45 protein-coding genes (2 of these 45 cut by a window edge) are annotated in these 57,671 nt (G+C 63.9%); 16 read left to right on the top strand and 29 right to left on the bottom strand.

Features of this window, described 5'->3' with window-relative positions:
- Together rlmKL and ACTQ1Z_RS00785 are read left to right on the top strand one after the other, a co-directional pair.
- Window positions 1-1,119, top strand: partial view of a bifunctional 23S rRNA (guanine(2069)-N(7))-methyltransferase RlmK/23S rRNA (guanine(2445)-N(2))-methyltransferase RlmL gene (gene rlmKL / locus ACTQ1Z_RS00790; RefSeq protein WP_441857969.1) — the 3' end only. Its footprint begins 1,626 nt before the window's first position; 1,119 of the gene's 2,745 nt are visible here — the last part of the coding sequence; the start codon falls outside the window, past its left edge; the stop codon is at window positions 1,117-1,119.
- A 217-nt stretch (window positions 1,120-1,336) separates the two neighbouring features.
- Complete coding sequence (locus tag ACTQ1Z_RS00785; protein ID WP_320678728.1) at window positions 1,337-3,649, top strand: KUP/HAK/KT family potassium transporter; 2,313 nt, start codon at window positions 1,337-1,339, stop codon at window positions 3,647-3,649.
- Window positions 3,650-3,731: 82 nt separating this feature from the next.
- Here the strand turns inward: ACTQ1Z_RS00785 and ACTQ1Z_RS00780 are convergent, their stop codons facing one another.
- Window positions 3,732-5,219 (bottom strand): citrate synthase, encoded by a 1,488-nt coding sequence (locus tag ACTQ1Z_RS00780; protein WP_441857966.1) that lies wholly within the window; start codon window positions 5,217-5,219, stop codon window positions 3,732-3,734.
- Window positions 5,220-5,228: 9 nt separating this feature from the next.
- A complete protein-coding gene (locus ACTQ1Z_RS00775; protein ID WP_320678732.1) occupies window positions 5,229-5,528 on the bottom strand; it encodes an ACT domain-containing protein in 300 nt (99 codons plus the stop codon).
- A 207-nt stretch (window positions 5,529-5,735) separates the two neighbouring features.
- On the opposite strand from ACTQ1Z_RS00775, the gene ACTQ1Z_RS00770 reads away from it, so the two are divergent.
- Window positions 5,736-6,455 (top strand): DUF3793 family protein, encoded by a 720-nt coding sequence (locus ACTQ1Z_RS00770; protein WP_441857964.1) that lies wholly within the window; start codon window positions 5,736-5,738, stop codon window positions 6,453-6,455.
- A gap of 62 nt (window positions 6,456-6,517) precedes the next feature.
- The gene (locus tag ACTQ1Z_RS00765; RefSeq protein ID WP_441857962.1) at window positions 6,518-6,937 is read left to right on the top strand and encodes a flavodoxin; all 420 of its coding nucleotides are present in this window, start codon (window positions 6,518-6,520) and stop codon (window positions 6,935-6,937) included.
- Between the two features lie 15 nt (window positions 6,938-6,952).
- Here ACTQ1Z_RS00765 and ACTQ1Z_RS00760 read toward each other — a convergent pair whose 3' ends face one another.
- The 8 genes from ACTQ1Z_RS00760 to ACTQ1Z_RS00725 form a co-directional block, all read right to left on the bottom strand.
- Entirely contained in the window at window positions 6,953-7,516 is a 564-nt protein-coding gene (locus ACTQ1Z_RS00760) for a transcription repressor NadR (protein ID WP_441857960.1), read from the bottom strand.
- Window positions 7,500-8,369, bottom strand: coding sequence for a carboxylating nicotinate-nucleotide diphosphorylase (gene nadC / locus ACTQ1Z_RS00755; protein ID WP_320678738.1), 870 nt, complete (start codon window positions 8,367-8,369; stop codon window positions 7,500-7,502). The genes ACTQ1Z_RS00760 and nadC overlap by 17 nt, the downstream gene beginning before the upstream one ends.
- A gap of 3 nt (window positions 8,370-8,372) precedes the next feature.
- Window positions 8,373-9,776: an L-aspartate oxidase gene (locus tag ACTQ1Z_RS00750; protein WP_441857958.1), complete on the bottom strand. Its 1,404-nt coding sequence runs from the start codon at window positions 9,774-9,776 to the stop codon at window positions 8,373-8,375.
- Window positions 9,777-9,848: 72 nt separating this feature from the next.
- Window positions 9,849-10,883: a quinolinate synthase NadA gene (gene nadA / locus ACTQ1Z_RS00745; protein ID WP_441857956.1), complete on the bottom strand. Its 1,035-nt coding sequence runs from the start codon at window positions 10,881-10,883 to the stop codon at window positions 9,849-9,851.
- Between the two features lie 149 nt (window positions 10,884-11,032).
- Window positions 11,033-11,503, bottom strand: a complete 471-nt coding sequence (locus tag ACTQ1Z_RS00740; RefSeq protein ID WP_441857954.1) for a PTS sugar transporter subunit IIA — start codon at window positions 11,501-11,503, stop codon at window positions 11,033-11,035.
- 112 nt (window positions 11,504-11,615) lie between these two features.
- Window positions 11,616-12,125, bottom strand: coding sequence for a hypothetical protein (locus ACTQ1Z_RS00735; RefSeq protein WP_441857952.1), 510 nt, complete (start codon window positions 12,123-12,125; stop codon window positions 11,616-11,618).
- Window positions 12,126-12,134: 9 nt separating this feature from the next.
- On the bottom strand, window positions 12,135-13,565 hold the full coding sequence (locus ACTQ1Z_RS00730) for a PTS galactitol transporter subunit IIC (protein WP_441857950.1): 1,431 nt from the start codon (window positions 13,563-13,565) through the stop codon (window positions 12,135-12,137).
- A 172-nt stretch (window positions 13,566-13,737) separates the two neighbouring features.
- A complete protein-coding gene (locus ACTQ1Z_RS00725; RefSeq protein ID WP_441857948.1) occupies window positions 13,738-14,022 on the bottom strand; it encodes a PTS sugar transporter subunit IIB in 285 nt (94 codons plus the stop codon).
- A 369-nt stretch (window positions 14,023-14,391) separates the two neighbouring features.
- On the opposite strand from ACTQ1Z_RS00725, the gene ACTQ1Z_RS00720 reads away from it, so the two are divergent.
- A complete protein-coding gene (locus ACTQ1Z_RS00720; RefSeq protein WP_441857946.1) occupies window positions 14,392-15,399 on the top strand; it encodes a LacI family DNA-binding transcriptional regulator in 1,008 nt (335 codons plus the stop codon).
- 47 nt (window positions 15,400-15,446) lie between these two features.
- Here ACTQ1Z_RS00720 and trmB read toward each other — a convergent pair whose 3' ends face one another.
- From trmB to ACTQ1Z_RS00705, 3 genes are all read right to left on the bottom strand, one after another.
- Entirely contained in the window at window positions 15,447-16,286 is an 840-nt protein-coding gene (gene trmB, locus ACTQ1Z_RS00715; RefSeq protein ID WP_320678749.1) for a tRNA (guanine(46)-N(7))-methyltransferase TrmB, read from the bottom strand.
- Window positions 16,287-16,551: 265 nt separating this feature from the next.
- Window positions 16,552-19,062 carry a phosphoketolase gene (locus tag ACTQ1Z_RS00710; protein WP_441857942.1) on the bottom strand — a complete coding sequence of 837 codons (2,511 nt, stop codon included), beginning with the start codon at window positions 19,060-19,062 and terminating at the stop codon, window positions 16,552-16,554.
- Window positions 19,063-19,450: 388 nt separating this feature from the next.
- Complete coding sequence (locus ACTQ1Z_RS00705) at window positions 19,451-20,470, bottom strand: LacI family DNA-binding transcriptional regulator (protein WP_441857939.1); 1,020 nt, start codon at window positions 20,468-20,470, stop codon at window positions 19,451-19,453.
- A gap of 283 nt (window positions 20,471-20,753) precedes the next feature.
- Here ACTQ1Z_RS00705 and ACTQ1Z_RS00700 point away from each other — a divergent pair, with 283 nt between their 5' ends.
- The gene (locus tag ACTQ1Z_RS00700) at window positions 20,754-21,200 is read left to right on the top strand and encodes a hypothetical protein (protein ID WP_441857936.1); all 447 of its coding nucleotides are present in this window, start codon (window positions 20,754-20,756) and stop codon (window positions 21,198-21,200) included.
- Window positions 21,201-21,315: 115 nt separating this feature from the next.
- On the opposite strand, the gene ACTQ1Z_RS00695 is transcribed toward ACTQ1Z_RS00700, so the two are convergent.
- Window positions 21,316-21,966, bottom strand: coding sequence for a double zinc ribbon domain-containing protein (locus ACTQ1Z_RS00695; protein WP_441857934.1), 651 nt, complete (start codon window positions 21,964-21,966; stop codon window positions 21,316-21,318).
- A 208-nt stretch (window positions 21,967-22,174) separates the two neighbouring features.
- Here ACTQ1Z_RS00695 and ACTQ1Z_RS00690 point away from each other — a divergent pair, with 208 nt between their 5' ends.
- On the top strand, window positions 22,175-23,302 hold the full coding sequence (locus ACTQ1Z_RS00690; protein ID WP_441857931.1) for a zinc ribbon domain-containing protein: 1,128 nt from the start codon (window positions 22,175-22,177) through the stop codon (window positions 23,300-23,302).
- A 113-nt stretch (window positions 23,303-23,415) separates the two neighbouring features.
- Here the strand turns inward: ACTQ1Z_RS00690 and ACTQ1Z_RS00685 are convergent, their stop codons facing one another.
- Together ACTQ1Z_RS00685 and ACTQ1Z_RS00680 are read right to left on the bottom strand one after the other, a co-directional pair.
- Window positions 23,416-24,183 (bottom strand): mechanosensitive ion channel family protein, encoded by a 768-nt coding sequence (locus tag ACTQ1Z_RS00685; protein WP_441857928.1) that lies wholly within the window; start codon window positions 24,181-24,183, stop codon window positions 23,416-23,418.
- A 2-nt stretch (window positions 24,184-24,185) separates the two neighbouring features.
- On the bottom strand, window positions 24,186-27,020 hold the full coding sequence (locus ACTQ1Z_RS00680) for an ATP-dependent helicase (RefSeq protein ID WP_441857925.1): 2,835 nt from the start codon (window positions 27,018-27,020) through the stop codon (window positions 24,186-24,188).
- Between the two features lie 195 nt (window positions 27,021-27,215).
- On the opposite strand from ACTQ1Z_RS00680, the gene ACTQ1Z_RS00675 reads away from it, so the two are divergent.
- The gene (locus ACTQ1Z_RS00675) at window positions 27,216-28,226 is read left to right on the top strand and encodes a C-terminal binding protein (protein ID WP_320678762.1); all 1,011 of its coding nucleotides are present in this window, start codon (window positions 27,216-27,218) and stop codon (window positions 28,224-28,226) included.
- Window positions 28,227-28,498: 272 nt separating this feature from the next.
- Here ACTQ1Z_RS00675 and ACTQ1Z_RS00670 read toward each other — a convergent pair whose 3' ends face one another.
- Both ACTQ1Z_RS00670 and ACTQ1Z_RS00665 read right to left on the bottom strand, forming a co-directional pair.
- Entirely contained in the window at window positions 28,499-29,077 is a 579-nt protein-coding gene (locus ACTQ1Z_RS00670) for a zinc ribbon domain-containing protein (protein ID WP_320678764.1), read from the bottom strand.
- A 75-nt stretch (window positions 29,078-29,152) separates the two neighbouring features.
- A complete protein-coding gene (locus ACTQ1Z_RS00665; RefSeq protein ID WP_441858781.1) occupies window positions 29,153-30,088 on the bottom strand; it encodes an undecaprenyl-diphosphate phosphatase in 936 nt (311 codons plus the stop codon).
- Between the two features lie 543 nt (window positions 30,089-30,631).
- Between ACTQ1Z_RS00665 and ACTQ1Z_RS00660 the strand changes: the two genes are divergently transcribed.
- Window positions 30,632-31,081, top strand: coding sequence for a universal stress protein (locus ACTQ1Z_RS00660; RefSeq protein WP_320678766.1), 450 nt, complete (start codon window positions 30,632-30,634; stop codon window positions 31,079-31,081).
- A 366-nt stretch (window positions 31,082-31,447) separates the two neighbouring features.
- Complete coding sequence (locus ACTQ1Z_RS00655; RefSeq protein WP_441857920.1) at window positions 31,448-32,479, top strand: coiled-coil domain-containing protein; 1,032 nt, start codon at window positions 31,448-31,450, stop codon at window positions 32,477-32,479.
- Window positions 32,480-32,584: 105 nt separating this feature from the next.
- Here ACTQ1Z_RS00655 and ACTQ1Z_RS00650 read toward each other — a convergent pair whose 3' ends face one another.
- Complete coding sequence (locus tag ACTQ1Z_RS00650; protein ID WP_320678769.1) at window positions 32,585-33,490, bottom strand: DMT family transporter; 906 nt, start codon at window positions 33,488-33,490, stop codon at window positions 32,585-32,587.
- A 56-nt stretch (window positions 33,491-33,546) separates the two neighbouring features.
- Here ACTQ1Z_RS00650 and ACTQ1Z_RS00645 point away from each other — a divergent pair, with 56 nt between their 5' ends.
- The gene (locus tag ACTQ1Z_RS00645; RefSeq protein ID WP_441857917.1) at window positions 33,547-36,567 is read left to right on the top strand and encodes an insulinase family protein; all 3,021 of its coding nucleotides are present in this window, start codon (window positions 33,547-33,549) and stop codon (window positions 36,565-36,567) included.
- A 659-nt stretch (window positions 36,568-37,226) separates the two neighbouring features.
- On the opposite strand, the gene ACTQ1Z_RS00640 is transcribed toward ACTQ1Z_RS00645, so the two are convergent.
- Window positions 37,227-37,859, bottom strand: a complete 633-nt coding sequence (locus ACTQ1Z_RS00640; protein ID WP_320679494.1) for a nitroreductase family protein — start codon at window positions 37,857-37,859, stop codon at window positions 37,227-37,229.
- A gap of 32 nt (window positions 37,860-37,891) precedes the next feature.
- Window positions 37,892-38,686, bottom strand: a complete 795-nt coding sequence (locus tag ACTQ1Z_RS00635; RefSeq protein WP_320679496.1) for a Cof-type HAD-IIB family hydrolase — start codon at window positions 38,684-38,686, stop codon at window positions 37,892-37,894.
- Between the two features lie 117 nt (window positions 38,687-38,803).
- Between ACTQ1Z_RS00635 and recQ the strand changes: the two genes are divergently transcribed.
- Window positions 38,804-40,765 carry a DNA helicase RecQ gene (gene recQ / locus ACTQ1Z_RS00630; protein ID WP_441857914.1) on the top strand — a complete coding sequence of 654 codons (1,962 nt, stop codon included), beginning with the start codon at window positions 38,804-38,806 and terminating at the stop codon, window positions 40,763-40,765.
- Window positions 40,766-40,870: 105 nt separating this feature from the next.
- Window positions 40,871-42,199 (top strand): homoserine dehydrogenase, encoded by a 1,329-nt coding sequence (locus ACTQ1Z_RS00625; protein WP_441857911.1) that lies wholly within the window; start codon window positions 40,871-40,873, stop codon window positions 42,197-42,199.
- Between the two features lie 467 nt (window positions 42,200-42,666).
- Here ACTQ1Z_RS00625 and ACTQ1Z_RS00620 read toward each other — a convergent pair whose 3' ends face one another.
- On the bottom strand, window positions 42,667-43,215 hold the full coding sequence (locus ACTQ1Z_RS00620; protein WP_320679500.1) for a DJ-1/PfpI family protein: 549 nt from the start codon (window positions 43,213-43,215) through the stop codon (window positions 42,667-42,669).
- A gap of 357 nt (window positions 43,216-43,572) precedes the next feature.
- Here ACTQ1Z_RS00620 and ACTQ1Z_RS00615 point away from each other — a divergent pair, with 357 nt between their 5' ends.
- Window positions 43,573-45,510: a GTP-binding protein gene (locus tag ACTQ1Z_RS00615; protein WP_441857907.1), complete on the top strand. Its 1,938-nt coding sequence runs from the start codon at window positions 43,573-43,575 to the stop codon at window positions 45,508-45,510.
- A 91-nt stretch (window positions 45,511-45,601) separates the two neighbouring features.
- Here ACTQ1Z_RS00615 and ACTQ1Z_RS00610 read toward each other — a convergent pair whose 3' ends face one another.
- From ACTQ1Z_RS00610 to ACTQ1Z_RS00600, 3 genes are all read right to left on the bottom strand, one after another.
- Window positions 45,602-46,402, bottom strand: a complete 801-nt coding sequence (locus tag ACTQ1Z_RS00610; protein WP_441857904.1) for a U32 family peptidase — start codon at window positions 46,400-46,402, stop codon at window positions 45,602-45,604.
- Window positions 46,386-47,621: a peptidase U32 family protein gene (locus ACTQ1Z_RS00605; RefSeq protein WP_441857901.1), complete on the bottom strand. Its 1,236-nt coding sequence runs from the start codon at window positions 47,619-47,621 to the stop codon at window positions 46,386-46,388. Before ACTQ1Z_RS00605 ends, ACTQ1Z_RS00610 begins: the two co-directional genes overlap by 17 nt.
- 128 nt (window positions 47,622-47,749) lie before the next feature.
- Window positions 47,750-49,138, bottom strand: a complete 1,389-nt coding sequence (locus tag ACTQ1Z_RS00600) for a transglutaminase-like domain-containing protein (RefSeq protein WP_441857899.1) — start codon at window positions 49,136-49,138, stop codon at window positions 47,750-47,752.
- A gap of 323 nt (window positions 49,139-49,461) precedes the next feature.
- Here ACTQ1Z_RS00600 and ACTQ1Z_RS00595 point away from each other — a divergent pair, with 323 nt between their 5' ends.
- Together ACTQ1Z_RS00595 and ACTQ1Z_RS00590 are read left to right on the top strand one after the other, a co-directional pair.
- The gene (locus tag ACTQ1Z_RS00595) at window positions 49,462-53,241 is read left to right on the top strand and encodes a phosphoribosylformylglycinamidine synthase (RefSeq protein WP_441857897.1); all 3,780 of its coding nucleotides are present in this window, start codon (window positions 49,462-49,464) and stop codon (window positions 53,239-53,241) included.
- 192 nt (window positions 53,242-53,433) lie between these two features.
- Window positions 53,434-54,453 carry a M42 family metallopeptidase gene (locus ACTQ1Z_RS00590; RefSeq protein WP_441857894.1) on the top strand — a complete coding sequence of 340 codons (1,020 nt, stop codon included), beginning with the start codon at window positions 53,434-53,436 and terminating at the stop codon, window positions 54,451-54,453.
- Window positions 54,454-54,603: 150 nt separating this feature from the next.
- Here ACTQ1Z_RS00590 and ACTQ1Z_RS00585 read toward each other — a convergent pair whose 3' ends face one another.
- The 4 genes from ACTQ1Z_RS00585 to ACTQ1Z_RS00570 all read right to left on the bottom strand — a co-directional run.
- On the bottom strand, window positions 54,604-55,575 hold the full coding sequence (locus ACTQ1Z_RS00585; RefSeq protein WP_441857892.1) for a 3-hydroxyacyl-CoA dehydrogenase family protein: 972 nt from the start codon (window positions 55,573-55,575) through the stop codon (window positions 54,604-54,606).
- Window positions 55,576-55,639: 64 nt separating this feature from the next.
- Window positions 55,640-56,200, bottom strand: a complete 561-nt coding sequence (locus tag ACTQ1Z_RS00580) for a DUF2798 domain-containing protein (protein ID WP_441857889.1) — start codon at window positions 56,198-56,200, stop codon at window positions 55,640-55,642.
- Window positions 56,201-56,424: 224 nt separating this feature from the next.
- A complete protein-coding gene (locus ACTQ1Z_RS00575; protein WP_441857886.1) occupies window positions 56,425-56,877 on the bottom strand; it encodes a DUF1893 domain-containing protein in 453 nt (150 codons plus the stop codon).
- Between the two features lie 188 nt (window positions 56,878-57,065).
- Window positions 57,066-57,671 carry the 3' portion of a MalY/PatB family protein gene (locus tag ACTQ1Z_RS00570; protein WP_441857883.1) on the bottom strand. 576 nt of this gene lie beyond the right edge of the window, so 606 of the gene's 1,182 nt are visible here — the last part of the coding sequence; its start codon lies beyond the right edge, outside the window; its stop codon occupies window positions 57,066-57,068.

The following is a 57,671-nucleotide window of genomic DNA, read 5'->3' as shown; positions in this document are numbered from 1 at the left end:
AGCGAGCAGGAGGAAGGCGCTGACACCCGCCCCGGCCGCCGCTCGCGTCTCGCGCTTGCCCCCGGCTCCCACCTCGTAGACGAGGGCGGCCTCATCTTCGAGGTCAACCTCGCCGAGCGCCTCGACACGGGCCTCTTCCTCGATCATCGCGACGTGCGCGCCCAGGTGCGCGAGCTCGCCAAGGGCACCAAGGGCTCGAAGCGCTTCCTCAACCTGTTCGCCTACACCGGCACTGCCACCTGCTACGCCGCGGACGGTGGGGCAAAGCACACGACGACGGTTGACCTCTCTCGCACCTACCTCGACTGGGCCGAGCGCAACATGGAGCGAAACGGCTTCACCGGCGACGAGCACGAGTACGTCCAGGCTGACGTCGTCCGTTGGATCAGCGAGCAGCGCCGCACGCGCAACCGCTGGGACCTCGTCTTCTGCGATCCCCCAACCTTCTCGAACTCCAAGCGCATGGGCCGCGACTCCTTCGATGTGCAGCGAGACCACGCCGAGCTCCTCATCGGCGTCTCGCGCCTGCTCACCGCGGACGGCGTCTGCCTGTTCTCCTGCAATCTGCGCGGCTTCACCCCCGACACCGAGAAGCTCGAGAAGTACGGTGTCGAAATCGAGGACGTCACAGAGGGCACCATCCCGGAGGACTTCAGCCGCAACGCAAAGATCCACCACGTCTACCTCGTGAAGAGGACCCCGCGCCCCGAGGGCGCCAGCGATCTGCCGGAGGAGGCGCGCCGCGAACAGGCCAGCTTCCGCCACGAGCAGAACGGCCCTCGTCGCGATTCGAGCGACCGCCGCTACCCGCAAGGTGACCGCCGTAGCTCGGGCGACAACCGCCGCATGCATGACGACCGCCGTGGCCCGGACGACCGTCGACGCACGCGTGACGATCGCTATTCGCGAGACGACCGCGGCCCGCGGGGAGATCGCTTCCAGCGCGACGACCGTGGCCCGCGCGGCGACCGCTATTCGCGAGATGACCGTGGCCCGCGTGGCGACCGCTTCTCGCGCGACGACCGCCGCGGCACGGATGGCCCGCGCCGCTACTCCGACGGTCCCCGCCGCTCGTCATCGCCCTCGGACCGCCGCGGTCCGGGGCGCGGAAGGTACTAAAGACCGCGTGAGCGGCACCGACCGCCGTCCTCCGCACATAAAGACCGCATAAAGTGGTACCTTAAGCTGCTTGACTTCAGCGCCCGCGCCGAGGTCGGGCAGTTTTTGTTGCGTCGTCCAGTTTGCGACCCCGTGGGCCACAAACAAGACGAAGTGGCCTGGACACGTATTGGAGCGGCCGGGGCGGAAAGCCCCCGTCACAAGGAGAGCAAGGAACATGGGTGTTTCTCGCGCAGCCGAACCCTCGACAAAGAAGAGGTCGTCGGCAAAGTCCGCTGGCATCCCGCTATCAGCGGCGATGATTCTCGTTACGCTTGGCGTCGTCTACGGCGACATCGGAACGAGCCCGATGTACACGCTCAAGGCGATCATGAGCGGCAACGGCGGCCTCACCACGATGAGCCAGGACGTCGTCATCGGCGCGCTGTCCCTCGTCATCTGGACGATGACCCTCATCACCACCGTCAAGTACGTGCTCGTCGCCATGAAGGCCGACAACCACAACGAGGGTGGCATCTTCGCCCTCTACAGCCTGGTGAAGCGCTGCGCCAAGTGGCTCATCATCCCCGCCATGGTTGGCGGCGCCGCGCTGCTCGCGGACGGCATCCTCACCCCCGCGGTGACGGTCACCACGGCCATCGAGGGTCTCCGCACGATCCCGTTCTTCCACGGCATCATCGGCGACAACCAGAACGTCGTCGTCTTTATCACCATCGCCATCCTCTGCGTGCTGTTCGCCATGCAGCGCGCCGGCACCTCCATGATCGGCAAGGCCTTCGGCCCGATCATGACCATCTGGTTCCTCTACCTCGGCATCGTCGGCCTCGTGAACGTCGGTGCGGACCTCAACGTCTTCCGTGCGCTCAACCCGCTGCGCGGCATCACGTTCCTGTTTGATGGCAACCTCAACAAGGCCGGCCTCATGGTCCTCGGTAACGTCTTCCTCTGCACGACCGGCGCCGAGGCCCTCTACTCCGACATGGGTCACGTCGGCAAGGCCAACATCTACGCCTCCTGGCCCTTCGTCAAGGCATGCCTCATTCTCAACTACCTCGGCCAGGGTGCCTGGATCCTTGCCAACAAAACCAACGCCGAGCTCGCCGCCCTGCACGAGCTCAACCCGTTCTTCCAGATGCTTCCGGAGAACCTCCGCGTCTTCGCCGTCGTCCTCTCGACCTTCGCTGCCATCATCGCGTCGCAGGCCCTGATCACCGGCTCCTACTCGATCATCTCCGAGGCTATTCGCCTCAACCTGATGCCGCACATGCGCATCGCCTACCCGAGCGAGACCAAGGGCCAGATCTACATCCCGCTGGTCAACAACATCATGTGGGTCTCCTGCATCGGCGTCGTGCTATACTTCCGCAGCTCCTCCCACATGGAGGCCGCCTACGGCCTGGCCATCACCGTCACGATGCTGATGACCACGATGCTGCTGTTCACGTACCTCATGCGCGTCCGCAAGCGCAAGGTCGCCGCTTGGCCGTTCCTCCTCTTCTTCATGGCCATCGAGCTGGCGTTCTTCTTCTCGAGCCTCACGAAGTTCCTGCATGGCGGCTACGTCACCGTCGTCATCGCCGCCCTCATCTTCGTCGTCATGTACATCTGGCGCCGCGGCACCGCCATCGAGCGCACGCAGAGCGTCTATCTACCCACCAAGCAGTACATCGACCAGCTCGCCGAGCTCCGCCAGGACAATGAGATCCCGTACCTCGCCGACAACCTCGTCTTCCTCACGAACGACTCCTCGCCCGACAGGCTCGACCGCGACATCCTCTACTCGATCCTGGATAAGCGTCCGAAGCGCGCCCGCGCGTACTTCTTCCTGAACATCCAGGTCACCGACGAGCCGTACACTCACGAGTTCTCGGTCAACACCTTTGGCACCGACTTCATCTTCAAGGTGCAGATCCGTCTTGGCTTCTGCGTGAACCAGCGCGTCAACGAGTACCTCTACCAGATCGTCGAGAAGCTCGTTCAGGACAACATGATCGCGCCGCAGCATCACAAGTACTCGATCTACAAGAAGAAGAGCTCGGTCGGCGACTTCCGCTTCTGCCTCGTGCGCAAGGTGCCGTCTAGCTCCGCCGACATCTCCGCGTTCGACCGCAACATCATCAACGCGAAGTACATCATCCGCCGCGTCTGTGGCTCGCCCGCGCACTGGTATGGCCTCGAGAACTCCTCCGTCATCTTCGAGTACGTGCCGCTGTTTGCCCGCACGAAGCGTCAGCACACCCTCGACTACGTCGAGCTCCCCGACGCCCTCAGGCGCGCTGGACTTGCCTATGACAAGAACAACGACGAGTACGTCGCCCTCCGCACGGGCCGCAGGGTCCAGCTTGATGACGCCGAGAAGTACCTCGATGAAGAGGAAGATGTCGACCTCTTTGACGCCGCCGTCCGCAAGGCCCACGATGATGAGGCCCGCTACGTCGAGGACAGCATCATTGGTGGCGACACCGCGGTCTTCCGCCCCGTCTCCGCCGATGACGAAGAGGACGAGGACACCGAGGAGAACGAGGACTAGCGTCTCCGTCTAACCCGCCTCAAGCAAAGCGGCGGCATCCCGAGCGAGGGGTGCCGCCGCTTATCGTTATATGTGGGGATCCCTACTCCCCGCGCTCCTCGATGGGCACATAGTCCTTGCGGCCAACGACGGAGTTGTACGCCGGGCGGATGATGCGGCCGCAGCCGTAGAGCTCCTCCATGCGATGAGCAGTCCAGCCGGCAAGACGCGCCATGGCGAAGATGGGCGTGTAGAGATCAGCCGGCACGCCCAGCATCGAGTAGACAAAGCCCGTGTACAGGTCGATGTTGGCGCAAATGGGCTTGTTCGTCCCACGCACGCCATGGATGACCTCGGGAGTCAGACGCTCGATACCCTCGATGAGGGCGAGCTTGTCCTCGCAGCCCTTTGTGGCAGCAAGATTGCGCGCATAGCGCCTCACGAGGCGGGCACGCGGATCGCTCTTGGTATAGACCGCGTGACCCATGCCATAGATGAGCCCCGTCTGATCGAACGCCTGCTTCGTCGCGAGCTTCTCGAGATAGCTCGCAAGCTCGTCGTCATCATCCCAGCGCTCTACGTGGGCAGCCACGTCCTCGATCATGGCACCCACCTTGGAGTTGGCGCCACCGTGCTTGGGACCCTTAAGCGAGCCCATGGCAGCGGCGTAGGACGAGTAGGCATCCGTGCCCGAGCTCGAAAGTACGCGACAGGTGAACGTCGAGTTGTTGCCGCCACCGTGCTCCGCATGGAGCATGAGCATGACGTCGAGCATCATGGCTTCCTCGCGCGTGAAGCCATCGGCGCCACGCAGAACGTCCAGGACCGTCTCCGCCATGGAATAGCCCTCGCGGACGGGGGGAACGAGCAGCTTCTCGCCGGCGCGCGCGGAGACGGAAGCCTCGTGGGCGATAGCCGCGATGCGCGGCAGGCGCGCGAGAAGCGACAGGGCCACATCGACCTCATGCTGGTGCCCCGTGTCGTCAGGACACTCGTCGAAGGCGTAGAGCAGCAGCGTCGAACGCGCGAGCACGTTCATGACGGAGCTCGACTCCGTCGTGCGCGGGAACAGGCTCAGATAGCCGGTGGGCAGCTCGCGACGGGAATCGATGCGAGCGTTGAAGTCCGCAAGCTCGCCCGCGCTAGGCAGGCGACCGGAGATGAGCAGGTACGCTATCTCCTCGTAGCCGAAGCGACCGGCACCATGCGTCTGCGAGACGAGGTCTTCGAGGTGGTAGCCGCGAATGATGAGGTCGCCCTCGTCAGGAACGACCTTGCCATCGACCTTGTTGTAGCCGTGAACGTCCGAGATGGTCGTGAGACCCACGAGCACACCCGAGCCGTCGGCGTTGCGCAGGCCGCGCTTGACGTCGTACTCGCGGAACATCTCCTCCGGCAGCTTGTCGACCTTGGCATAGCCCTCGTAGAGACCCTCGCTCTCCACGGGACGGCCGAGCGCAGCCTCGTCCGAAGGCATGGGAGTGATATCCGTGGCGCTCAGGAGTGCCGAGGTGTCGTTCGTCGACAGGATGCGACGCGCGACTCGCTCGCGAGCGCTACGAGGCGTTAGGTGCGATGAGAAAATCGCCATGACACTTCCTTACAGGCGATACATGAACTTGAAGACATCCTCGCGCTGAATCGTGATCTGCACGCCAAGCTGCTTGGCAAGCTCATCGAGACCGACATGGATTTCCGCGAAGTCGGCATCACCTAGGTCGACGAGGGTCGTCATCGTAAACAGACCCTGGAGGATCGTCTGGGAGATGTCGAGGATGTTGACGTTACGCTCTGCGAGCAGACCTGCGACTGCGGCAACGATGCCGGACCGGTCTGCGCCAAGAACGGAGACGATGGCGCGGTTGGACGTGGTGTTAGCGTTCGTGATCTCGTCACTCATGGTGTCCCTCACATTCTGGTGGCCGATGTAGCTCGCAATTGTAACGCAGCCGGGTTTCCAGCTCGTGACGAGGTGGCGTTCTCGAAGGCAGCGCGCGCCCGGCACTCGGTTCCCAGCCGCGCGGCGCTCGTTAGTTGACCTTGTCTAACTTTACGGCTACTCTTTGCACTATAGTTAACCGTGGCTGACTATCTTGAGGGAGCGGGCATGACGCTGGATGGAAATGGATTCGAGCGCGCCATCGTCAAGCATTGCTCACCCACGCTAGTGGGCATCAAGCCCGCATGTCTGTTTAACGTGCCCGGCGACTTCGCGCAACACGAGAAACGACAATCAACCGGCGAGCAGGATCACTCGCGGCAGGCGCCCGGCGCGCGGGGCGCATCGGGCCAGTCAACCGGCAAGCAGGACCCATCACGGCTGCGCAACGCCCGGCTCGACGCACTCGTCGCGCGCGCAAATCGCCAGCTTGCAGGCACGAGCGTTCACGTGCGCGTACTCGCTCGCAGGAGCTGCGGCGCGCTCGTGCTCGTATACCGGCCACAGCTTCTCGCGCGCGAGCTCTCCGCACCACGCGCCGCCGCGACGATGTTCTCGTGGGGCTATGAGACGACAGGCTCCGGCTGGCTCGAAGCGGCAATCGCACATCTGGGTCGCAAGCTCGAGAACCGTCAGCGGTGCAGTGCCAACGGAGGATTCCCCCACGAGGTGGGGCTCTTCCTCGGCTATCCCTATGACGACGTCATGGCCTTCATCGAGCATGAGGGCCGCGACTACCTGTGTTACGGCTGCTGGAAGGTCTACTCCGACCAGGAGAGCGCCGAGGCGTGCTTCGCGAGATATAAGCGCTGCACAAAAGATTGTGAGGCGATGCTTGGTCGCGGGGCAACGCTCGCGGAGCTGACGAGCGTGACCGTCGCGGCATAGGCCTCCAGCCACATCGACGAACCCAAACCCGACAGGCGGGTTGGCATACGAAAGGACAAACCATGAGCAAGATCGCAGTCGTCTTCTGGAGCGGTACAGGCAACACCGAGACCATGGTGGGCGCCGTCGCGGAAGGAGCGCGCGGCGCTGGCGCCGAGGTCGAGGAGATTCAGGCGGCGGACTTCTCCGCAGATGCCCTGGCAGGTTTTGACGCCGTCGCATTCGGTTGCCCGGCCATGGGCGACGAATCCCTCGAGGAGGACGAATTCGAGCCCATGTTCGAGGGCGTCGAAGACGAGCTCTCCGACAAGAAGGTCGGCCTGTTTGGCAGCTACGACTGGGGCACCGGCGACTGGATGGACGCCTGGCGCGAGCGCACCGAGGGAGACGGCGCCGAAGTCGTCGACACCGTCATCGCCAACCTCGAGCCTGACGACGAGGCCCTCGAGGCCTGCCGCGCCCTTGGCGGCGCGCTCGCGTAGGCGAAAGCCTCTCTCCTACTGCAAATCGTCCTCATAGGGCAGGACCTGTGCGAGATAGCCTTTCTCGCGCAGGGCCTGCTCTATTTCATCGAGCTGCGCCTCGGTCTCCGCGGCAATGCGGTGGAAGTGGTAGCCGCTCGTCACCGTCATCAACGGAAAGCTCTTCCCCGTGCGAATGCTCTCGAGGTAGCGCTCGACGTCGCGACGATTCCTGACGTCGAGGTCCGCCGCGATCTTGCCGTAGACGCGATGGTTGACCATGACGTTCAGCACGGCGCCGCCCAGGTCGACGATCGTCGTGAGCTCGTCCTCCAGGTCATCGAGGCCATGGTGGACCTTGAGAAGGCGCGTGGGCACTTGCGAGGTCCCCTTGCCCTCCTGCAGCACGTAGCCGCGGCTCGTGGCCACGATGTCGTGTCCGTCCGCCCTGAGAAGCGCGATGTCCTGGACGACAACCTGTCGGCTCACGCCAACGGCCTTCGCGAGCGCGCTGCCAGAAACCGGCTGGGTCGCGGCAGCAAGCTCAGAGATGATGGCGGCCCTGCGTTCGGTGCCGCCCACGTTAGCAGTCCTCGCCATCGTCCAGCATCCTCAGGTGCTTGAGGGACAGGTCGAGGATTGGCGCGGAGTGCGTGAGGGCGCCGGAGCTGATGAAGTCAACGCCGAGGTCAGCGAGGGCGCGGATGTTCTCGGCGTCCACGTTACCGGAGGCCTCGGTCTTGGCGCGTCCGCCGATGAGGGCGATTGCCTCGGCCATGTCGTCGTGAGCCATGTTGTCGAGCATGATGATGTCCGCTCCGGCCTCGACGGCCTCGCGAACCATCTCGAGGTTCTCGCACTCAACCTCAACGGTGCAGGTAAAGGACGCGTGGGCGCGCGCGGCCTCGATGGCCTGCGTGACGCCGCCAGCCGCGTCGATGTGGTTATCCTTGAGCATGACGGCGGTCGAAAGGTTATAGCGGTGGTTGCGGCCACCGCCAATCTCCACCGCGGCCTTCTCGAACACGCGCAGACCGGGCGTGGTCTTACGCGTGTCAACGAGAACGGTGTTCGTACCCTCGAGCGCTGTGGCCATGCGACGCGTATACGTCGCGATGCCGCTCATACGCTGCAGGAAGTTGAGCGCGACGCGCTCGCCGGCAAGCAGCACGCGAGCGTCACCGTAGACCGTGGCGAGGTGCTGGCCCGCAGACACGACGTCGCCGTCCGTGACCGTCGCCTCGACGCGGGTGGCAGGGTCGAGAAGGGCAAACGCGCGGGCAAACACGTCCAGGCCGGCGATTACACCCTCAGCCTTTGCGATGAGCTGCACCTCCGCGGCGCGAGGCTCTGGGCACACGGAGGCAGTGCTCACGTCCTCGAACGTGATGTCCTCCCTGAGTGCCTGGAGGATGATGTCGTCTCCCACGAGCTTCATGGCGATAGGATCCATCGTCTACGCCTCCTTCTCGGGCATAATCGAGTCAAAGTCGACGGGAGCAGCGCCAAAGTCAGCGGTGTCCTCCGTCGTCGCACCGTCCGCGGCGCAGAGGGCATCAATCGCAAGCGTGCCGTCGCCATTGACGCGGTGCAGGCCGTCAAGCGCCGGCGACCCCGCGAGCTCGACAGGCAGGCTCTCGCCCGTAAGCATCTTATGCGCGGCGCGGCGCGCGAAGACGAGCGACTCAAGCAGGCTGTTGCTCGCGAGGCGGTTGTGGCCGTGAACGCCGTTGCAACTGGTCTCACCAGCGGCGAAGAGGCGGGGCATAGTCGTCGCGGAGTCGCGGTCAACCCACACGCCACCCATGAAGTAGTGCTGCGTGGGCACAACGGGAATCGGCTCGCAGAGGATGTCGCGGCCGTCCTCGAGGCAGCGCTCGCGAATGTTGACGAAATGGCCCGTGATGACCTCGGACTCAACCGGGGCAAAGCTCAGCCACTCGTGCTCCATGCCATCCTTCTTCATCTGGGCGCGGATGGCAGCGGCCACGACGTCGCGCGGCTGGAGCTCGTCAGTGAAGCGACGGCAGTCGCGGTTGAGCAGCACGGCACCCTCGCCACGGCAGCTCTCGGAGATGAGGAAGGTGCGGCCAGGCTGGGGCGAGAAGAGGCCCGTGGGGTGGATCTGCACGTAATCGAGGTGCTCGCACCTAATACCGTGTTCTATGGCGACGTAGCAGGCATCACCCGTGAGCTGCGGGTAGTTGGTCGAGTGCTCATAGACGCCGCCGATGCCGCCGGTTGCCCAGAGCGTATTGGACGCTCGGATCTCGAACTTCTCGCGGCTACTCGAGAGCTCGTCGGCGGGAGCGAGGGAGCTCTCCTCGTCCACCGGGCGCGCAATGATGCCAGCGCAGGCTCCGTCGCGCTCGATGATGTCGACCATCGCGACATGCTCGAGGATTCTCACGTTGGGAAGGCGACGCACCGCGGCGAGAAGCTTCGTCGTGATCTCCTTGCCCGTGATGTCCGCGTGATAGGCGATGCGCGGGCGGCTGTGCGCGCCCTCGCGCGTGAAGCCGAGGCTGCCATCTTCCTCGCGCTCGAAGTCGACGCCAAGGGCGACGAGGTCGTTGATGACGGAGCGGCTCGAGCGGATCATGACGTCAACGCTCTCGCGGCGGTTCTCCCAGTGACCCGCGGTCATCGTGTCGCGGAAGAAGGCCTCGTAGTCCTCCCCCTCCGGCAGCACGCAGATGCCGCCCTGGGCAAGCATCGAGTCGCACTCGTCAACCTTGCTCTTGGAGAGCATCACGACGTCAAGCGTCTGCGGCAGGTTGAGCGCGGCATAAAGTCCCGCCACGCCACACCCGCAGATCACTACGTCGCAGCTCATGTCCTCATACTTCTTGGAAGCCATCAAGTCCTCCCGGCGATCCAAAAGTTGACAAAGGGACAGTCCCTTTGTCAACTTTTCCTTTGTAGCGTTCGCTTACTTCGCGGCGTACTCGAGCATGCGGTCGAGCGTGAGCTTGGCCTGAGCTGCGGCTTCTTCCGAAAGGCCAATCTCGACCTCGCCGGAACCAGAGGCAAGGCAGGCGACAAGCTTGCGAAGGCTGATCATGTCCATGTTGATGCAGGTGGGACGTGTTTTCGGGAAGTAGAACTTCTTGCCAGTCCCCTGCGTGCGACGCTCGAGCTCGAACAGGACGCCGGCAACCGTCACGATGATGAACTCGGAAGCCTCACTCTTCTCGGCATAGGTGATGATGCCGGCCGTGGAGCCGATATAGTCTGCCTCCGCCAGCACCTCCGCCTTGCACTCGGGATGCGCAAGCACGAGCGCGCCAGGGTGAGCAGCAACCGCTTCTTCGATCTGCTCCACGGTGATGACGTGGTGACGCGGGCAATAGCCCTTGTTGAGAAGGACGTTCTTCTCGGGAACCTGCTCTGCCACATAGTGGCCCAGGTTCTGATCCGGGATGAACAGGATGTTGTGCTGGGGCAGCTTGGAGACGATATCCACGGCGTTGGAGGAGGTCACGCAGACGTCGCTCCAGCTCTTGATCTCCATGGTCGAGTTCACATAGCACACGACGGCGAGGTCATCGCCATATTGCTCGCGCGCGGCATCCACCGTCTCGCGCTTAACCATGTGCGCCATGGGACAATCCGCCGCAGGCTCGGGAAGGAGGACGTGCTTGTCCGGGTTGAGGAGCTTCGCGCTCTCGCCCATGAACTCGACGCCCGCGAGCACAATCGTACTCTGCGGCAGCGACTTCGCGAGCTTCGCCAGATAGAACGAGTCACCCACATAGTCCGCCTCTGCCTGGACCTCGGGAGCCACATAGTAGTGCGCGAGGATTACAGCGTCTCGCTCCTCCTTGAGACGTTCAATCGCCGAGGAAAGCTCCGCGGGGATGAGTGCGGCTCGCTCGGCCGCCGTAGTGCACGAACCCACGCCATCTGCCACAAGCTGGGCCAGGTCCTCGGCATTTGCGCCGCTAGATGCATTGATGCTGGCCAATTTGGCCCCTCTCTTCTGAGAATACTGGGGGCCAGTATGGCACGTGTCATGTCAGCTGACAAGACACCTGTAAAAACAGTGTGACAAGCAAGTACGGGGTCGAACTGTCACTGACAGATCGACCCCGTCCCCAAGTGTCACCGGTTAGGTTAAGCCAGGTACTTGCCGAACGCAGCAACCATGCCCTCGGGCGTGGTCTGAAACAGGACGTCAGCCGACTTGGCCTCGTCCATGAAGATGCCCATGAGCTTCTGGAGCATCTCCACCTGCCCGCCGTCGCGCTTGATGCCAAGGTTGATGACGAGCTTTGCCTCGACCTCATCACCCATGCCGCCCATCGGCTGGAACTTGATGGGGCTCTTGGGCTTCACGATGGCGATGTAGGGCCTCTCCAGGTTCACCGGGTCCGTGTGCGGTATGGCAATCTGCGTCGTGGGGCAGGCAAGGCCCGTGGGGTAGTTCTTCTCGCGCTCGCCAATGGCGGCACGCCACGTGTCCTTGAGGTGGCCCAGCGGCTTGAGACGGTCCTCGAGGCCGTCAAATAGCTCCTGGGCGTCATTTGCCTCGAGGTCAAAGAACACGAGCTCGGGATGGAGCAGCTCTACGTCAGCTTGAGACATGTTTGTTCCCTTCTCGCAACGGCGCGGCAGGCTCTCGCCCGACACGCGTCTAATAAGAAGGCGCGGCAGCCGCTTGGGCGCCGCGCCTGAAAGGCCCCTGCCTCCCCGAGGCCTAGTCCGTAGCAGCCAGGCTTTCGGCGAGGGAGAGGAGATAGTCGTACACGGGCTCGGCCTTGTTCCCGTCCGCGTCGTACATGTCGCCGCAGACGAAGAAGTAGCGCCCACGCACCGGCGACGAGTCGTTCACGCGGGCGTAGATGCGCAGGACCTCCGGCGTGGGGTTCACACGAAGACGCGTGATGGAGCCAGCCGGGTACTCGTCCACGTGTCCGAACGACTCGAGGCGCAGCGACTCGCCATCGAACGTCACGACGCGGGGATACGAATGGGCCACGAACGCGTTCATGAGCGAGTACGCGCACACGACCATGACAAGGAGCATGAGCGGCGGCAGCACGCCGGCAATGAACAGGATGACGGACAACGGCAACCCTGCGCAGGACACGTAGGTGGGAAACAGCACGTCGATGAGATAGCGGCGCCGGTCATACGTATAGGTGACCGCCCCCTCCGCAAGCGCACTTCCCCCGGCAGCCACGCCGCCCAGCTCCTTCTCGGTCATGCGAATCGCCTACGCCTGGGCAGAGGCGCCAGCGTGGAGCTCGGCGGCCTCCTTGACGATGCGCTTGTGGTTCCAGACGACCATGAGGACCGCGACGACGGCCGTCACGACGAGGCCGACAATCGGGTTGATCGTGGACAGCAGCACGAAGATGCCGGAGAGCGGCGAGCCGCCGTCGGAGAGCACGGTGACGAGGCTGGAGCCAGCAACGCCGGTGGCGCCCACGGCGGAGCTGATGTCGAAGCCGGCCTGGGCGGCGCTCTGCGTGATGAGCGGGGCGAGAGCGGTGGAGATCAGCAGGGCCATGATGACGGAGATAAGGCCGATAACCAGGCCGCGGAAGCCGTTGCCCTTGGAGACGGGCACGGCCACGGCGAGCATGTAGGTGCCGGCAGTGAGGTCAACGAACGGCAGCGTCTGGTTGCCGAAGGGCTGCAGCACAACGGCGAACAGCACCATAAGCGGGATGCAGATGAGGGCCAGCGACAGCGTGACGGGGTGGCCGACGGCGATGGCGGAGTCGAGGCCGATGTACATCTGGCCGCGGTTCTTCACCTTGTTCTGGATGAAGTTGGAGGCAGCCTCTGAGATGGGCAGCAGACCCTCCATGAGCAGGGAGGCCATACGCGGGATGAGCACGAGCACGGCACCGAGCGTGACGCCGCAGGTGAGGATGCTCGTGATGGAGCCGGCGATGTCGGAGCCGTCGAAGTAGGCGATGGCGCCGATGATGAGGCCAATGACAGTACCGATGAACAGCGGCTCGCCAAAGATGCCGAACTTCTTCTGCATGGGCTCGACGTCAATGTCGATGTCACGCACGCCCGGGATGTGGTCGATGACCCAGTTGAGGATCCAGGCAACCGGGGCGTAGGCAAGCGAGAAGCCCTGCGAGATGGAGACGCCCGGCATGTTCAGGGCCTCCTGGCAGTCCTTGGCCGTGGCGTCGGCCAGAACGAGCAGGATGGTCTCGTCGATGATGGCGGCGGCGAAGCCAAACGTGATGTTGCCCGTGGTGTTGGCGACGAGCGAGCCCACGAAGGCGTAGTGCCAGTAGTTCCAAATGTCCACGTTCACGGTCTGGGTGAGGTTCGCGAGCACCAGGATCAGGTTGACGATGAGCGCCAGCGGGATGATGACGAGGCCAACCGTGGTGCCCAGGGCAATTGCAGCGCCGGCGGGCCAGCCCACGTCGATCGTGGAGAGCTGCAGGCCAAAGCGGTGAATCATCTCCTGGACGGCAGGTCCGATGGAGGTGCCGAACAGCTGGTTGATGACGAGGTTCAGGCCGATGAAGCCAACACCGACCATGAGGCCGGCCTTCAGGCTCTTGCCAAACCCAGCGCCCAGGCAGCAACCGATGATCGTAATGATGATCGGCATCATGACTGAGACGCCAAGGCCCTGCAGGAACGTGAAGAACGAGATAATCGCGTCCATGTAATACCTTCCTTACTTTCTCTTGCAAAAAACAAACCAGGGCACCCCGTGCCCCCATGGAGCTTTGGGCACGGGAGCGTCCCGCTGTGGGCAGAAGGGGATGGGCCCACAGTGCGGCGGGCGTAGGCTCCCGTCGTTCAAGCGACCGGCGATGTCGCCGGAACGCCGGTCACTACTTCTTGAGCACGTCGAGGATCTGCTGCTCAGCCGCAGCCTTGCCGATCGTGGTGAGGAACGGCACGCCGCTCACGTAAGGGAAGGAGATGCCGGCGGGCGCAGCCGTGGTGGCAACGAGCAGGTCGGCATCGGCGCACTGGGAGGGAGCCTCGCCGATGGCGCACTTCGTGATGGTGTACTGGCCGCTCAGGCCGTTGTTGTCGAGCAGGTCCTTGACCTTGGCCTCGACGGCCGTGGACGTGGCGATGCCCGAGCCGCAGGCGACGACGATCTTCTTCATGGATGGCTTCCTTTCTTGTCAGCCTTGTGCGGTTGCCCCGCTCACAGCCCCGCCCCCGGGGCGCGCGGCATGTCTCTCCCCGCTTGTCGCCGCCATGTAAACGGATTAAACATTTAAATACAGGTTGTTTTATCCTAAATGGTCTATATTTTGCAGTGAACGGTGGCTACCTGCTCTTTTGCACGTTATCAAGTTCCGAATTTGTTCACTGCTAAGATGCAGGTAATTAAGCTGTGGAGACGCAAACGCTCAATAAAGCCCTGGAAGGGAGCCATATACTTGTTGCAAGTAAACAAACACGACGCTTGCGTTAACCAGTCGACGGCTACGGGCTCGACTTTGGCCATGATGCGCAGGATTGGGAGAAAGATGGGCAGAGTCAGCATCAGGGACATAGCCGCGGCCACTGGATACTCCCCCGCCACCGTCTCGAACGTCCTGAACAAGAAGGGCAACGTGGGCGCCAAGGCGTCGAGCATCATCCTCGACGCTGTGCAGCGCATGGGCTACCACCGCGCAAACCAGCTTGAGCGCGTCATCTTCGCCGTCGCACGCGTCACGGGGCGCATCGTTGACGAGAGCCCCTTCCACCCCGGCGTCTACGCGGGGATAGAGCGCGGCGCCAAGGCGCTCTCGCTCAAGGCGTCCATGACTACGCTCGACCTCACGAACCCCTCCACGCGCAAGGACGCCGTGGCAGAGCTCGCGCAGAATGCCAACGCCGGCGTCATCCTGCTCGCCACGGAGATGACCAGCGATGACGAGTACGCCCTGTTCGAGGACTTCGACCTGCCGCTCGTCGTTCTTGACGGTTGGAGCGACAAGCTCGCCCTGGACTGCGTCACGATTGCCAACGAGCCCGCGGCCTACCGCGCCACGACCCTTCTTGCCGAGAAGGGCCACGAGCGCATCGGCTACGTGGGCTCCCGCATACGAATCAAGAACTTCCCTCAGCGTGAGCGGGGCTTCCGCCACGTGCTCGAGGATATGTGCCTGCCCTTTGACGAGAAGAACCGCATTCTCGTGGACCCCTCCCCCGAGCAGGGCTATCTCGAGCTATGCGCCTGGCTCGACGACAATCCCCCACTGCCCACGGCCTTCTTCTGCGACAACGACCTCGTGGCCGCGGCCCTCATCCGCGCGCTCAACGCGCACGGAATCCGCGTGCCAGACGACGTCTCCGTGATGGGTTTTGACGACGAGCAGCTCTGCCAGGTGATCCAGCCAACGCTTTCAAGCGTGCACGTGCCACGTCACAAGATGGGCGAGATGGCCGTGCGTCGCCTGTTCGAGCAGACGACGGACATTCGCCTTGCCCCCTGCATCACAATGCTGCACACCACGATAGCCCAGCGCCAGAGCATCAAGCGCATCTAGGGACCAAGGGGGACGGGTTCGCCTGGTCCCACTCCGGCGCCATCGCGTTAGAGCGTGATGCCGTCGGCCCAGTCACCGTTCTTCTTGGCGGCGCGGTTGCGCAGGTTGGTCACCGTGGCTTCCATGCCATGCGGCGCGTATCCGTCATAGGCAGAGAGGTCCTCGGCAATATAGGCGGCAAGGCTCATCTCAGCCGTCTGTACGGGATTCTCCGGCTCGGGCCCCGGCACGGCGATGTACGAGCACACGCGAGCGCCCTTGGCGCCCAGCTTCACCTCGTACTCGCTCGTGGGATCGTCGGGACGATCGGCACGGGCGTCAAGGCTACTCCACACGGTCTCATAACCGGCGATAGGCAGCTGCGTGAGCGCGAAATCAAACAGCGGCTGACTATCGGTACGCAGGCGCACCTCTCCCCCATCGCGCAGAACGCGGCGGTAGTCCATGAGGCGCTCGAAGTTCACGAGCCGCTTGTGCGACTCCTTCTTCCGCGGGAACGGCGTAGGGAAGTTGAGGTAGATGCACGAAAGCTCGCCAGGCGCGAACATCTCCGTGATGCGCATGCCCGTACCCGGGATGAAAAGCACGTTGGAAAGGCCGCTCTCGCAACCCGCCTGCGCCGCGTGGGCGATACAAATTGGCTCCGCATCCATGCCGAGGAACAGGACGTTCGGCTCGCGACGCGCCATCTCCACGGTGAAGGAGCCTCGGCCACAGCCCAGGTCGAGACGGACCTCCTTGAACGCGGGGCCATCCACGGGAGCGCAGTCACGCGCCCAACGCCCTGCCCACCCATACGGGTTGGTCTCGATGACGGCGGAATAGCGCTCGAGGCGCTCCTCAAGCACGAAGTTCTTGGGCAGGCGAATGTGCAGTCCGTGCGGCATGGGTTCCCAAATCTCGCGAAGTCCGGGCGCCGGCCGCATCCGGCCGCGCAATCAAACGCAGCCTATTATCGGGGCAAAGCTGGAAGGCGGAGCGTTCTACTCCAAAAGTGCAGCGTTCCTAGACAAAAAGACCGGCCCGAAGCTCCCCCCAGAGCTTCGGGCCGGTGTAGTGTGCTCGGGCGGATGAGGCGGCCTCACCTCGCCCGAGCCGTGAAAACACTTGTCAGACAGCCAGCCGACGGGCTAGCCAACTGATGCGGACGACCTACTCGTTGTCGCCGGCGGTCATCTGGGTAGCGGAGAGCTCACCCTCGGTAGCGGCGGCAGCGTCCGGCCAGACCCAGCTGGTGAACTCGGGCACGTCGTAGCCCTCGTCCACGGCGAACTGGAAGGCGTCCTGACGGAACTTCTCCCACTCGGCGATCTTGTCGGCGTACTTCTCGGCGTCGATAATGCGGAGAGCGTCGGCAGCGAGAGCCCAGCGATCCATGTTGTTCAGACGCAGCATGTCGAACGGCGTGGTCGTGGAGCCCTTCTCCTCGTAGCCGTGGACGTGCCAAGCGTCGTGGCCCGGACGATCCCAGACGAGACGACGGATGGTACCGGCGTAGGCGTGGAAGGCGAAGAGGACGGGCTTCTCGCCGTTGCCGAAGAGCTCGGCGAACTCCTCGTCGGAGATGGCGAGGTCGTTCTCGGAAGCGTTCTGGATCTTCAGGAGGTCAACGACGTTGACGAACTTGGCCTTGACACCCTCGCCCTTGAGCATGTCGAGGGCAGCGAGGGCCTCGAGGGCCGGCACGTCACCGCAGGTGCCGAGGACGATGTCGGCGTCAGCGAGGGACTCAGCGGAGCTGGCCCACTTCCACTCGGCGACACCCTTCTCGAGCTCGGCCTTGGCCTCGTCGACCGTCAGGAAGGTCGGGGCGGGCTGCTTGCCGCAGAAGATGGCGTTCACGCAGTTCGTGGACTGGTAGCAACGCTCGGCGACGGCGAGGGCCATGTTGGCGTCGCAGGGGTAGTAGGCGTTGACGACGTGGGTGTCGTTGGCCTTGTTGAGGAGTAGGTCGACGAAGCCCGGGTCCTGGTGAGAGAAGCCGTTGTGGTCCTGACGCCAGACGTGGCTGGAGAGCAGGATGTTGAGGCCGGCGATGGGCTTGCGCCAAGGAATCTCACGGACGGTGGCCTCGAGCCACTTGCAGTGCTGGTTCACCATGGAGTCGACAACGTGGATGAAGGACTCGTAGGAGCTCCAGACGCCGTGACGGCCGGTGAGGACGTAAGCCTCGAGGAAGCCCTCGCACTGGTGCTCGGAGAGCTGCTCGACGACCTTGCCCTGCGGGGCGAGGAGCTCGTCGTTGTCAGCGTCGGCATAGAAGCCGCCCTCCCACTGCTTAACGGTGTACTTGTAGGCGTCCTGGAGACGGTTGGAAGCGGTCTCGTCCGGGCCAAAGATGCGGAAGTTCTCCATGTTGTTGGCGAGGACGTCAGCGGTGTAGGCACCGAAGACGCGGGCGGCCTCGGTGGAGCCCCAGCCGTGGCCCTTCTCGGCAACCGGAACCTCGTGGGCGTGGATGTCGGGGAGGACGAGGTCCTCACGGACAAGGCCGCCGTTGGCGTTCGGGTTGGCACCGATGCGGAGGTCACCCTCGGGCATGAAGGCGGTCACCTCGGGACGGATGGCGCCCTTCTCGTCGAAGAGCTCCTCCGGCTTGTAGGACTTGAGCCAGCCGCGGAGCACGCGGAAGTGCTCGTGGGTGTCCTTGGCGGAAGCCAGCGGCACCTGGTGGGCACGCCAAGAGCCCTCGGTCTTCTTGCCGTCGATGTGCTTCGGGCAGGTCCAGCCCTTCGGGGTGCGGAAGACGATCATCGGGTAGACCGGACGGGTCTCGTCGCCAGCCTCGGCAGCAGCCTTGATGTCGCAGATCTGGTTGAAGACCTCCTCGAGCAGGGCAGCGAAGCGAGCGTGGATGGAGATGTGGGACTCGTTGTCGAAGCCGGCAACGAAGAAGTGCGGATCATAGCCCATGCCCTCGAAGAACTCGGTGAGCTCCTCGTCAGAGATGCGGGAGAGGATCGTCGGGTTGGCGATCTTGTAGCCGTTGAGGTGCAGGATCGGGAGGACGATGCCGTCGGTCTTGGGGTTCACGAGCTTGTTGGACTGCCAAGAGGTGGCAAGCGGGCCGGTCTCGGACTCACCGTCGCCGACGACGGCGACAGCGAGGAGGCTCGGGTTGTCCATGATGGCGCCGTAAGCGTGGGACAGGGTGTAGCCCAGCTCGCCGCCCTCGTGGATGGAGCCCGGGGTCTCAGGAGCGTAGTGAGAGGGAATGCCACCGGGGTAAGAGAACTGACGGAAGAACTTCTGGAGGCCAGCCTCGTCGTTGGTGATGTCCGGACGGATGTCGAAGTAGGTGCCGTCAAGCAGGGACTGAGCGGTGCCGGCAGGTCCACCGTGACCGGGGCCCATGAGGAAGACGGTATTCTGCTTGTGGTCGGCGATGAGGCGGTTCACGTGACCGAACAGGAAGTTCACGCCCGGCGTGGTTCCCCAGTGGCCAACGAGACGGTGCTTGACGTCGGGACGACCGAAGTCACGGGTCTCGCCGGTCTTCTCGTCAACCCAGTCCTTGCGCATAAGCGGGTTGGAACGGAGGTAGATCTGGCCGACGGACAGGTAGTTCGCAGCGCGCCAGTACTTCTCGATGCCCTCGAGCTCCTGCTCGGGAACCGGAGCGTCGAGCTTCTGCCAGGGGGTGCCGATGACGGGATGTGCCATTGTGCCTCTCCTCTTCCTGCGCGGTGGTAGACCGCGCTCGACTTTGCCCCTTTCGGGGCGCTGTGGCGCTTCTTTGCCTTCGCGTGGGCGTGGGTATCCGTCCGGCTTGGCTTGAAACGCCTCTTTGACTAACCGGTACGGAGTATATGAGGGTAAATCGTTTTACTTGGAGAGGAATTTGAATTGTTTACAAGCGGCCTAACCGTTTAACTCCGCGAACGGTAGTGTTATACCTGCGAACGGTAGTGTTATACCTGCGAACGGTAGTGCCTTAGTTACAGAATTAACTGTTTTGTGGGCCCAGCTTGCACGGGGCTGACGCGAGGCTTATGAGGTCACCACGACGTCACCACATATGGATAGCTAGAGCCTGCGTCGCCGTCCTTTACTAGAGCCTGCGAACACTGTCCTTTAGGACGAGCTTTGGGTTGAGGACGACCTCATCCGGGCCGCCCAGCTCGCCCGTCTCAGACTCCTCGATGCGCCGGAAGAGGAGTTCGAGCGCGGCGCCGGAGAGCTCCGGTACGTTCTGCTCGATCGAGGTGAGCTCCGGCTCGAACAACACGTCTGCCGCAGAGTTGTCATAGCTCACGACCGAGTAATCGCGCGGCACACGCAGATCAAAGCTGTAGAGGCGCTTGAGTAGCCCAAGGGCGATGTTGTCCGAGCTCGCAAAAACCGCCGTGGCATCCGTCTTCACAAGGCGGCCCGCCACCTCATAGGCGCTGGAGATGTAGTAATCACTGCTGAGTACGTAGTCTCGGCGCACCCGGATGCCCGCCTCCCCCAGCGCGCGGGAATAGCCGTCAAAGCGCTCGCGGCCAGTGTTGGAGTTTGGATTCACGATGCAGGCGATCTTCTCGTGACCTTGGTCAAGCAGATGGCGCGTCGCCAAATAGCCACCCAGTTCGTTGTTGAAGCGAACTTTGTCGCAGAACAGCCCCTCGATGAAGCGGTCGACCATGACGAAGGGTGTGGGAAGGTGCGAGAGGTCCGCGAGGAGGTGCTCGTCGGTGGCGAACTCGTCCGAGACGACGATGAGGAGGCCGTCGACGCCGCGGTTCACGAGCAGGCGAACGAGCTTGGCATCGTTTTCCGGGCTGTCGTCGGAATTCGTGATGATTAGGGCATAACCTCTTTCGCGACACCTGAGCTCGATGTTCTTTGCAAGCGACGCGAAGAAGCGGCTCTCGATGTTGGGAATGATGAGGCCGATGGTATTCGTATGCTGCATGACGAGGCTTCGGGCGATCTGATTGGGGATGTAGCCCTTGCGCCGCGCCGTCTCGAGGATGCGCTGGCGGCTCGCCTCGCTGATTTTGCACGGGCGATTGTTCAGGACGAGCGACACGGACGTGACAGAGAGCCCCACCTCTCTGGCGATGTCCTTTAGCGTCACCTTAGCCATAGCGCCTCCTCCCGCTCCCGCAGTATGCTCACGAGGATACCGCAGGAAACGCGCCCGGGTAATCACACTTCCACTGCATTGGGCGCATGCTCGGCCAGGCGCTCCCAGCAGCTTGCTGACGCGCGGCCCAGCACCCCTTGGCCGTCATCCCCAGGCGTAAGGGTGGGTGCAGTCCCACCACCACGCCGCCCCGCCCCGTAACGACGCTTTGTCACGGACGTAACCATGAGGCAACCTTGCCCGCTTAGGCTTATGACATACGTTCGATCTGAGCGGAGACATCATGCGCACCATTCTCTATGTTGGCTCGTCAACCGACCTCTCCTATGAGCACGACCTGCTCGAGGAGTGGGGCAAGCGCGGCGTGGCGATCGCCCAAGTCTCCGCGCTCAACGCCGACGACGTCGATGCCACGGCCGAGCCGGTGCCGGACCCGCTTCAGGACGTGGATGTCGTCGTGCTCGAATCTGGCGAGATGAACAGCGACCTTCTCGAGTCTCACCCCAGCCTCTCCGCCGTGGTCATCCTTGACGACAAGGCGAAGGTCGACGTCGAAGCCGCCACTCGTGCCGAGATCTGGGTCACCCACGCCGCCAATCGAGCGCTCCTCTCTCGCCTGCCCTTCGTGAACAGTCAGGCGCCGTCGCGCTCCGCCCGCAGGCATGCGCTCCAGGACGCGCTCGCGAGCATTGCCGGCGAGCGCCCGAGCGGACGCGTGAACGAGCTGTAGCCGGGAGCCATTTGGAGCGCAGACGCGCTTGAGCCAAACGAAACGACGCCCGTCTCCCTTCGGAGGCGGGCGTCGATGCATTAGCAATTACAGAAAGATGCCGGGGAGCTCGAAGCTACTCCTCCGTGGCCTCGGGCGCGGGGTCTTTCGTCTCGACGGGAGCAGAGAAGACCGGCTCGGGGATTGGGGCGGCAGAGACCGAATCGGGAGTCGGCATGGGAGCGGGTGCCGGCGCAGGCGCGGGAGCGCCAAGCTTGCAGCCGCAGGACATGCAGAAGGCGTCGCCAGGATTGACCGGGGCACCGCACTGCGGGCACGCGGCCCCAGCAGCCTGCGGCTGAGGAGCGGGAGCGGCAGCGGCCTGCTGCTGAGCAAGAGCAGCCTGAATCTCCGCCATGGGCTTGCCGCAGCCCATGCAGAACAGATCGGTGGCGCCCACGCGAGAGTGGCAGAACGGACAGACGTAGTAAGAGGCGGCAGCCTCGGCAGCGGCAGCCTCCGCCTCGATCTGGTCGATCTGAGCCTGGAGCTGGGCACGCTCCGCGTCGCACGCGGCAATGCCGTCAAAGAGCGCCTCACGACCAGCGCGCAGCTCGGGGTTATCCTTCGTCGCCTCATAGAGGCTGGCACCGAGCTGGGCGGCATAGCCCTGGCGACGCTTAAGCGCCTCATTCATCTGGTTCTTAAACTTAAGAGTTGAGGTGGCACGGCTAGCGGCTGCCGTGGCGCTGTTGACCGAGCTCTGAAGGCTATCGAGAAAACCCATGCCAATAATCCTTCCAACAGGCTCCCAACTGGAGCAACGACGCACCCATGATAGCGCTCTTATGTGAGACAGAAATGCCGCGCGACGCCGAATCTCGAGTCCCTCCCGCATCTCGGCGAATAGCGTGTTCACAAGGCCTTCATATCTCTTAAACTGTGCTTATGGGGATTGAATCGCCTCGACGACCAGGCCAACCTAAGGAGGACATATGTTTTGCACCAATTGCGGAGCCCAAGTCCCTGATGGCTCCAAGTTCTGCACCCACTGCGGCAGCCCGATTGCCGCGGCTCCGGCACCTGCTCCCGCGCCCGTGCCTCCTGCACCCGCGCCCGAGCCGGTTGTGCCGCCCGTTCCCACGCCCGTGGACGAGGCCCCTCAGGCCGCTCCCGAGCCGGCACCCATGCCCGAGCCGGTTGCGACTCCCGCTCCCGAGCCGGCCGCAGTGCCCGTTCCCACGCCCGTGAACGAGGTCCCTCAGGCCGCTCCCATACCGACCCCCGTGCCCACCGCCGCGCCGGTTCCGCCGGCTCCCGCCCCCACCGCCGCACCGGTTCCGCCAGCGCCGGTTCCGCCGGCGCCGGTTCCGCCGGCGCCCCAGGCCAATTACGACTCTCCGGTTCCTCCCGCGCCGCAGGTCAACTACGCCGCCCCGACGCCCGGCGCAGGTGCTGTCCCGCCCGCGAAGAAGAGCAAGACCCCGCTGATCATCGGCATCGCGGCCGTCGTTCTCGTCGCCGTCATCGCGCTCGTCGTCGTGCCCATGTTTGGCAAGGGCGGCTCCTGGTCTGAGCTCGATCTTTCCGGCAACGGCTACAACCACGAGTTCTGCATCGAGATGGACGAGGACGAAAACACCATCACCGTCATTGACCAGGACGAGAAGGTCACTGGCACCATCGACTCCACCGAGACCGACGGCGACAACGTGATCTACACCCTGAAGGACATCAGCTGGGGCGACTGGGGCACCTCCCTCTTCAGCAGCTGCGAGCAGAAGACCTGCAAGGTCGTCGCTCCCAAGGGTGCCACGGCCTCCAAGCCCTGGGGCAAGTGGATGATGATCGTGACCGCTTATGACGCGAGCGATCCCACCTATCCCTACTATGTGCGCAGCTCCATGTTCGAGATCGACGAGGATGGCACGGGCACCTACGAGTTCGCATACTTCTGGGGCACAACTTCCAGCGAGGCCAACACCGCCAATCCGCTCTCCTCGAACTACGACGTGGACGACGCCGACGGCGGCTTCAGCCACTCCCTCACCTGGGAAGGCTCGAAGGGCGACTTCGACATCGAGTCTGACAACGGCACCGACTTCACCCTTTCCGTCGAGTAACCGTTCTCCAGACCACCGCTTCTGGTACAAGGGGCTCCCGTCCACCAGCTGGACGGGAGCCCCTCTTTCATGCGTAGGCCTTGTGACGCATCGACACCGCGGGAAGCAGACCTCTATGCGGCGCGCGCAATCCAATCGCAAGCGGAGATGCGACTCATCAGGGCATCCTCGCCCAGCGTAGGAGCCACACCATCTGCCAAGTAAAGACCAATCACGCATTGGATTCCATACGCATCCGAGCCCACGAAGCGCGCATATGTCTCGCAATCGGCACGGAGGAGATCGCCCATCTCAGATACCGCGCTGAGGATGTCCGCACGCACGGTGTCGAGGTCTGATCCGTGCGCAACCACAATGCTCATCTCGCATAGCGAGCCCGACGTCGCCGCTCTGCGCGTGAGCGCGGTCTTGTTGAGGACGGAATTGGGGATCACCTGCTCGTTTCCCAAGCGGTCACGGACGGTGGTGCTGCGCCAGTTGACGTCAACCACCTCGCCCTTAAAACCCGAGACCTCGACGAAGTCGCCGGGCTGAACCACCTTGCCAGCCATAAGGCCGAGGCCGCCGATGACATTAGAGACCGTGTCCTGCATGCCGAACGAAATGACGAGGGAGGTCACGCCCAGGGCGGTCACGAAGGCCGTGGGCGCGATGCCAAACACGGGCTGCAGCACCGAGAGCAGAGCAAATGCCCACACGAGAGCACGGGCGAGATTCACGAAGATGGAGGCGCTCGGCACGTTCGTGTGCTCGAGCGCACGACGCAGCGCGCGTGTTACCACGTGCGAAAGCCCGGCAGCCACCAATACGGCGACACCGAGCGTCACCACGCGAGTGATAAGACCTGGCATCGACATGCCGAGGAACGTGACCTCTTCCATAGCTATCCCTCGATCTTGACGATGGGCGCGAAGCCCTTCATAAGCTTCTTGATCTTGCCCGTTCGTGTGAACTTAACCTCGACGACATCACCCGAGGCCGAGAGGACCACGCCGGGACCGAAGGTCTTGTGCGAGACCTTGTCGCCCTTGGCAAAGCCCTCGGACGCCTTGGCCGCATCGCGCTTGATGCCACCAGACGGGTTCTGGGCAAACGGATCCTCCGCAGGGGCCGCCGCACGACCAGAACCGAACACGCGACCAGATCCAGCGGCGTCAAAGCCACCGGAGCCGAAGGTGCGTGGACCAGAACCTCGTCCGCCCAGAGTGGAGAGGGGCAGACCAGAGCCGGATGAGATGCCAGAGGCGCTGCGGCCACCAAAGCCCTCGCTCGCGGAGCGGAAGCTCATGCCGCCCGCACGATTCTGCGCATTGCCGCCAGCGGAGCGCGTGGCGGAGCCGAACACCGCGCCGCCATAGGCCTCCGTGCCACTGCCATACGTGCCGCGGCGATCTCCGCGCTTCTCCCAGCCAACGCCCGAGAAGCCGTCCGAGCCGACACCCACGAGCTGGATGTCCTGCTCAGGAATCTCGCGGAGGAAACGGCTCGGCGGATTCGCTGTGGTGGAGCCATAGGTACGGCGCGTTGCGGCGTAGGTGAGGAAGAGCTGGCGCTCCGCGCGCGTGATGGCGACGTAGGCGAGGCGCCTCTCCTCCTCGACGCCAGACGGGTCGTCCTCGTGACCGGCGTGCGGGAAGATGCCCTCCTCCATGCCGGCGACGAACACGACGGGGAACTCCAGGCCCTTGGCGGAGTGGACCGTCATCATCGTCACCGCGCTGCTCGAACCCGCGAGGGCGTCGAGGTCGCTGCGTAGAGCGAGCCACTCCATGAAGGCGGGAAGCTTCTCGGCGGCAACTGTCACGCTGGGGTCAGTCGGCTGAGCGGCGGGGACGGCAGCAGGCATCTCTCCCGCGGCGTCGATCATGCCGGCCTCGCGCAGCTGCGCCAGGCTCTCAAGGGTCTCCGCTACGTCATCGTGGGTCTCGTCGAACTCCTGGGCAACGCCAAGGAACTCGCGGATGTTCTCGATACGGCCGTCCGCCTCAATGGTGTGCTCGGCCTCGAGCGCGGTGATGAGGCCGGCGTCATCAACGATGGACTCAATCACGCGCGCGAGTTCTCCGGACTTGTGGCGCGCAGCCTCGATCACGCCCGTGAACTGGGCAAGCGCTCCCCTGACCTTCGCCGTGAGGAGGCCCTCCTCCGCAACGCAAGCCTGGCAGGCAGCCAAAAACGGCATGCCGTTGACCAGGGCGTAGCTCTGGATCTTCGCCACGCTCGTCGAGCCAATGCCGCGGCGCGGCGTGTTGACCACGCGCAGGGCGCTCACGTCATCCGCGGGATTCACCACGAGCTTGAGATAGGCCGTGACGTCACGAATCTCCGCACGGTCGAAGAAGCGCGTGCCGCCCACGATCTTGTACGGGACACCGGCGCGGAGCAGCATGTCTTCGAGGATGCGGCTCTGGGCGTTGGTGCGATAGAAGACCGCCATGTCGTCGTAGCTCGTGCCCGCGGAGTGGATCTTCTCGATCTGGGCGCCGATCCAGCGGCCCTCGTCGCGCTCGTCACTCGCCTGGTAGGCCTGTACGAGCTCGCCGTCCCCACGCGAGGTGAAGAGGCGCTTCTCCTTGCGACGGCTGTTGTTGGCGACGACGGCGTTCGCGGCGTTGAGGATGTGGCCGGTCGAGCGGTAGTTCTCCTCCAGCTTCACGACCTTGGCATCCGGATAGTCCTTCTCGAAATCGAGGATGTTCTGGATGTCCGCGCCACGCCAGCTATAAATGGACTGGTCATCATCACCGACAACCATGAGGTTGCGTTGACTCGCGGCGAGCATGTTCGTGATCTCATACTGGACATGGTTGGTGTCCTGGTACTCGTCCACGCTAATCTGCACAAAGCGCTGCTGGTACTTGGCCAGGACATCCGGATGGTCACGAAGCAGCCTGTGGGCGTTTATGAGCAGATCATCAAAGTCCATAGCGTTCGCGCGTTCAAGGCGAGACTGCAGCTCGCGATAGACGCGAGCCGTCGCCTGAAGGGGTGGCGTGTTGGCAAGCCCCTCGAACTCATCAGGCAGAACGAGGGCGTTCTTGGCGCTAGAGATGCGAGAGCGAATGCCATTGAGCGGGAACTGCTTGGGCTCGATGTCGAGGTCGCCCATGATCTGCTTCACGAGGCGCTTCGAGTCATCGTCATCATAGATGGTGAAGTTGGAGGTGTAGCCCAGCTTATCCGCATCATCGCGGAGGATGCGGACGCACATGGCGTGGAAGGTGCACACCCACATGCCGCGCGTGCCGCCCGGCAGCAGAGCGTCGAGACGCTCGCGCATCTCCTTCGCTGCCTTGTTGGTGAACGTGATGGCGAGAATCTGCCAGGGGCGCACGCCCTCGTCCGCGATCATGTGGGCGATGCGGTAGGTGAGCACGCGTGTCTTGCCCGAGCCGGCACCAGCAAGCACGAGCAGCGGACCATGCGTGCACTCCGCGGCCTCGCGCTGGGCTGGATTGAGGCTCGCGAGGTCGATCGTCACCGCGGGCGGCGTCCAGCGTGGGCGCGCCGGGACCGGTGCGGAGGCGGGGGCCGGAGCGGGCGCCGAGACCGTCGTCGCAGCCACCGCCGGAGCCGCGGCGGGGATCGAGAAGAGTTGCTCGGTCACGGGCGCAACGGGCTTCGTGGCCGCGGGCTGCGCGCCGGCGACCTGCGCTCCCGTGACAAAGCTAGGCAACGTCAGGTCGCGGGCGCTTCTCTTGGCTGGTCCTTGCGTCATACGTAGTCTCCCTGGTCATGCGCGCGGAAACCCGATGGCGAGACCGGGGCGAAGACCCCAGCCGCGAAGCCAGAACGAACCGCGTCGCGAGATTAATCGTTCCTAGTCTAACCGCGACCGCGGACAGAAACTCAAAGCGCCTAGAATGGACAGATGCTGACTAATCCCGCATTTCTTTGCGACGAAAGGAACGCCATGCCCAGACATCGAGTCCTCTACTACGCCCTCCCCGAATACCTCGACTTTGGACACAAGGTCCTTTCCCAGAAGCCCTACGCCGGCGCCATCGACCTCGTCGATTGCGTTCACGCGCCCTACTGCTCCCCCACTGCCGAGGAGCTTGACGGCATGGAAGCTGTCATCGGCGAGTTCATGCCCGTCGACACCGAGTGCGCGGCGCGCATGGAGGCCGCCGGCGTGAAGCTCGTCGCGAGCATGTCCATCGGCACCAATCACATGGACCTCGCCGCCCTCCGCGAACGCGGCATCACGGTCACGAACTGCCCCGGTTACTGCGCCGAAGACGTGGCGACGCATGCCCTCGGCCTCACGCTCGACCTCTTCCGCAAGATCACGTTCCAGAACCGCTCCATGCTCGGGGGTGGCTGGGACCCCGTGGAGGGCTACCCCACCATGCGCGTCTCAGGAAAGACCCTGGGTCTCGTGTTCTTTGGACACATCGCTCAGGCGCTCGCTCCCATGGCCCGCGGTCTGGGCATGCGCGTCGTCGCATGGGCACCCACGAAGAGCGCCGAGACCCTCGCGGAGTTTGGCGTCGAAAAGGCCGAGACCCTCGACGACCTCCTCGCCCAGTCCGACGTCGTGAGCCTCCACTGCCCGCTCATCCCCGAGACGGAGGGGCTTATCGGCAAGCGCGAGCTCGCCCTCATGAAGCCGAGCGCGTATCTCATCAACACCGCCCGAGGTGAGGTCGTGGACGAAGACGCGCTCGTGGCGGCATTGGATGAGAGCATCGCCAGCGACGGAGAGAGCGGCATCACGGCAGCGGGGCTCGACACCCTCGCAGGCGAGAACGACGGCGCGGACAACCTCAACCGCCAGCTCATCGAACACCCACGCTGCGTGACAACGCCGCACTCGGCCTACCTCTCGCGCGAGAGCACGCTCACGCTCGCGAGCATGTCGCTCGATTCCTGTGCCGAGATTTTGATCGAGGGCCGCACGCCTACCAACGCCGTGAACTAGAACCCAGCGCAGACCCGCGCACTTTTTTCGTCACGGCCCCAAAACACGCGGTCCGCGCAAACCCGTTATTCGCACGCACCATGCTCCGAGCGCAAGCCGTGATGCCGTGCCGACCAGCCGTTGCGCTCCTACGGCCAACCACTCCACCCCTGCATCGCGGCGGGAAGAATTGCCAAGCCTTACGCGTGACTCAGTCAGGCTTCAAAACAAAGGCCGGCCCGGGACTTGTCACCCGGGCCGGCCTACTTAGAGCTACTTGCGAACAGCGTCTGTTACTTCTTCAGCATCGACAGGACTCCGCCAACGGCGATGGCGGCACCAGAGAGAACGAAGAGGTTAAAGGCGATCTCCATGGCAAAGAAGCCATAGCCCTGGTCATCGACCTGGCCCTTCCAGGCAAAGACGAAGCCAAGAAGGACCACGGCGACAACGATGCGAGCAATCGCGCCAGGCTTGCCCTTCATAAGAAGGGAGACAACAAGCGCGATGACCGGAATAACGAGGAACAGGATGTTTGCGAACTCGCCGTCCATGCTCATACCATAGACCGTAGCGCCGAAGGTCATCTGCATGGCACTCAACGTGGTGGTGGAGCCAAAGACGCTCAGCGAGATGATGGGCATGAAGAACGCCACGATGCCCACGAAGGCAGCGACGACGGACACAAGCATGCCGAGGTCGTTCGTCGCAAGGCCCGGAACGGCAATGCCGGGCTTGACGGGCTGGACGGGCGGAACATAGCCAGCCTGAGGAGCGGCGGCAGGGGCGGGAGCACCGCCGAGCTGAGCGCCACAGCTCGCGCAGAACCTAGACCCGTCAGGGAGCTGAGCTCCGCACTTAGGACAAAACATGGGACCCTCCTTGGTCATCGGAGTATTGGTCCCAGTATACACTCCGACAAATTGCCACCCGCGAACACGCGACCCCTATGCGATGCCAAGCGCCGGGGCAATCACGAGGAAGAACGCGAGCACGACCACGCCAAGAACTATGCGGTACCAGCCGAAGACCTTGAAGTCATGCTTGCGCACAAAGCCCGTAAGCCACTTGATTGCAACGAGCGACACCACGAACGCCACGACAAGGCCCACCAGCATGATCCCCCACTCATTGACGCTCATCGCGGCGCCCTTGAGCATGAACTTGACGATCTTGAGCAGGCTCGCGCCGAACATGACGGGAATGGCGAGGAAGAACGTGAACTCCGCCGCCACGGCACGCGTGCAGCCAAGCAGCAGGCCGCCGATAATCGTGGATCCCGAGCGCGACGTGCCCGGCACGAGCGAGAGGACCTGGAAGCAGCCGATGCCGATCGCCGTCTTATACGTGACCTCATCGACACTCGTAATAGCACCGAAGTCGGAGTCCTTCTCGGCAAGGTCATCGGTCACGCCCGGGGCGAAGTGCGCTCCGTGAGGGCGCTCGGCAACCATCTCGGAACGACGACGCGCGCGCCAGTTCTCAATCAGGATGAACGCGATGCCGTAGACGATGAGAGCACCGGCAACCACATAGGAGTTGTGGAAGTGCTCGTCCATGAAGTCATCGAGCGGCAGTCCGATGACTGCGGCGGGGATGCAACCCACGACAATCTTGCCCCAGAGGCTCCAAGTGGCACGACGACCCTCCTTGCCCTTGCTTGGGCTAAAGGGGTTGAGCTGATGGAAGTACAGCACGCAGACGGAGAGAATCGCACCCAGCTGAATAACGACGAGGAACATGTTCCAGAACTCTTCGGTGACGTTCAGCTTCACGAACTCGTCGACCAAGATCATGTGACCGGTCGAGGAGATAGGCAACCACTCGGTGATGCCCTCGACCAGGCCGAGGAAGGCGGATTTGAGCAGGTCGATGGGGTTCATTGGGATCATTCAGGACCTTTCGATTTGAGCGCGGCGGGATGCTGCGATTGATTGCGTGGCTGCGGTTGGTTCGGTGGGCACGCCGAAGCGGGCGCGCGGCGTCACCGAACGGGACGTCATCGCCGGGGTGGATGCCACCGGGATGGCGCTGCCGAGGCGAGTAGACAACCAGACGCGAAGCGTCGTCGAGGCGGAAACTACGCCACTGATTATGATGCGCCAAACGAGCAAGGCGTCCATCGGGCGCCCGATGTGACAAACCCCACAGAACCAGACGCAGCCGATTCGCCCGCGGAACCAAGCGAGGCACGCGTTGGCGTGGGGCGCACGTGTTGGCGCGCAGTACGCCTATGACATGCTAAGCCGCCCCAAGCGTACAGAATCGCATACGGTCGCCGTCCACCGACGCATTCGCCCGCACGTCCATGAGCCGCTCGAGATTCCGCAGCAGGGGTATACCTAGGGCATGACCGGACGCGGAGCACCCACCCCATACCCGGCCGGGGCTCACAGGGGACCCCATCCAGAGAAACGAGGTACGTTATGGCAACCCTCAACGACATTGGTTATAAGAAGGTATTCGTCTCGCTCGATGGTTCTGAGCAGCAGGACAAGGTGCTCAGTCGCGCCATCGTCGTAGCGGCAAACAACGGTGCGGAGCTATACATCGGCCACGTCATCGACTCCACGGTCCTCGAGACCGCCGGCGCTTTCCCGTCAGACCTCATTCCCGGCATGGACAAGGCATTCCGCGAGTCCATCGAGCCCCTCGTTGCCGAGGCGAAGGCGAACGACCACATCCCGAAGGTCGAGGTTCAGGTAAAGACCGGTCGCATTCGCGAGACCCTCAAGGAGGAGCTGCTCGACGTCATTAAGCCTGACCTCGTACTTTGCGGAGCACGCGGCCTATCGAGCATCAAGTACGCCCTGCTCGGCTCCATCTCGACGTTCCTGCTTCGCAACACCGGCTGCGACATCCTCGTCGTGAAGTAGCATTCGCGCCGGCACCCTGCCGCACATCGTGGCCCGTGCCCGTACCAAGCAGCGCCGCTGCAGGTAAAAGCATGTAATAGCAGGGCTTTTCACCCGCTCCACGCAAACGCCTCGCCTCGCGGAACGTCAACTGGCAGAAATCACACAAGCGCCGTCGATGAACATCCCATCGGCGGCGCTTGGCCCTATTTAGCTGGGGAATGTGTGAAGTGGGCCAATAAAAGGTAGACTACTGTCCGTATGTCCTTCGATTCGAGTACAACCTCGTCTCGCGGACACGGGCCATCCGGCGTCACTCGCCGCCTTGTCCAATGGTAAAAAAGGGGCCGGAGCGCGTGCGGTCCTAAGACTGACCTCGGGAGTAGCATGAAGAAACGCAGCGTGAAGGCAAAGGCGGTTCTGGCCGTAGTGACCAGCGTCGTCCTATCCACGTGCTGCGTTCTGGCACTCCCCGCTCACATAGCCCACGCCACTTCAGTCGATGAGCTCCAGACCAAGGTCGACGAGGCGGCCATGGCCTATGACGAGGCAACGGCCAAGGTCAACGAGCTCCAGACCAAGATCGACGAGTCACAGGCCAAGATCGACGAGGTCACCGCCCTCCTCCCCGAGCAGCGCGACCGCGCCGCGGTGTCGATGAGCTCCATCTACAAGATGCAGCAGGACACCCCGGGTCTCGTGAGCCTGCTCCTTTCTGCCAAGGATTTCTCGGATTTCCTCACGACCTACCAGTACATCAGCGCTATCCAGCGTTCCAACTCCGATGACCTCAACGAGCTCGTCAACATGGAGAACGAGCTCACGAGCGCCCAGCAGACGCTTGCCGCCGCCAAGGAAGAGGCTGACAACCAGCAGCGCCAGGCGCAGGAAGCCATGAACCAGGCCCAGGCCGCGCTCGATCAGCTCAACGCCCAGATTTCCGCACAGGCAGCCGCCGAGGCAGCCGCTCGCGAGAACGCGAACACCCAACAGAATCAGACGCCCGAGACTGACTCCAGCAACACCTCGAACGGCAATTCCAACGCAGGCACCGACACGGGCAAGTCCGATCCGGGCGCGACCGACGGCTCCGAGGTCGAGACGGACGGCGAGTGGATGATCGGCTATGCATCCGCCTACTCCGTCGCTGACAACACCGGCGGCAACGCCACCGCCTCGGGCGACATCCTCACGGACGACTCCATGACCGTCGCCGTTCCGCTGAGCCAGCGCTATCTGCTTGGCCGCACCGTTCAAATCCGTTACGGCGGCAGGACCATCACCGCAACCGTGAACGACGTGGGTGGCTTCGCCCAGCACGGCCGCGTTCTCGACCTTGCGGGCGGTTGCTGGAAGGCCTTCGGCTGCTCGTCGCCCTATGAGTGGGGCGTTCGCGCCGTTCAGTATCGCTTCCTGTAGCATTGGCCGCGAAAGCCCAGCACGATCCCATCGCAACCAAAGCAAGGCGCCAAGGTTCATCCGCAACAGCAGACGGGGCAGGCACCCGACCCACGGCCAAAGCCCTTACGCAGTGAGATACACCATCGTGATGATCATCGCGAAGCCAATGAGGTCCATCGGCGAGAAGGTCGTGCCGAGCCACAGGACGGAGAAGATCGTCGCGGAGATGGGCTCAGATGTGCCGAGCATGTTCGCACGGAGCGGGCCCAGATCCTTCACGCCCTGCATGTAGAACGCATAGGCCAGGAAACTACCTACGACGGAAATGGCAACGAGCGCCACAATGCCCGCAAAATCGAATACTGGCACGTTCTCCCACGGATGAATCAGGATGGCAAGGCCGCCGCCCGAGATGAGCATCGAGATGGCATTGACGACGGGGCTGCCCCATTTCTCGAGAATCTTCGCCGGAACGGCAGAGTAAATGGCATAGGTCGTGGCGGTTGCAAAGCCCCAGAGCAAGCCATTGAGCGGCATAGCGAGCTTGCTGGGATCCCCTCCCGTGGCAAGCAGGAACGTACCGCCAAGGGCAAGCGCGAGACCCAAGGATTCGCGGCGACGCGGAAGACGCTTGGCAACCGCACAGGAGAAGATCATGAGCAGGACAAGCGAGAGCGCCTGGAGAACCGTAGCCGTCGCGGAGTTCGTAATCTTGATCGTCATGATGTAGCTGAGAGAGTTAACCATCATGCAGAAGGCCGTCGCAAAGAACAGACCAACGCCGGAGGACCTGGGACTCGTCCTGACCGCCTCACCAAGCTCGGCGAAGCGCTCCCTCTCGCGCGGAGCGGCGAAGACATAGACGAAGAACAGGAGCGATGCCGTGAGCTGGCGCACGCAGAGAAGCCACAGCGGAGTCACCCCATAGCCATCCATCAGGAACTTTGCACATGTGCCGGAAAAGCCCCAGCATGTGCCGCCCAAAAGCGTGAGGAGAACGCCGCGCCTCACGTTGTTTGCCTTCGTCATTCGCTTCCCTTGCGTGATACAGTCAGTGCCAACAGCAACCTGTGAAAGGTACCATCATGTCTTCCGCATTTTCCACCCTTAATTTAAAGCTTTCTGTCGGTGGCATCTATCATGGCTTCACCATCGAGATCGCCGAGGATTTGCCCGAGATTTCAGGCACCGCATACGTGATGCGCCACAACGCGACCGGAGCGCGCGTCATGTGGCTCGCCTGCCCGGATGGCAACAAGGCCTTCTCCATTGCCTTCAAGACACCGCCCGCGAACGACACGGGCGTCTTCCACATCCTCGAGCACTCGGTGCTGTGCGGCTCCAACAAGTTCCCCGTAAAGGAGCCGTTCGTCCACCTGCTCAAGAGCTCGATGCAGACCTTCCTGAACGCGCTCACGTTCTCTGACAAGACGATGTACCCCGTCGCCTCAACGAACGACCGCGACCTCGAGAACCTCATGGAGGTCTATCTCGACGCGGTTCTCCATCCCAACATCTATAGCCACCCGCGCATCTTCGAGCAGGAGGGCTGGCATTACGAGCTGGGCGAGGCCGCGGACGAGGCACAGGCCGCAGACAGCGGCGAGACCGCCGAGGATACGGACACCGGCAGCGACGCAGAGGGCGCGGATGCCAACGCCGCGGGCCTCACTACCCGTCCGCTTACCTGCAACGGCATCGTCTACAACGAGATGAAGGGCGCCCTGTCGGACCCGGACGAAATCCTCATCATGGGCATCAACCGCCAGCTCTTCGGCGAGACGCCCTACGGTTGGGTCTCCGGCGGCGACCCTGCGGCAATCCCCTCCCTCACCTACGAGGAGTTCCTCGACACCCACGCGCGCCACTACCAGCTCTCGAACTCCTACTCGATCCTCTACGGAGACCTTGACATCGACGAGAAGCTCGCGTTCCTCGACGAGCGCTTCATGGGTGCCGAGGACCGCCACGCAGGTAACCCCAACCCCCTGCCCGTGTGCCCTGCGCGCGTGAGCGGCCTCGTCCAGATTCCCATGCAGACGACGCCCGACAACGCCTGCGTGGGCGTCGCCTACGTGTTCGCCCGCTCCTCCCAGCGCGAGCGCGTCCTCGCCGCGGACGTCCTGATCGACGCACTTGTTGGCTCGAACGAGGCGCCGCTCAAGCGCGCCATCCTCGAGAGCGGCCTTGGCCAAGACGTGAGCGGATTCCTGTACGACGGCCTCCTCCAGCCCATCCTCATCTTCGAGCTCAAGGGCGCCAAGCCTGGCGTTGCCGAGGAGTTCCAGAAGCTCGTCGAGGACACCTGTGCCACCCTCGCCCGCGAGGGGCTTGGGCAGGACAACCTCGAGGCCTCGCTCGCCCAGGCGGAGTTCAACCTGCGCGAGGGTGACTGGGGCTACCCCGATGGCATCGGCCTCGCCATCCAGGCGATGAGTGGCTGGCTTTACGATGACGCGGATGCGACCCTCTACCTCCGCTACGAGGACGCACTCGTCCACATGCATGAGGGCCTCGCACAGGGCTACTTCGAGCGGCTGCTCTCCGAGGCCATCTGCGGGTGCGACCACAAGTGCCTGGTCGAGGTCGTTCCCACCGAGGAGGAGCGCTCCGACGAGGCCCAGCGTCTCGCCGCCAAGCGCGCCGAGCTCTCTGACGCCGAGCTTGCCGATATCGCCCGCGAGGCGGAGGAGCTCCATGCGGAGCAGGCCGCCCCGGACGCCCCCGAGGCCCTGGCCACGCTACCGCGCCTCGAGCTCTCTGACATCGGAGACGGCCCTGCCGAGCCCGAGACCGTTGCCGTTGAGGCTCCCGTCCCGTGCTTCCGCCACGACATCGACACGCGCGGCATCGACTACGCCTACTTCTACTTTGGCCTCGACAAGGTGGACTTCGAGGAACTCCCCTACGTGAGCGTGCTCGCAGGGCTTCTCGGCAGGCTCGACACGGAGACGCGCAGCGCCTACGACCTCGACACGATCTGCGAGTCCAAGCTCGGCTTCCTCTCCTTCTTCACCGAGACCTACAACACCGATGGAGACGAGATGAGCGCCCGCCCGAAGCTCGTCGTGGGCGCAAGCGCGCTCTCCTCGAACGTCGAGTGGCTCGCGAAGCTTCCCTCCGAGGTGTGGGCGACCACCAAGTTCACCGATCGCAAGCGCATCGCCGACATCCTCACGCAGCGCCGCCTGGGGATGGAGCAGTCCTTCGTGAACTCGGGTCACGCCGCGGCGCTCTCGCGCGTGAACTCACAGTTCATGGCAAGCTCCGTCGTCGCGGAGAAGCTCGGCGGCGTTGACTTCTACCTGTTCCTGCGCGATTTGCTCGACCACTTCGACGAGCGGGCCGAGGAGCTCGAGTCGAAGCTTGGCGACCTCTGCCGCCGCATCTTCTCCACCGGCAACTGTGAGATGAGCATCACGGGCCCCGGCGAGGACGCGAAGCGCTTCTGGGAGGCAGCCGATGGACTTGGCCTCTCAAGCGCCGACGAATCCGACAAGGCACTTGTCGTTCCCGCACCCCAGGCTCGCGCCGAGGCCTTCGTCGTACCCGCTAACGTCTGCTTCGTGGCAGAGGGCATGGCCGGCCTCAAGCATGGCACCAAGTCGAGCGGCACTTGGCGCGTCGCGTCGCAGGCGCTCTCCTACGAGTACCTCTGGAACGAGGTGCGTGTGCTGGGCGGAGCCTATGGCTGCGGCTTCCGTTGCACGACCGACGCGCTGCTTGAGATGTACTCCTTCCGTGACCCCGCCGTCGACCCCACGGTTCGCCGCTTCGAGGCGGCGGCCGAGTGGCTTGCCGACTGGAAGCCCACGGACGAGGAGCTCGAGGGCTTCATCGTCGCGAGTGTCGCCGGCCTCGACGCGCCTGTGAAGCCGCGCCAGCTCGGACGCAGGCTTGACGCCCAGCGCCTCTCCGGTCGAGGCGAGGACTGGCGCGAGCGCCGTCGCTCCGAGGTGCTCGCCACCACGGCGGACGAGCTGCGAGACCTCGCGCGTCCCCTGGCCGAGCTCCCCGAGAACCGTGGCATCTGCGTCTTCGGCGGCAAGGAGCAGATCGCCGCCAGCGCACTCGACCTCGACGTTCGCGAGCTCTTCAGCGCATAGCGAGGGCGCGTCCGCCATCAATCGCGCGGGTGCCCCGCACGTTAGCTATGTCTCGCGCGGATCGCGCCTGCACGTCGGCTATGTCCCGCGCGAGCGACAACAACGAAAACGTAATTCCGCCGAGGTGGTCAAAAACACCATCTCGGCGGACGCTCATTGCCCGTTTCAAGACAATCCGGAGGGCAAAATCGTATGCATAGGGCTCTTCTTGCGTCCACGACGATCGCCGTCACATAGCCCCAACGCGCTTACCTGCGGTTTCGTCTTTTAGCTCATTTGGACCGTCATCTTGCGATGTCGAAAACCTAGAAATTCCGTCCGCCGCGCAATGGTTTTTGACCACCCCGGAGGAAATTAGCCTTTCGAGATTGCCATCGAGATCGCCAAATACGACCCCTCCGCACCTGCGGCCAAAATAATATACAGAAGACGGAATACTCTATGCATTTTCGAAGCAAACCGTCGTCTGATGGTCCAGTGACGACCAACCATGGCGGTCCCGCAACAGAAGGGGGGGGTCGGCCCACGCCCACCGCCCCCAGCCAAAGCCAAAGCCAAAGAATGGCCGTCTTCCAAAGTGGGCTCACGTTCAGCAAGCAGCCATCGCCCATCGGCCCGGCCCGCCCATAGGTTAGCACCCGCTCGACAGCCAACCCCGCCTAGCGCCCGATCAGGACATCCTCGAGTGAGCGCTTGGGCACATGGTGGACGCCCTTGGCATCACGCCAATAGTTAGTGGATCCGTCCGGACTGGCGGAAAGGGGCTCAAGCACAACCTTCTCGGCGGGACGCCCCAACGCGAGCACCATGAGGGGCTCGACGCCCTCGCCCCCAAGGCCAAGAGCTTGAGACACGCCGGCCTTGTTGAAGGCATGCAGCATGCAACCGCCAAAACCGGCCTCAACTGCGGCGAGCATTATGGTCTGAGCGGCAATTCCCTCATCGACCGAAGTCGTCGCACCATGGCCCGCATCACAGATCACGATATAGCCGGTAGGACGCTCGCCCTCCTCGGGACCATCCCAATCCTTGAGAGCACCAGCCCACTTGAGCTGGGAAAACACCATATCACGCTCGTTTGCCGAGCTCACAAGGCGAAAACGTAGCGGCATGCGGTTGGCACCGCTCGCCGTGAGACGCGTGAGGCTCGCAAGTTCTGCGAGAAGGGTCCCGGGAATGGGGTCGCCCTCGTCGAAGCGTCGATAGCTACGGCACGCTCGTACCGTCCGCGCGAAATCACCAAGGTCAAAGTCTTCCTCGGCAAGACGCGCCAACTCATCAATCTCGCTCATGGTTCCCCTTTCGCCGCACGCGGGTTTAGCACTTAGTCAATCAGTCCATAGTGACGCAGCGCCAGAGCGATGCCGTCCTTGTCCACGTCCGTCGTCACGTAGTCCGCAGAGGCCTTGGCGTCATCGGTCGCATTGCCCATCGCCACGCCAATCTCGCAATATGCGAGCATCGTGACATCATTGCCGCCGTCACCAAAGGCGATTGTCTCCTCGCGAGAAAGGCCCAGGTGCTTGAGGGTGGCCTCGATGCCCTTGGGCTTGCTACTCGTGGCAGGAACGACGTCGCAGAACAGGTCACACCAGCGGGTGATGATGCAGTCGCTCATGACATCGGAGACCTCATGCTCCTCGTCCGGGCCAGCAAACGCGCAAAACTGATAGACAGGCTCATTGAGCGCCTCGGAGAAATTCAGCACGGGATATTCATAGGCAACCATGCGCTCAAGCTCGCGAACTTTCTCCGAGCGACGGTTGCAGAAGACGCCATTGCGGTTGAGCAGGAGGGCATCGAACATGCCGTCCTCGACGCACTTCACGAAGCGACAGGCAATCTCATGGTCGATGGGCACGTCCGCGTAGACGCCGCTCTCGTCATAGCACATCGAACCGGTCATAGTGATATAGGCATCGAAGGCGTCGTCAAAGCCCGGGAAGCCGTCCTTGATGCACCAGGGGAGCTGGGCCGTCGGACGGCCGGAGCAGATGCAGCACTTGACGCCGCGCTGCCTGAGCTGGACAAGCGCGTCCTTGGTGCTTGCGGGGATGAGATGGTTGGTCTTGTCCGAGAGAAGCGTGCCGTCGATATCGAAGAATGCAGCCTTGACCACACGAGTTCCTTTCTGAGCCTTGGTTTCAATACCTAGCATAGCAGCGCGATCGAATAGCTAAAACATGTCCGCAATGACTCGTACAATGTCGTAACCAAGACTCACGAGGGAGGGCGTATGGGAGAAATCGACACGAGCCACGGCAGCATAGGCAGGATCGGCTCATCGGGCCTCGCCAGGCCCCGCCATGGCGAGGACACCGCGCTCGCCATTCTGCGCTCCACCTTTGGCTATGAGGCCTTCCGCCCGCACCAGGCAGAGATTGTCGACGCTGCGCTCGCCGGTCGCGACGTCTTGGCGGTAATGCCCACCTCGGCAGGCAAATCCATCTGCTATCAGGTCCCCGCCCTCGCGCTCGGCGGCCTCGCCCTCGTGGTATCCCCGCTTATTTCCCTCATGTCAGACCAGGTGACGGCGCTTCGCCAGGCCGGCGTGGCCGCCGCGTGCCTTAATAGCGCGCTCGGCGCAGAGGAGCGCCGCGAGGTCCTCTCCCAGGCGTCTCGCGGAGAGCTCACGCTGCTCTACGTCGCGCCGGAGCGCCTCGATGACCCCGCCTTTCTCGATATGGCGAGCGGGCACGGCGTAGCGCTGCTCGCCATCGACGAGGCACATTGCATCTCGCAGTGGGGCAATGACTTCCGCCCCAGCTACCAGCGTATCCGCAGCTTCATTGACGCCCTGCCCACGCGCCCGCCCGTGATGGCGCTCACCGCCACGGCAACGCAGCAGGTCCGCGAGGACATCGAGGCATCGCTTGCCCTCCGCAATCCGCTCCGCGTCGTGGCGAGCTTCGACCGCCCAAACCTCTCCTTCTCCGTCGAGCGTCCGTCGAGCCGCGCGGACAAAAACGCCGCGCTGCTCGAGTTCGCACGCACCCGCGAGGATCGCTCTGGCATCGTCTACTGCATGAGCCGCCGCGCCGTCGAGGAGGTGTGTGATTCCCTCTGCGAGGCAGGCCTTGCGGCGACGCGCTACCACGCTGGCCTTTCGCCCGAAGAACGAGAGCGCAACCAGGAGGATTTCCTCTTCGACCGCAAGACTGTCATGGTGGCCACGAACGCCTTCGGCATGGGCATCGACAAGAGCAACGTGAGCTACGTCGTCCACTACAACCTGCCGCTCTCCCTTGAGAACTACTACCAGGAAGCGGGCCGCGCCGGGCGTGACGGCACGCGCGCGGAGTGCCTGCTGCTCTACAGCCCCGGGGACGTCCACACCGCGGAATTCCTCCTCTCGCGCACCCAGCGCGACGACCTCACGCCGGAGCAGCTCCAGACGATGCACGAAGCAGACGAGGCACGCCTCCGCCAGATGGTCTTCTACGCCACCACGACGGACTGCCTGCGCTCCTTCATCCTCCGCTACTTTGGCGAGGAGGCACCCGCCTACTGCGGCAATTGCGGCAACTGCCTGGCAGACTTCGAGGAGGTCGACGAGCGCACGAACGCCCTCAAGATCCTGAGCTGCGTTGCGCGCGTCCGCCAACACGCGATTGCAGCCAATAGCCCCGCCACGAGCGTGGGCGCGGGCTCGCTCGTCGACATCCTGCGCGGATCCCGCGCCGCGAAGGTGCTCGAGCGCGGTTGGGATTCGCTCTCCACCTACGGCATCATGTCGGAGGTGCCCGTGCCGCGCATCCGCGCCATCATCGATGAGCTCGTCTTTCGCGAGTACCTCACACGCTCGTCCGGCGACTTTCCCACCATCGAGCTGGCCGGCCGCGGCGTGGTGTTCATGAAGGGGGACAAGCCCTTCATCATGCGCGTCGCCAAGGGCAAACCCCGCGCACCCAAGCGCGACGAACGCCGCACGCGCAAGGCGCGCAACGCCGGCGAGGAGGCACCCGACCTCACGCCCGAGCAGGCAGAGCTCTTCGAGCGCCTTCGCGAGCTTCGCCTTTCCATCGCGCGCGAGCAGCAGGTGCCGCCCTACCTCATCTTCAACAACGCCACGCTCGAGGACATGTGCCGCAAGCGTCCCATCAGCGCAGAGGACCTTCTCGAGGTCTCCGGCGTGGGCGAGAAGAAGGCAGAGCGCTACGGACAGGCCTTTCTCGACGCAATCGCCCAGGAGGCATAGGGGCGGCAAGGACACATGCCGGCAACCTGCGAGAGCGCTGCCTCCGCTACAATCTGCATCATCCAACACGCACGCGACGCCGCTTGCGGCACGAAGGAGTAACCCATGCGCACCGTGAACGTCGGCATCATCGGACTCGGCACCGTGGGTGGCGGCGTCGTCCGCCTCATCAACTCCCACCACGACGACTACGTCGCCAACTATGGCATCGACCTCGCCATCACCCGCACCTGTTCCCGCAGGGTCGAGTCCGCCCGCGCCTGCGGCGTCCCCGACGAGGCCTTCTCGACCGACTGGCAGGACGTCGTGAACGACCCGGGCGTCGACGTCGTGGTCGAGCTCATCGGCGGCGAGCACCCGGCAACCGAGATTTACGAGGCCGCCTTCGCCGCCAGCAAGCACGTCGTCACCGCCAACAAGGCCCTGCTCGGCCGCCACGTCGAAGCCCTCGCCGCCAAGGCTCGCGAGAACGGTGTCCAGCTCAAATGCGAAGCCAGCTGTGGCGGCGGCATCCCCATCGTGAGCACGCTCGAGCGCGACCTCGTGGGCAACAAGATCCTCACCATCGCCGGCATCCTCAACGGCACCACGAACTACATCCTCAGCCGCATGGAGTCCGAGGGCGCCGATTACGCGGACGTCCTCGCAGACGCCCAGGCCAAGGGGTACGCCGAGGCTGATCCGTCCGCAGACGTCGATGGCTTCGACGCCGCGAGCAAGACCGCCATCCTCGCCTCCATCGGTTTCGGCACGCGCGTCACCACCGATGACGTCTACCAGCAGGGCATCCGCACCATCGCTGCCGAGGATATCGCCGTGGTGCACGAGCTGGGTTACACCATCAAGCTGCTGGGTATCGCCCGCAACACCCCCAAGGGCGTCGACGTGCGCGTTCATCCCACGATGATCCCGCTCGACCACCAGCTCGCCAAGGTTTCCGGCGCCATGAACGCCGTCTACGTGGTGGGCGACGCCGTGGGTGAGACGATGTTCTACGGCGCCGGCGCCGGCTCCTTCCCCACGGCGAGCGCCGTCGTCGGCGACATCCTGACGCTCGCAGACCCCATCTCCAAGGGCGCCACGCCGCTGCCCGAGGCAGAGCCCTTCTCCCACACGCTTCCGCTGCGTTCCATGAACGATCTCGAGACGAAGTACTACGTGCGCCTCACCGTGGCAGACCGCGTGGGCGCCCTCGCCGAGACGGTCAACGTCTTCGCGAAGCACGACATCTCGATCTCCCTCATCAACCAGCTCGAGGACGCCTCTTCTGACAGCGACACCTGCTCCGTCATCTTCCTGACGCACAAGGCGCTCGAGAAGAACATGCAGGCTGCGGCCACGGAGCTCGCCGAGGCAGAGTGCGTGCGCAAGGTCGCCAACGTCCTGCGCATCGAGGACACCAGCGCCTGGTCTGACGGGGTTATGGCGAACTAGGACAAACCAGACCGCTCAGCCAGTCGCAGGGGCCGGGGCACTGATTCAGTCGCCAGAGCTAGGACGCGACAACCGAGCCACCGAGCGCACCAACATACCGCGCGAGAATGACGCGCCGGCAGCCGCCAAGAGTAAGCTGCCGGCGCGTTTGCTTTATGCATCGGCCGCGTCTTTTGACTCGAACCATATGACATATATGTCATATCTGCTGCTAGATGTACTGGAAGTAATACTTACCTCTCAATATGACTTATATGTCATAAGGCCAGGTAGATGAACCCATCTCCATGCAGCTATTATTTGTTGTGAATATGACTTATATGCTATATCCGCAGCTCAGAAGCATATAAAGGGGGCTGCTGCCCATCCGGACAGCAGCCCCATCAAAGTGGTCCTTGTTGACTCGTCGCTAGCAAGCTCCCGCGAGGTGCACTGCCGGCGGGCGAATCATCTCCGAGACTTGCGCCTTACGCTAGTGCGGCCTCGATGGCGGCGCAGAACGTCGGCAGGTCATCCGGGCAGCGGCTCGTAATGAGCGTCTGACCGTCAGAGTCATCGACGTGAGCCTCCTCGTCAACCCATACGAAACCGCCGTTCTCCATGTCAATGCGATTGAACTCGCAGCTGGTCACGGTCTTGCCCTCGGCAACGCCGGAATTCACGAGCAGCCACGGGCCGTGGCAGATGCACGCGACGACCTTCTTGGCCTCCATGAACTCGCGCATGATGCGGTGCGCCTCCGGGTTGATGCGCAGGCGATCCATGTTGACGGTGCCGCCGGGAACGATCAACACGTCATAGCCCTCAGCCCCAGTCTCCGCGAGCATCTTGTCAGGAACGACCTGCTGCGAGTCATAGCGGTCCCCCGTCACGCAGTCAATCGGGTTCTGAGCTGCGGCGATATCAACCTCCGCACCACGCTCGCGCAGGAACTCGACGGGCTGGAGAAGCTCGGGCTCCTCAGTGCCATAGCCCTCGACGATGACGAGAGCGCGCTTGCCAGTAAGATCTGCCATGGTATCCCCCTGTCCGGCGCCTAGGCGCCAACGCATACGTGCAATGGTGTAACGATACCCACGCAGACGGGCCATCGAGCGTCGCATCCGCCAAATGGTTTGAGGGCATCGGCAAGGAGAAACCGGCATCATGGGCAATCACGACCGTTGGCACTCGCGTAGGCAAGGCCGCTTTCCTCACAATAGCGAGGCAGCCGGGACGGGATGGTAAGGCCGCCTCACGTCTTGACCAAGACGCTCACCGGGGAGACGATTGCACCCACACGCAAGCACTCAACGCTCGGGAGACCTATGAGGCAGACGGTTGTCGGCATATTGGCGCACATCGACGCAGGTAAGACCACGCTCGCGTAAGCGATGTTGTTCGACGCGGGCACCATCCGCACCTGCGGGCGCGTCGACCGCGGTGACTCCCACCTCGACACCGACCTCATGGAGCGTGACCGTGGCATCACGATCTTCTCCTCCCAGGCGGCTCTCGTGCGCGCAGACACCGCGATCACGCTGGTGGACTCCCCCGGTCACGTCGATTTCTCCGCCGAGGCGGAGCGGACGCTCGCCGCCCTCGACCTCGCGGTGCTCGTCGTAGGCGCAAATGACGGCATCCAGGGTCACACCCGCACCCTCTGGCGCCTGCTTGAGCGTCACGGCATCCCCACCATCATCTTCGCGAACAAGGTAGACCTTCTGCCTGACGCGGGCTCTCTTGCCGAGAGAAACGCCCTGCTTGCGGCCCTGCGCGCAAGGCCCTCCGAGGGATGCCTCCCCATCGAGGAGCTAACCAGCGAAGCCGCTGCCATGACGGACGAGGCGGCGCTCGAGGAGTTTCTCGAGACAGGCGAGCTCAATGGCACGACCACTCGGCGTCTCTTCGCCGAGCGCCACATCTTTCCGTGTCTGTTTGGCTCGGCCCTCAAGAACGAGGGCGTGGCCGAGCTTTTGGATACCATCGCCAAGCTCGCGCCCGACCGCGCCTGGCCCGGCGAGTTCGCCGCTCGCGTGTATCGCGTAAGCCGTGGCGACCGCGGCGAGCGAATCGCCTGGCTCAAGATCACCGGCGGCGAGCTCCACGCCCGCCAGCAGGCAGACGGTGTGACGGACGGCATACCCTGGTCCGAGAAGATCAACGAACTCCGTATCTACACGGGGTCGCGCTTCGAACCCATATCAAACGCCTCCGCCGGCGGCGTCTGTGCCGTAACGGGTCTCTCGCACGTTCGCCCAGGCGATGCGCTGGGTGCCGAACCCGCGCCAGAGCGTCCCACCTTGGCGCCCGTTCTCACCTACGGCGTGCTCACGGGCGACGCCGACATCCACACGGTACTCAGCGCCTTGCGAGAGCTTGCCGAGGAGGACCCCATGCTCGCCGTCTCCTGGGACGAGCACCTGCAGGAGATTCGCTTGAGGCTTATGGGGGCGGCCCAGCTCGAGGTCATCCGTGACCTCATGGCACGGCGCTTTGGCCTCGATATCGACTTTGGCCCAGGCAGCATTCTGTACGAGGAGACCATCTCGGAACCAGTCATGGGTGTTGGCCACTTCGAGCCCCTGCGCCACTACGCCGAGGTTCATCTCCGCCTTGACCCGGCGCCGCGCGGCAGCGGCGTGACGTTTGGCTCCGAGTGCTCCGAGGATGACCTTGACCGCAACTGGCAGCGCCTCATTCTCACGAACGCGCAGGAACGAGACCTCGTAGGCGTTCTCACCGGCGCGCCCGTGACTGACGTTCGCATAACCCTCGTTGGAGGCCGCGCCCGCCTCAATCACACCGAGGGCGGCGATTTCAGGCAAGCAACCTATCGCGCGATGCGACAGGCGCTCATGACTGCCCGCGAGCTCGGAGAATGCGTGCTGCTTGAGCCGTGGTACGCGTTTGAGCTCGAGCTACCCACGGACAAGGTCGGCCGTGCGATGTCTGACCTCACGAGGATGTCCGCTCGCTTCGGCTCTCCCGAGCAGATGGGTGACGAGGCTCGGCTCACAGGCGAGGTTCCCGCGTCTGAGCTCGGCGACTATGCCTTGCAACTTGCCGAATACACGAGCGGCCAGGGAAGGATCTCTCTCGAGTTCTCCGGCTATGAGCCATGTCACGACGCGGATCGCGTTATTGCGGAAGCGGGATATGACCCCGAGGCGGACCTTCCCAACACGCCGGATTCGGTCTTTTGCAGCCACGGCGCGGGGTACACCGTCAAGTGGCATGAGGTGCCGGAGCACGCTCATGTCGAGGTTGATCCGTCGCGGCTGTGCCCCTGGCGCTCGGCGGCAGAGATCATGGGCGAGGCGGGGCGGTAGAAGGCGCGGCTCGGCGCGGGGGCGGCTCGCCGCAGGGACGCCTCGCCGCAGAGGGTGCCTCGCCACCTTGGAACGTTGTGTGGGAGGCTAGCTACTCGACGCCCGTCTGAGCAAGGCCCTCGATGCCGTGCCGCTCCACACCCTCACCGGCAAGCGCGCGACGAAGCCTCGCGAGTGCGTCGCAGGCCTCGTCAACACTCGTCGACGCCGCGTCGACAAGCAGACGGGCAACGCCCGCCTCGGCAAGGTTAGTCGCATAAGGCACGAGGTCGAGAGGTTCATCGAGGTAGATGCGAGAGCGACCGCAGGCATCCGTGCGCACGGGCAGGGCGCGCTCGTCGATGTTCACGAGCCAGTGGGCCTCGCCCCGATGCGGGCAATGCACGTGGTCGCGATCGCAGTCATAGGCGACCTGCAAGGCACAGTGCTCGCACGTCATGATGCGCGGACGCCCATAGACGGTCGCGCCAAGCGACAAGGCATCCGCCTGTGCCAACTCGCACGCCTCATCAAGCGAGAGCTCCGGAGACAGCCAGGCGAGCCGAGCACCAAGATCGCCAATAAGCCGCAGCGTAGACGTATTGTGCACAGGAATACAGGAGCGCGTCTCGACAAGGGCGCCGCACTCGCGAGCGAGGGCGAGCTCGGAGACGTTACCCACCGCCGCCGGCATCCCGCCGCGCAGCCACGGGTCAACGCGGGCATGGTCCGCCTCGCGGCAAACCTCGTCCAGCACGGGGATGATGCCCTCCTCCGCCACACGGGCGAGAAGTTCAGACGTGGGCTGTGCGTCAATAACGTCGAGGTAAATGCGGGTGGCACCAGCAGCGCGCATGACGGGCACATCATCAATGCTGCGCACGAGCGCGCAGAGCTCAGAGTTCTTGCTCAAGCTCGCTCACCGCCCTTGCCGCAGCAAGCTCCAACGCCACGGATTTCGTGACTCGAGCGGGAACACCCGGCTCCATCGGCCTGGGACAGGAGCACTCGATGACGTCTCCCGCTCGAGCGTCACACGGAGCCTTAACCACGAGGAACCGCTCGGGATCCCCTTGTGGCCTGAGCTCGATGGAGTCGCCCTCCCCCACGGGCGCGGAGAGACGCACGTGCACGGTGCCATGCAGCTGCTGGCCATCGCGCGGCTTGAAGCCGAGCTCGGGCTCGAACCCCACGACCTCGCCCGCGAGCTCGCCACGGTTGCCGCTACGCTCATAGCTCATGAGCTCATTTCCCGAGGTGCCGTGCAGATATGCGTCGGTGAGGCCACGGTTGAACGTGCGCTTGAGACGGGCCCGCGCAGAGCCAGGTACGTCGGCTCCGGCGGCAATCGCGTCAAGCGCCGCTCGATATGCCGAGGTAACGGCCCAAACGTATGCCGCCGGCTTCATGCGCCCCTCGAGCTTGAAGGCAGAAACGCCCGCGTCAATCATGGGCCTCAGGTCATCAATCACGCAGTTGTCATGCGTGCAGAGCGGGCGTTCGCGATCCGGCACCTGAAGGCGCACGCCGCGTTCGTCCACGAGATCGAACGGCAAGCGACACGGCTGGGCGCAGAGGCCCCGGTTGGGAGAGCGGCCCTCGCGAAGGAAGCTCGAGAGCATGCATATGCCAGAATAGCTGGGGCAAATAGCCCCGTGCGAGAAGACCTCGAGCTCCGCGTTCGTCTCCGCGGCAACGGCAGCAATCTCCGCCAGCGGCAGCTCGCGAGAGAGCGTCACGCGCGAGGCGCCAAGCTGCTCGCACAGGCGGACTCCACGGGCATCATGTACGTTCGCCTGGGTCGAGACGTGAATCTCCGCTGAGGGAAATACACGATGCACCTCGGCAATAAAGCCCAGGTCCTGGATGATGAGGGCGTCAGCACCCGCGTCGAGCACACGACCCGCCGCGGCAACGGCGCCAGCGAGTTCCGCCTGCTTCACGACAACGTTCATCGTCACGTAAACGCGAACGCCGCGAGCGTGGGCGAAGTCGCATAGCCCCGCAAGCTCGCCAGGCCCAATACCTCCCGCACGACGGCGGGCGTTGAGCTCGCCGGTAACACCGCAATAGATCGCATCCGCCCCCGCCGCGACGGCAGCGAGGAACGCCTCGCGATCCCCCGCCGGCACCAAGAGTTCCGCTATGTCATCCCTGGTTCTCATCCCAAATAAGTTGACAAAGGGACAGTCCCTTTGTCAACCCGCGCGCCGCCACCTGAAAAAGGGACAGTCCCTTTTTCAGGTTTCGCGCGAGGCCACTAGCTCATGGAGACGAGGGTGGTTTGCCAGGTAAAGTCATGGAAGGTGAGACCGCGGTCGCCGACGACCAACTCGCCAACCTGGTTGTCATACGGGTCCGCGCGCAGAATGTCGCACGCAGGCGTAAGCGGAGCCATGGACTGCGAGTTCGCGACCATGCGCCACGGGCCAAGGTTGCCAAAGTAGAAGCGGCGGCGCGCCTCGTCGCCGTCGCGGCGGGCGGAGGAGCCGAACGAGCAATCGGCCCAGAGCCATCCAAGGCCCTCGACGTAGAACATCGCCCAGTCATGCGGCCCCACGTAATCGGGTGCCGCATAGAGGCCGCTCTGCCAGCGCGCGGGCACGCCACCCAGGCGGCACAGCGTAATGAACGTGACGGCAAACACGCCGCAGTCGCCGCGAAGCGACTTCGCGCACGAGTCTGCGATGGGATCGAGCAGCAGGTACTCAGGCTGGAAACGGTAGTCGACGTTGTTCGTCACGTAATCATAGGCGGCACGCGCACGGCCAAGCGCATCATCGGCAGGGATGGTCGCGAACAGGCGATCCACAAGTTCGCGCAGGTAGGGCGTGAACGTAACATGTGGCCGCTGCTCGGCGACATCCGCCACCTCGGGCGCGGGTGCCGGGGCAAAGCGCGCGTCGAGCGCTGCCGGACTTGGTGTCTCGCACCAAAGGTCCACGTACGGCGCGCGAATCGTGTACTCGTAGTCCACGTAGAACTCACGCTCGCCGCACGTCTCCCAATAGGCCGTTCGCTGCGGCGCGTCAGCGGGCGCCACCCGAACGCCCGACGTGGCATCTCGCAGCTGGATGTCGCAGATCTGTGGGCACTCGGCAGGCAGGGGCAACCAGCAGCGCACGGGCGTATCCGGCGTCACGTCAACGCCCCCGCCCGCCGCGATGCTCGCGCGGATGCGAATGCGCCGCTCGGCGAAGCCCTTCTCGCGCATCTCATCGAGAACGGCAAGCTGCTCTGTGCGGTCCTGCACGGGGCACGCGAGACCAGGCACGTCCTCGGGATACTTCCGCAGCGAGTCGACGAAGTTGTCGAGAAAGCGCTGCTCTCCCTCGACGAGACGCCAATCGATGCGCCGCGCGTCAACGAGGCGGTCAAGGTCGTCCTCGGAGAAATCCGGCCACTCCGCGCGCACCTGCCCGAGGGCCGCCTCTCGCGTCACGCAAAAGTCGAGCGGCGTACGCAGCATGCGGGCACGTTCAGCGCGCAGGCAGGACGCAAGTTCGGGACGCGTTCCCGCACGCAGCTCGCCCTCGATGAGACAGATGGCACGCTTGAGCTGTCCCGCATCCTTAAGCCGCTGAATCTCCGGCGGAAGGCCATCATCCAAGTGGCGCAAATCGTCGTTCGTAGCCTCGAACTCGTTCATAGCGAAAGGCCTCCCTGAGCCTTCAACCCGCGAGCGCCTCAAGCATAGCGCCACCGCAGCCCGAGCTCACGCACGCAACCTGCAAAAGGGACTGTCCCTCTTGCAGGTTGCGGCCCGCGCAAAGTTGACAAAGGGACTGTCCCTTTGTCAACTTGCGGCCAACACGCTGGTCGATCTCGCGGCATAATAAGAAGTTGTGCCAACGGCCGCCCAGCTGTGCCGCGGCACGCGCGGCGCTGGGTCTGACCGCCTAGCCAGCCGCATTCACATCGCAAGGAAACCAAGCACCGCGAATCGGCCAAAAGCCGAGAAGGGCAGGATCAATGGTCTCTCGCATCTACGTTGAGAAGAAGCCGGGCTTCGACGTGGAGGCGCAGCAGCTCGCACAAGAGCTGCGCACCATCCTCGGTATCGGTGGCCTGACGGGCCTCCGCGTCATCAACCGCTATGACGTCGAGGGGGTCGATGAGGCCCTGTTCCAGCGCTGCGTCCCCATCGTCTTCAGCGAGCCGCAGGTCGACACCGCCACCGCCGAGCTCCCCGTCGAGGGCATCGAGCTCGATGAGCGCGGCTTCGTCGCCTCCGCCCCGGCCGGCACCGCCGTCTTCGCCGTGGAGTACCTGCCCGGTCAGTTCGACCAACGCGCGGATTCCGCCAGCGAGTGCGTCCAGCTCGTGAGCGCCGGCGAGCGCCCGGACGTTCGCTCCGCCAAGGTTTACGTCCTCTCCGGCGAGCTCTCCGCCGCCGACGTCGACGCCATCAAGCACTACGTGATCAACCCCGTCGAGGCCCGCGAGGCGACGCTCTCGACCAAGGCGACGCTCAAGATGGAGGTCGCCACTCCGGCCAACGTCGAGGTTCTCGACGCCTTCCTCGATCTCGATGAGGCCGGTCTCGCCGCCTTCATCGCCAGCCGCGGCCTCGCCATGGACCTCGCGGACATCAAGTTCTGCCAGGAGTACTTCGCCAGCGAGAAGCGCAACCCCACCATCACCGAGATTCGCGTCATCGACACCTACTGGTCTGACCACTGCCGCCACACCACCTTCGGCACGCAGCTCGAGAACGTCCAGATCGATGACGAGGTCGTCAAGGCCGCGTTCGACAAGTATCTCGAGGTCCGCCACGAGCTCGGCCGCGACGCCAAGCCCGTCTGCCTCATGGACATGGGCACCATCGGCGCCAAGTGGCTCAAGAAGCAGGGCATCCTCAAGAACCTCGACGAGTCCGAAGAGATCAACGCCTGTACCGTCAAGGTGAAGGTCGACGTCGACGGCGAGGACCAGGACTGGCTCTTCCTCTTCAAGAACGAGACCCACAACCACCCGACGGAGATCGAGCCCTTCGGCGGTGCCGCCACCTGCATCGGCGGCGCGATCCGCGACCCGCTGTCCGGCCGCAGCTACGTCTACCAGGCCATGCGCGTCACCGGCGCCGCCGACCCGACGGTCCCCGTCTCCACCACGCGCGCCGGCAAGCTCCCGCAGCGCAAGCTCGTGACCACCGCGGCGGCCGGCTACTCCAGCTACGGCAACCAGATCGGCCTCGCCACCGGCCAGGTCTCCGAGCTCTACCACCCCGGCTACATGGCCAAGCGCATGGAGGTTGGCGCCGTCGTGGGCGCCACCCCGGCCTCCCACGTGCGTCGCGAGTGCCCCGCTCCCGGCGATAAGATCGTCCTTCTCGGCGGCCGCACCGGCCGTGACGGCATCGGCGGCGCCACCGGCAGCTCCAAGACCCAGAACGTCGAGAGCCTGGAGGAGTGCGGTGCCGAGGTCCAGAAGGGCAACGCCCCCGTCGAGCGCAAGCTCCAGCGCCTCTTCCGTCGCGGCGACGCCTGCCGTCTGATCAAGCGCTGCAATGACTTCGGCGCCGGCGGCGTCTCCGTCGCCGTGGGCGAGCTCGCCGATGGCCTCGACATCGACCTCGACCGCGTGACCAAGAAGTACGAGGGCCTCGACGGCACCGAGCTTGCCATCTCCGAGAGCCAGGAGCGCATGGCCGTGGCCCTTGCCGCCTCCGACGTCGACGAGTTCATGGGCTATGCCACCGAGGAGAACCTCGAGGCCACCGTCATCGCCACCGTCACCGAGGACCCGCGCGTCCACATCACGTGGCGCGGCGACACCATCGTCGACCTCTCCCGCGAGTTCCTCGCCAGCAACGGCGCCCCGAAGCACATGGACGTCCACGTCCTGAAGGCAGAGCGCTGGGAGCCCGAGTGGGCCGGCGAGACCCTCGCCGAGCGCATGAACTCCCTCGTCCGCGATCTCAACGTCGCCTCCAACAAGGGCCTGTCCGAGCGCTTCGACTCCACCATCGGCGCCGCCACGGTCCTCATGCCCTTCGGCGGTAAGACCCAGCTCACCCCCACCTCCGCGATGGTCGCGAAGTTCCCCGTCGACGGCGAGACCACCACGGCCAGTGCCATGGCGTGGGGCTTCAACCCCTATCTGATGGAGAAGAACCAGTTCGCCGGCGCCTACCTCTCCGTCGTCGAGAGCATCTCCAAGCTCGTCGCCGCCGGCTTCTGCCACCGCGACGCCTACCTCTCCTTCCAGGAGTACTTCGAGCGTCTGCGCACCGAGCCCGAGCGCTGGGGCAAGCCCATGGCCGCCGTCCTCGGCGCCCTCATGGCCCAGATGGACCTTGGCGCTGGCGCCATCGGCGGCAAGGACTCGATGAGCGGCAGCTTCGAGGATGCCGAGGGCGAGCTCAACGTCCCGCCCACCCTCATCAGCTTCGCCGTCGCCGTGGGCAAGGCCGCCCGCGCTACCTCGCCTGAGTTCAAGGCCAGCGGCCACCGCGTCATCTGCGTCGAGCCCGCCGAGTACGGCGACGACTACCGTCCGAACGCCACCGGCCTGCTCGAGACCTTCGACGTCATCGAGAAGCTCGTGGGCGATGACGCCGCGCTCGCCATCTCCACGCCCGGCTACGGCGGCGAGGCCGAGGCCCTGTTCAAGATGTGCGTCGGCAACCAGCTTGGCGTCGCCCTCGTCGAGGACGTCCCCGCTGACAGCCTGTTCGACCCGGCCTATGGCAGCTTCCTCGTGGAGCTCGCCGACGGCGTCGAGCTGCCCGCCTCGGCCGACAACGTCTCCGTCGAGCTCCTCGGCACCACGACTGACGCCTACGAGTTCGTTGCCGCCGGCGAGGCCTGCGACCTCGCGACCCTCCAGGAGGCTTGGGAGAGCGGCATCGAGGGCGTGTTCCCCTACCGTACCAAGGGCGAGGCCGAGAAGGTCGACGCCATCGACTACCAGGCCAAGGACGTCCACGTCTTCAGCGGCGCTAAGCTTGGTCGCCCGCGCGTGACCATCCCCGTCTTCCCGGGCAATAACTGCGAGTATGACTCCGCCCGCGCCTTTACCGCCGCCGGTGCCGACGACGACGTCTTCGTCATCAACAACCTTACGCCCGCCGCTGTTGCCGAGAGCACCCATGAGCTCGCCGAACGCATCCGTAAGAGCCAGATCGTCATGATCCCGGGCGGCTTCTCCGGCGGCGACGAGCCCGATGGCTCTGCCAAGTTCATCACGGCCTTCTTCCGCGCCCCCGAGGTCACCGAGGCGGTTCGCGACCTGCTCCAGCAGCGCGACGGCCTCATGCTCGGCATCTGCAACGGCTTCCAGGCCCTCATCAAGCTTGGCCTCGTTCCCTACGGCGACATCGTCGACGCCACGCCCGAGGCGCCCACGCTGACGTTCAACACCATCGGCCGCCACCAGAGCCGCCTCGTGCGCACCCGCGTCGCGAGCAACCTCTCGCCGTGGCTCGCCCAGTGCGAGCAGGGCAGCGACTACACCGTCGCCATCTCCCACGGCGAAGGCCGCTTCGTCGCCAGCGACGAGGTTCTCGCCCAGCTCATCGCCAACGGCCAGATCGCCACGCAGTACGTCGACGAAGCCGGCGTCCCGAGCATGGACCTCGACGTGAACCCCAACGGCTCCATCGCCTGCGTCGAGGGCATCACCAGCCCTGACGGCCGCGTCTTCGGCAAGATGGGCCACGTCGAGCGCCGCGGCGACGGCCTCTACGCCAACGTGCCGGGCAACAAGTTCATGCCCGTCTTCGAGAGCGGCGTGAAGTACTTCATGTAACCTGAAAAAGGGACAGTCCCTTTTTCAGGTGGCAGCCGTCTGTCACCCAGGCAGCCACTTGCCATCAAGCACCCCGGTTCCTTCGCGAGCCGGGGCGCTTTTTTGTGCGCCGTCGCTCGAGCCTCGGCGTCGTTCGCCCCGCGTCTGGCAGATAATGGAGGACAAGCAACAACCACGACCACGGAGCAAACCTTGGATTCCAACCTCAGCTACATCGCGGAGCGCCTCACGGAGCTCACCGCCATCCCCAGCCCCACCGGCTACACCAAGCATGCAGCGGACTACCTCGTGAAGACCCTCACCGAGCTCGGCTTTTCGCCCGAGGTCTCCAACAAGGGCAACGTGCTCGTCCAGCTGGGCGGCGAGGGCAACCCCCTCGTGCTCGCCAGCCACATCGACACGCTCGGCGCCATGATCCGCTCCATCAAGGACAATGGCCGCCTGCGCCCCACGACCCTCGGCGGACACCAGTGGCGCACCGCGGACGGTGAGAACTGCACCGTCCACACGCGCGACGGCCGCACCTACACCGGCGTCGTCCTCAACACCGAGCCCTCCGCCCACGTCGCCGACGACAAGGTCGAGCAGGTCGAGAAGAACATGGAAATCCTCCTCGACGAGAACGTAACCACGAAGGACGAGGTCCTGGCTCTGGGTATTCAGACAGGCGACATCATCGCCATGGACCCACGCACCACAATCACGGAGAGCGGCTACATCAAGAGCCGCTTCCTGGATGACAAGCTCTCCGCCTCGATCCTCATCGGCTTCGCCCGCGCCGTCGCCGCCGGCGAGATCACGCTCTGCCGCAAGGTCTCCCTGCTGTTCACGGTTTACGAGGAGGTCGGTCACGGCGGCAGTGTCGTGCCGGAGGACACCCGCGACATGATCAGCGTCGACATGGGCTGCGTAGGTGCGGACCTCGGCTGCACCGAGCGCATGGTTTCGATCTGCGCCAAGGACTCGGGCGGTCCGTACAACTATGACGTCGTGAGCGAGCTCGCAGCGGCGGCCAAGGCCAAGAAGCTCGACTACGCCATCGACGTCTACCCGCACTACGGCTCTGATGTCGAGGCCACGCTCACGGCCGGCTTCGACATCCGACACGGCCTCATCGGCCCCGGCGTCTACGCCTCGCACAACTACGAGCGCTCCCACATGGACGGCGTCCGCAACACCTTCGAGCTTCTCCGCGCCTACGTCGCGCTGTAGAGACGCCAAAGCCCGCTAGAACAAAAGCGCGCCCGCACGGTCAACGTGCAGGCGCGCTTTTTGTAAGAACAGGAATTGGCGGGCAATCGCCCCGAGCCCAATCTCACAGCAAGAGGGCGAGCCAGATCGTCAGGCTCGCCCTCCATTTCGCTACAGCTTCTTGTGGAGCTTCAGCAGCTCGATGAGCATGTGGTCGCGGTACTCCGCTAGGCTCTCGGGCGTATTGCCCGTCTCCGCGGGACGCGCGGCAAGCTCGGCGTTCACGCCGTCCTGTGCCACCTGTGCAAACTCGGGCGGGAAGCTCTTCCAGTCCGCCATGTCCTCAAGCCACAGGTTGATCGAGTCATTGAGGTGGTTCATGAGGCCGGACACGCCGCCCTTGCCGCCGCCCAGCTCAAACACGAGAGACGGCCCCATGATGCCCCAGCGAATGCCCGGGCCAAAGGTCACCGCCTTGTCAGCGTCCTCGACGCTGCACACGCCGGAAAGCACGAGGTTCGCCACCTCGCGGTACAGTGCCATCTGAAGCCTGTTGCAAATAAAGCCGAGGGCCTCCTTCTGCAGCACGACCGGCTCCATACCAATAGCCGTATAGAACGCCTTGGCACGTTCGACGGTCTCCTCGCTGGTCTTCTCGCCCTTCGTGATCTCCACGAGCGGAATGAGGTGAGGCGGGTTGTAGGGATGGCCGCCACAGAAGCGCTCCGGGTGCTTGGCGTTCTTGGCGATCTCGGTCACGAGCAGGCCAGACGTCGAGCTCGCAACGATGGCGTCTGGCTCTGCCGCCTCCTCGATCTCCTTCACGAGCTCCCACTTGACCTCATAGTGCTCAGCCGAGGACTCCTGGATGAACTGTGCCCCCGCGACCGCCTCGGCAATGGAGGTGGTGTAATGGATACGCCCCGCGATTGCCGCCGACTCTTCCTCCGTATAGACGCCATTCTTCACGAGGGACTCTAGCGATGCCGCCACACGCTCGCGCGCGAGCTCGCTCGAATCCTCCGTGCGGTTCTGCGCCCACACGTCAAGCCCAGCCATCGCAAACTTAAGCGCGTAGCTATACCCGATGACGCCGGCACCGACCGACGCCACCTTCTTAATCTGGATGCCGTCAATCTCCATGCAATGCCTCCCAGCCGAGGAAACGCGGGTCTCGTAAGCCCACCTCCCCTGAGTATAGGTCTGGCTACACCGCCTCGGCTGCGAAGACATCCGCCTCGTCCTCGCCGTCAATGACCCCGAGGTCCGCCAGCTCGACCGGCTCCTCAAGCACGGTCCCCATGGGGAACGCGCGACGGAACACAAAGCGAGCGAAGGGGCCGGCGACGAGGAGGTTCCACGGCAGGGCCATCACGAAGTTCCAGGGGATGTTCGTGATCCAGGCCATGGGGACAATGGCGAGCGTACCGGCATGGAAGGCCCCCTCAAAGGCGCCGTAGAGCGACATGATGACGACCATCGGCACTACCATGCAGCCAGAGACGGCCAGCGTCATGGCGCGAGGAGAGCTCTTGCCCGGGGTCACGAGGTACTTGAACGCGAAGCCTTTGGCGAGCGGTCCCGCGACAAACACGTCGCACAGCATCGCAAAGATGTAGGCGGGCGGGAAGCCGACCCACGCGTCGACGATGACGTCAATCCCAACGTGTCCGTACATGCGCGCGACGTTGTAGATAGACATCCAGAGCACCATGCAGAAGCACATGATGACGGTGAAGATCAGGCTCTCTCGCTTGTTAGTAGGCATATGTGGGCGATTCCTCACCGTTTGTCTCCGCAGGATGTGCCTGCGGCGGTAGCCGCACCAACAAAAAAACGGGCGAGACGAAGTCTGAACTTCATCTCGCCCGTATGCGTATGCATGGCTGCGACTACATCCTATGTTGCATGGGCAACCCTACCACGAAACGCCATCCCTTCGTAAGCGTTTAGTTTGTGGAGACTAACCCATGGAAAGGAAGTGCCCTTCTCCTACTTAGCCCAGGGCACGCTGCAGCTCGGGTTCTCCTCGGAGGAGAACTTCTTCTCGAGGAAGGCCCACATCTCCTCTGCGGTCTCCATCTCGGAGAGGGCAGCCTCAACGGGGCAGACCTTCGAGGGGTCCTTCGAGGACTTCACGAGCTCGATGTCCTCCTCGGCATAGAACTCGACACCGGCAGCCTCGAGGAAACGGCGGCCCGGCTTGGAGAGCTGGCGGCACGCATACCTCTTCACGCCAAGCTTGCCGCCCACGGTCGAAAGCGCGGCGCCAAGCTGAGTGGCCACGAGGGCGTACGCGCCGGGAACCTCGTTGGCGAGCATCGCCTTGACGATGGTGCCAGCCGGGCTCTTCTGGGCGCTCCAAACGACCTCACCGGTCTCGGAGACAAGCGCGACAAGCGCGCCATCAGCGGTGCCGATCTCAAGCAGTTCTTCGTTGGTCATCGTATGACCCTCCTATCGCACTGACACACGAGGCGCAAACCCCGCTCTTCTCTGCCGCACTTCTACCCGCATAGTTACGTTACTAAACAGACGGGACTAAACAGAAACGGGGTGGAACGGATTTCTCCGCCCCACCCCGCTGTCAGCTACTTAGTGCAGCTTGGCTTTAGTCGCTTGGCGCGTAAGAACTAGGCACGAGCCTTGACGGCAGCCTCGATGCGCTTAGCGCCCTCCATGACCATGGAACGCGGAGCGGCGAAGTTGAAGCGCATGAAGCCGAAGCCCTCCTTGGCGCCGAAGGTGGTGCCGTCGTTCAGCAGGACCTTAGCGTCGTTGAACATGAAGTCCTTGAGCTCCTGCTGGGTCTCGAAGCCGAGGCCGCGGCAGTCGAGCCAGCTCATGAAGGTGGCCTCGGGCTTGATGGCGGTGATGCCCGGGACGTTCTCGTTGATGTAGTCAACGAACATGTCGCGGGTGCCGTTGAGGTAAGCGAGGCACTGATCAGCGTAGTCGTCGCACTGGCCGAAGCAGACCTCGAGGGCGATGTTGCCGAAGATGTTGCGGCCCATGCCCTTGGCGTAAGCCTGCTGGTTCATCATGCGACGGTAAATCTTCTCGTTGTGCGTGAACCAAGCGGCGGTGCGGAAGGCAGCGATGTTGAAGGTCTTGGCCGGGTTGACGTAGGTGATGGAGTTGTTAGCGAACTCCTCGGAGATGGAGCAGAACGGGATGAACTCGCCGCCGTCGTAGACAATGTCAGCGTGGATCTCGTCGATGCCGACCATGACGTCGTT

It is taken from the genome of Parolsenella sp. LCP21S3_E11 (genome assembly GCF_052118165.1).
GTDB lineage: Bacteria > Actinomycetota > Coriobacteriia > Coriobacteriales > Atopobiaceae > Parolsenella.
The sequence above is the reverse complement of the archived record's forward strand: the minus strand, read 5'-3'. Positions and strand labels throughout refer to the sequence as shown.

Coding starts and splice junctions, on each gene's coding strand:
- ACTQ1Z_RS00620 (WP_320679500.1), bottom strand. CDS start 43,215: ATGGCAGATCTTACTGGCAAGCGCGCTCTCGTCATCGTCGAGGGCTAT.
- ACTQ1Z_RS00685 (WP_441857928.1), bottom strand. CDS start 24,183: ATGGAAGAGGTCACGTTCCTCGGCATGTCGATGCCAGGTCTTATCACT.
- ACTQ1Z_RS00595 (WP_441857897.1), top strand. CDS start 49,462: ATGGTCTCTCGCATCTACGTTGAGAAGAAGCCGGGCTTCGACGTGGAG.
- ACTQ1Z_RS00730 (WP_441857950.1), bottom strand. CDS start 13,565: ATGGACGCGATTATCTCGTTCTTCACGTTCCTGCAGGGCCTTGGCGTC.
- ACTQ1Z_RS00725 (WP_441857948.1), bottom strand. CDS start 14,022: ATGAAGAAGATCGTCGTCGCCTGCGGCTCGGGCATCGCCACGTCCACG.
- recQ (WP_441857914.1), top strand. CDS start 38,804: ATGGGAGAAATCGACACGAGCCACGGCAGCATAGGCAGGATCGGCTCA.
- ACTQ1Z_RS00655 (WP_441857920.1), top strand. CDS start 31,448: ATGAAGAAACGCAGCGTGAAGGCAAAGGCGGTTCTGGCCGTAGTGACC.
- ACTQ1Z_RS00585 (WP_441857892.1), bottom strand. CDS start 55,575: ATGGAGATTGACGGCATCCAGATTAAGAAGGTGGCGTCGGTCGGTGCC.
- ACTQ1Z_RS00775 (WP_320678732.1), bottom strand. CDS start 5,528: ATGAGTGACGAGATCACGAACGCTAACACCACGTCCAACCGCGCCATC.
- ACTQ1Z_RS00785 (WP_320678728.1), top strand. CDS start 1,337: ATGGGTGTTTCTCGCGCAGCCGAACCCTCGACAAAGAAGAGGTCGTCG.
- ACTQ1Z_RS00645 (WP_441857917.1), top strand. CDS start 33,547: ATGTCTTCCGCATTTTCCACCCTTAATTTAAAGCTTTCTGTCGGTGGC.
- ACTQ1Z_RS00735 (WP_441857952.1), bottom strand. CDS start 12,125: ATGACCGAGAAGGAGCTGGGCGGCGTGGCTGCCGGGGGAAGTGCGCTT.
- ACTQ1Z_RS00760 (WP_441857960.1), bottom strand. CDS start 7,516: ATGGCGAGGACTGCTAACGTGGGCGGCACCGAACGCAGGGCCGCCATC.
- ACTQ1Z_RS00575 (WP_441857886.1), bottom strand. CDS start 56,877: ATGACCAACGAAGAACTGCTTGAGATCGGCACCGCTGATGGCGCGCTT.
- ACTQ1Z_RS00705 (WP_441857939.1), bottom strand. CDS start 20,470: ATGGCTAAGGTGACGCTAAAGGACATCGCCAGAGAGGTGGGGCTCTCT.
- ACTQ1Z_RS00640 (WP_320679494.1), bottom strand. CDS start 37,859: ATGAGCGAGATTGATGAGTTGGCGCGTCTTGCCGAGGAAGACTTTGAC.
- ACTQ1Z_RS00740 (WP_441857954.1), bottom strand. CDS start 11,503: ATGTCTCAAGCTGACGTAGAGCTGCTCCATCCCGAGCTCGTGTTCTTT.
- ACTQ1Z_RS00710 (WP_441857942.1), bottom strand. CDS start 19,062: ATGGCACATCCCGTCATCGGCACCCCCTGGCAGAAGCTCGACGCTCCG.
- ACTQ1Z_RS00700 (WP_441857936.1), top strand. CDS start 20,754: ATGCGCACCATTCTCTATGTTGGCTCGTCAACCGACCTCTCCTATGAG.
- ACTQ1Z_RS00670 (WP_320678764.1), bottom strand. CDS start 29,077: ATGTTTTGTCCTAAGTGCGGAGCTCAGCTCCCTGACGGGTCTAGGTTC.
- ACTQ1Z_RS00600 (WP_441857899.1), bottom strand. CDS start 49,138: ATGAACGAGTTCGAGGCTACGAACGACGATTTGCGCCACTTGGATGAT.
- ACTQ1Z_RS00665 (WP_441858781.1), bottom strand. CDS start 30,088: ATGAACCCCATCGACCTGCTCAAATCCGCCTTCCTCGGCCTGGTCGAG.
- nadC (WP_320678738.1), bottom strand. CDS start 8,369: ATGGATCCTATCGCCATGAAGCTCGTGGGAGACGACATCATCCTCCAG.
- ACTQ1Z_RS00690 (WP_441857931.1), top strand. CDS start 22,175: ATGTTTTGCACCAATTGCGGAGCCCAAGTCCCTGATGGCTCCAAGTTC.
- ACTQ1Z_RS00580 (WP_441857889.1), bottom strand. CDS start 56,200: ATGCCTACTAACAAGCGAGAGAGCCTGATCTTCACCGTCATCATGTGC.
- ACTQ1Z_RS00660 (WP_320678766.1), top strand. CDS start 30,632: ATGGCAACCCTCAACGACATTGGTTATAAGAAGGTATTCGTCTCGCTC.
- ACTQ1Z_RS00615 (WP_441857907.1), top strand. CDS start 43,573: ATGTTGTTCGACGCGGGCACCATCCGCACCTGCGGGCGCGTCGACCGC.
- ACTQ1Z_RS00675 (WP_320678762.1), top strand. CDS start 27,216: ATGCCCAGACATCGAGTCCTCTACTACGCCCTCCCCGAATACCTCGAC.
- ACTQ1Z_RS00765 (WP_441857962.1), top strand. CDS start 6,518: ATGAGCAAGATCGCAGTCGTCTTCTGGAGCGGTACAGGCAACACCGAG.
- ACTQ1Z_RS00695 (WP_441857934.1), bottom strand. CDS start 21,966: ATGGGTTTTCTCGATAGCCTTCAGAGCTCGGTCAACAGCGCCACGGCA.
- ACTQ1Z_RS00625 (WP_441857911.1), top strand. CDS start 40,871: ATGCGCACCGTGAACGTCGGCATCATCGGACTCGGCACCGTGGGTGGC.
- ACTQ1Z_RS00770 (WP_441857964.1), top strand. CDS start 5,736: ATGACGCTGGATGGAAATGGATTCGAGCGCGCCATCGTCAAGCATTGC.
- ACTQ1Z_RS00680 (WP_441857925.1), bottom strand. CDS start 27,020: ATGACGCAAGGACCAGCCAAGAGAAGCGCCCGCGACCTGACGTTGCCT.
- ACTQ1Z_RS00650 (WP_320678769.1), bottom strand. CDS start 33,490: ATGACGAAGGCAAACAACGTGAGGCGCGGCGTTCTCCTCACGCTTTTG.
- ACTQ1Z_RS00750 (WP_441857958.1), bottom strand. CDS start 9,776: ATGGCTTCCAAGAAGTATGAGGACATGAGCTGCGACGTAGTGATCTGC.
- ACTQ1Z_RS00780 (WP_441857966.1), bottom strand. CDS start 5,219: ATGGCGATTTTCTCATCGCACCTAACGCCTCGTAGCGCTCGCGAGCGA.
- trmB (WP_320678749.1), bottom strand. CDS start 16,286: ATGCCGCACGGACTGCACATTCGCCTGCCCAAGAACTTCGTGCTTGAG.
- ACTQ1Z_RS00720 (WP_441857946.1), top strand. CDS start 14,392: ATGGGCAGAGTCAGCATCAGGGACATAGCCGCGGCCACTGGATACTCC.